The organism is Agrobacterium sp. S7/73, from assembly GCF_019355535.1.
In the GTDB taxonomy this organism is placed as follows: Bacteria; Pseudomonadota; Alphaproteobacteria; order Rhizobiales; family Rhizobiaceae; genus Agrobacterium; species Agrobacterium tumefaciens.
Map to the genome: position 1 here is coordinate 692,058 of NZ_CP072137.1, position 56,894 is coordinate 748,951.

The 56,894-nt window shown below is 58.4% G+C and carries 53 protein-coding genes and 1 tRNA gene (2 of these 54 cut by a window edge); 23 read left to right on the forward strand and 31 right to left on the reverse strand.

The window, feature by feature from the left end:
• The 5 genes from J5276_RS18070 to J5276_RS18090 form a co-directional block, all read right to left on the reverse strand.
• A protein-coding gene (locus J5276_RS18070) for a sulfate/molybdate ABC transporter ATP-binding protein (protein ID WP_003511215.1) crosses the window boundary here: on the reverse strand, positions 1-523 show its 5' portion. 503 nt of this gene lie to the left of the window's left edge; only the first 523 of its 1,026 coding nucleotides appear in the window; it begins with the start codon at positions 521-523; the stop codon falls past the left edge of the window.
• A 5-nt stretch (positions 524-528) separates the two neighbouring features.
• Positions 529-1,416, reverse strand: coding sequence for a sulfate ABC transporter permease subunit CysW (cysW, locus tag J5276_RS18075; RefSeq protein ID WP_174012038.1), 888 nt, complete (start codon positions 1,414-1,416; stop codon positions 529-531).
• Positions 1,417-1,419: 3 nt separating this feature from the next.
• On the reverse strand, positions 1,420-2,262 hold the full coding sequence (cysT, locus tag J5276_RS18080) for a sulfate ABC transporter permease subunit CysT (protein WP_083211639.1): 843 nt from the start codon (positions 2,260-2,262) through the stop codon (positions 1,420-1,422).
• Positions 2,263-2,316: 54 nt separating this feature from the next.
• Positions 2,317-3,303 (reverse strand): thiosulfate ABC transporter substrate-binding protein CysP, encoded by a 987-nt coding sequence (cysP, locus tag J5276_RS18085; RefSeq protein ID WP_065704336.1) that lies wholly within the window; start codon positions 3,301-3,303, stop codon positions 2,317-2,319.
• Positions 3,304-3,476: 173 nt separating this feature from the next.
• The gene (locus J5276_RS18090) at positions 3,477-4,547 is read right to left on the reverse strand and encodes an enoyl-CoA hydratase/isomerase family protein (protein ID WP_065704338.1); all 1,071 of its coding nucleotides are present in this window, start codon (positions 4,545-4,547) and stop codon (positions 3,477-3,479) included.
• Positions 4,548-4,828: 281 nt separating this feature from the next.
• Here J5276_RS18090 and J5276_RS18095 point away from each other — a divergent pair, with 281 nt between their 5' ends.
• A complete protein-coding gene (locus J5276_RS18095) occupies positions 4,829-5,080 on the forward strand; it encodes a DUF2934 domain-containing protein (RefSeq protein ID WP_065704340.1) in 252 nt (83 codons plus the stop codon).
• Between the two features lie 68 nt (positions 5,081-5,148).
• On the opposite strand, the gene J5276_RS18100 is transcribed toward J5276_RS18095, so the two are convergent.
• On the reverse strand, positions 5,149-5,952 hold the full coding sequence (locus J5276_RS18100; RefSeq protein ID WP_003511225.1) for an SH3 domain-containing protein: 804 nt from the start codon (positions 5,950-5,952) through the stop codon (positions 5,149-5,151).
• A gap of 258 nt (positions 5,953-6,210) precedes the next feature.
• Here J5276_RS18100 and ubiG point away from each other — a divergent pair, with 258 nt between their 5' ends.
• Positions 6,211-6,957 carry a bifunctional 2-polyprenyl-6-hydroxyphenol methylase/3-demethylubiquinol 3-O-methyltransferase UbiG gene (ubiG, locus tag J5276_RS18105; protein WP_026330704.1) on the forward strand — a complete coding sequence of 249 codons (747 nt, stop codon included), beginning with the start codon at positions 6,211-6,213 and terminating at the stop codon, positions 6,955-6,957.
• A gap of 82 nt (positions 6,958-7,039) precedes the next feature.
• Here ubiG and J5276_RS18110 read toward each other — a convergent pair whose 3' ends face one another.
• The 4 genes from J5276_RS18110 to J5276_RS18125 are packed head-to-tail and all read right to left on the reverse strand — an operon-like array spanning position 7,040 to position 9,395.
• Positions 7,040-7,468: a DUF1178 family protein gene (locus J5276_RS18110; protein ID WP_174012040.1), complete on the reverse strand. Its 429-nt coding sequence runs from the start codon at positions 7,466-7,468 to the stop codon at positions 7,040-7,042.
• On the reverse strand, positions 7,465-8,316 hold the full coding sequence (locus J5276_RS18115; RefSeq protein ID WP_003511228.1) for a carbon-nitrogen hydrolase family protein: 852 nt from the start codon (positions 8,314-8,316) through the stop codon (positions 7,465-7,467). Before J5276_RS18115 ends, J5276_RS18110 begins: the two co-directional genes overlap by 4 nt.
• 29 nt (positions 8,317-8,345) lie before the next feature.
• Positions 8,346-8,600: a glutaredoxin 3 gene (gene grxC, locus J5276_RS18120; RefSeq protein ID WP_003511229.1), complete on the reverse strand. Its 255-nt coding sequence runs from the start codon at positions 8,598-8,600 to the stop codon at positions 8,346-8,348.
• A 60-nt stretch (positions 8,601-8,660) separates the two neighbouring features.
• Positions 8,661-9,395: a ComF family protein gene (locus J5276_RS18125; protein ID WP_370647634.1), complete on the reverse strand. Its 735-nt coding sequence runs from the start codon at positions 9,393-9,395 to the stop codon at positions 8,661-8,663.
• A gap of 201 nt (positions 9,396-9,596) precedes the next feature.
• Between J5276_RS18125 and J5276_RS18130 the strand changes: the two genes are divergently transcribed.
• Positions 9,597-10,478, forward strand: a complete 882-nt coding sequence (locus J5276_RS18130; RefSeq protein WP_065704534.1) for a methyltransferase domain-containing protein — start codon at positions 9,597-9,599, stop codon at positions 10,476-10,478.
• Between the two features lie 17 nt (positions 10,479-10,495).
• Here J5276_RS18130 and J5276_RS18135 read toward each other — a convergent pair whose 3' ends face one another.
• The 6 genes from J5276_RS18135 to J5276_RS18160 all read right to left on the reverse strand — a co-directional run bounded on the left by J5276_RS18135 (position 10,496) and on the right by J5276_RS18160 (position 14,661).
• Entirely contained in the window at positions 10,496-10,687 is a 192-nt protein-coding gene (locus tag J5276_RS18135) for a Flp family type IVb pilin (RefSeq protein WP_153793397.1), read from the reverse strand.
• Between the two features lie 94 nt (positions 10,688-10,781).
• Positions 10,782-11,096, reverse strand: coding sequence for a hypothetical protein (locus J5276_RS18140; RefSeq protein WP_003511234.1), 315 nt, complete (start codon positions 11,094-11,096; stop codon positions 10,782-10,784).
• A 162-nt stretch (positions 11,097-11,258) separates the two neighbouring features.
• Positions 11,259-11,672 (reverse strand): 8-oxo-dGTP diphosphatase MutT, encoded by a 414-nt coding sequence (gene mutT, locus J5276_RS18145; RefSeq protein ID WP_065704347.1) that lies wholly within the window; start codon positions 11,670-11,672, stop codon positions 11,259-11,261.
• Complete coding sequence (locus J5276_RS18150; protein ID WP_013761724.1) at positions 11,669-12,445, reverse strand: N-acetyltransferase; 777 nt, start codon at positions 12,443-12,445, stop codon at positions 11,669-11,671. The genes mutT and J5276_RS18150 overlap by 4 nt, the downstream gene beginning before the upstream one ends.
• 18 nt (positions 12,446-12,463) lie before the next feature.
• Entirely contained in the window at positions 12,464-13,705 is a 1,242-nt protein-coding gene (argJ, locus tag J5276_RS18155; protein ID WP_065704349.1) for a bifunctional glutamate N-acetyltransferase/amino-acid acetyltransferase ArgJ, read from the reverse strand.
• A gap of 92 nt (positions 13,706-13,797) precedes the next feature.
• The gene (locus tag J5276_RS18160) at positions 13,798-14,661 is read right to left on the reverse strand and encodes a peptidylprolyl isomerase (protein ID WP_013761725.1); all 864 of its coding nucleotides are present in this window, start codon (positions 14,659-14,661) and stop codon (positions 13,798-13,800) included.
• A gap of 243 nt (positions 14,662-14,904) precedes the next feature.
• Between J5276_RS18160 and secA the strand changes: the two genes are divergently transcribed.
• The 5 genes from secA (at position 14,905) to J5276_RS18185 (ending at position 22,693) form a co-directional block, all read left to right on the forward strand.
• Positions 14,905-17,613 (forward strand): preprotein translocase subunit SecA, encoded by a 2,709-nt coding sequence (secA, locus tag J5276_RS18165; RefSeq protein ID WP_065659718.1) that lies wholly within the window; start codon positions 14,905-14,907, stop codon positions 17,611-17,613.
• Positions 17,614-17,762: 149 nt separating this feature from the next.
• Complete coding sequence (locus tag J5276_RS18170) at positions 17,763-18,656, forward strand: DMT family transporter (protein WP_065704351.1); 894 nt, start codon at positions 17,763-17,765, stop codon at positions 18,654-18,656.
• Between the two features lie 81 nt (positions 18,657-18,737).
• Entirely contained in the window at positions 18,738-19,940 is a 1,203-nt protein-coding gene (locus J5276_RS18175; RefSeq protein WP_080801467.1) for an acyltransferase family protein, read from the forward strand.
• A 57-nt stretch (positions 19,941-19,997) separates the two neighbouring features.
• Positions 19,998-21,413, forward strand: coding sequence for a Wzx-type polysaccharide biosynthesis protein UppV (gene uppV, locus J5276_RS18180; protein WP_003511244.1), 1,416 nt, complete (start codon positions 19,998-20,000; stop codon positions 21,411-21,413).
• Between the two features lie 8 nt (positions 21,414-21,421).
• Positions 21,422-22,693, forward strand: a complete 1,272-nt coding sequence (locus J5276_RS18185; protein WP_003511245.1) for a GNAT family N-acetyltransferase — start codon at positions 21,422-21,424, stop codon at positions 22,691-22,693.
• Between the two features lie 63 nt (positions 22,694-22,756).
• Here J5276_RS18185 and uppQ read toward each other — a convergent pair whose 3' ends face one another.
• Positions 22,757-23,398, reverse strand: coding sequence for a polysaccharide biosynthesis GNAT family N-acetyltransferase UppQ (uppQ, locus tag J5276_RS18190; protein WP_003511246.1), 642 nt, complete (start codon positions 23,396-23,398; stop codon positions 22,757-22,759).
• A gap of 294 nt (positions 23,399-23,692) precedes the next feature.
• On the opposite strand from uppQ, the gene J5276_RS18195 reads away from it, so the two are divergent.
• Both J5276_RS18195 and J5276_RS18200 read left to right on the forward strand, forming a co-directional pair.
• Positions 23,693-23,777, forward strand: a tRNA-Leu gene (locus J5276_RS18195).
• Positions 23,778-24,043: 266 nt separating this feature from the next.
• Positions 24,044-24,559, forward strand: a complete 516-nt coding sequence (locus tag J5276_RS18200) for a disulfide bond formation protein B (RefSeq protein WP_065704356.1) — start codon at positions 24,044-24,046, stop codon at positions 24,557-24,559.
• A 29-nt stretch (positions 24,560-24,588) separates the two neighbouring features.
• On the opposite strand, the gene J5276_RS18205 is transcribed toward J5276_RS18200, so the two are convergent.
• On the reverse strand, positions 24,589-25,146 hold the full coding sequence (locus J5276_RS18205; protein ID WP_003511248.1) for an HNH endonuclease: 558 nt from the start codon (positions 25,144-25,146) through the stop codon (positions 24,589-24,591).
• Between the two features lie 321 nt (positions 25,147-25,467).
• On the opposite strand from J5276_RS18205, the gene J5276_RS18210 reads away from it, so the two are divergent.
• From J5276_RS18210 to J5276_RS18220, 3 genes are all read left to right on the forward strand, one after another.
• Positions 25,468-25,770: a hypothetical protein gene (locus tag J5276_RS18210; protein WP_065704358.1), complete on the forward strand. Its 303-nt coding sequence runs from the start codon at positions 25,468-25,470 to the stop codon at positions 25,768-25,770.
• 148 nt (positions 25,771-25,918) lie between these two features.
• Positions 25,919-26,524 (forward strand): transglutaminase-like cysteine peptidase, encoded by a 606-nt coding sequence (locus J5276_RS18215; protein WP_174012041.1) that lies wholly within the window; start codon positions 25,919-25,921, stop codon positions 26,522-26,524.
• A 239-nt stretch (positions 26,525-26,763) separates the two neighbouring features.
• Positions 26,764-27,555 (forward strand): metallophosphoesterase family protein, encoded by a 792-nt coding sequence (locus tag J5276_RS18220; protein WP_065704362.1) that lies wholly within the window; start codon positions 26,764-26,766, stop codon positions 27,553-27,555.
• A 54-nt stretch (positions 27,556-27,609) separates the two neighbouring features.
• On the opposite strand, the gene J5276_RS18225 is transcribed toward J5276_RS18220, so the two are convergent.
• The 4 genes from J5276_RS18225 to J5276_RS18240 all read right to left on the reverse strand — a co-directional run bounded on the left by J5276_RS18225 (position 27,610) and on the right by J5276_RS18240 (position 33,031).
• Positions 27,610-28,827, reverse strand: a complete 1,218-nt coding sequence (locus J5276_RS18225) for a glycosyltransferase family 4 protein (protein WP_065704364.1) — start codon at positions 28,825-28,827, stop codon at positions 27,610-27,612.
• 9 nt (positions 28,828-28,836) lie between these two features.
• Positions 28,837-30,162, reverse strand: coding sequence for a polysaccharide pyruvyl transferase family protein (locus J5276_RS18230; protein ID WP_065704366.1), 1,326 nt, complete (start codon positions 30,160-30,162; stop codon positions 28,837-28,839).
• Entirely contained in the window at positions 30,147-31,634 is a 1,488-nt protein-coding gene (locus tag J5276_RS18235) for a lipopolysaccharide biosynthesis protein (protein ID WP_065704368.1), read from the reverse strand. The genes J5276_RS18230 and J5276_RS18235 overlap by 16 nt, the downstream gene beginning before the upstream one ends.
• Before the next feature lie 161 nt (positions 31,635-31,795).
• Positions 31,796-33,031 (reverse strand): glycosyltransferase family 4 protein, encoded by a 1,236-nt coding sequence (locus J5276_RS18240; protein ID WP_019564824.1) that lies wholly within the window; start codon positions 33,029-33,031, stop codon positions 31,796-31,798.
• A 470-nt stretch (positions 33,032-33,501) separates the two neighbouring features.
• On the opposite strand from J5276_RS18240, the gene J5276_RS18245 reads away from it, so the two are divergent.
• The 7 genes from J5276_RS18245 to J5276_RS18275 all read left to right on the forward strand — a co-directional run bounded on the left by J5276_RS18245 (position 33,502) and on the right by J5276_RS18275 (position 43,127).
• Complete coding sequence (locus J5276_RS18245; RefSeq protein WP_065704370.1) at positions 33,502-34,830, forward strand: hypothetical protein; 1,329 nt, start codon at positions 33,502-33,504, stop codon at positions 34,828-34,830.
• A 140-nt stretch (positions 34,831-34,970) separates the two neighbouring features.
• Positions 34,971-36,089 (forward strand): acyltransferase, encoded by a 1,119-nt coding sequence (locus J5276_RS18250; RefSeq protein WP_035199581.1) that lies wholly within the window; start codon positions 34,971-34,973, stop codon positions 36,087-36,089.
• A gap of 186 nt (positions 36,090-36,275) precedes the next feature.
• Positions 36,276-37,184 carry a hypothetical protein gene (locus tag J5276_RS18255; RefSeq protein WP_065704372.1) on the forward strand — a complete coding sequence of 303 codons (909 nt, stop codon included), beginning with the start codon at positions 36,276-36,278 and terminating at the stop codon, positions 37,182-37,184.
• 130 nt (positions 37,185-37,314) lie between these two features.
• Complete coding sequence (locus tag J5276_RS18260; protein ID WP_065704374.1) at positions 37,315-39,570, forward strand: polysaccharide biosynthesis tyrosine autokinase; 2,256 nt, start codon at positions 37,315-37,317, stop codon at positions 39,568-39,570.
• A 10-nt stretch (positions 39,571-39,580) separates the two neighbouring features.
• A complete protein-coding gene (locus J5276_RS18265; RefSeq protein WP_065704376.1) occupies positions 39,581-40,240 on the forward strand; it encodes a hypothetical protein in 660 nt (219 codons plus the stop codon).
• 69 nt (positions 40,241-40,309) lie between these two features.
• Positions 40,310-41,833, forward strand: a complete 1,524-nt coding sequence (locus J5276_RS18270) for an O-antigen ligase (RefSeq protein ID WP_065704378.1) — start codon at positions 40,310-40,312, stop codon at positions 41,831-41,833.
• Between the two features lie 88 nt (positions 41,834-41,921).
• The gene (locus J5276_RS18275) at positions 41,922-43,127 is read left to right on the forward strand and encodes a glycosyltransferase family 4 protein (protein ID WP_112401624.1); all 1,206 of its coding nucleotides are present in this window, start codon (positions 41,922-41,924) and stop codon (positions 43,125-43,127) included.
• Between the two features lie 38 nt (positions 43,128-43,165).
• Here J5276_RS18275 and J5276_RS18280 read toward each other — a convergent pair whose 3' ends face one another.
• Positions 43,166-44,260 carry a glycosyltransferase family 1 protein gene (locus J5276_RS18280; RefSeq protein ID WP_065704382.1) on the reverse strand — a complete coding sequence of 365 codons (1,095 nt, stop codon included), beginning with the start codon at positions 44,258-44,260 and terminating at the stop codon, positions 43,166-43,168.
• A 55-nt stretch (positions 44,261-44,315) separates the two neighbouring features.
• Positions 44,316-45,464: a glycosyltransferase family 4 protein gene (locus J5276_RS18285; RefSeq protein ID WP_065704384.1), complete on the reverse strand. Its 1,149-nt coding sequence runs from the start codon at positions 45,462-45,464 to the stop codon at positions 44,316-44,318.
• Positions 45,465-45,884: 420 nt separating this feature from the next.
• Between J5276_RS18285 and J5276_RS18290 the strand changes: the two genes are divergently transcribed.
• Positions 45,885-47,222, forward strand: coding sequence for an SGNH/GDSL hydrolase family protein (locus J5276_RS18290; protein ID WP_065704386.1), 1,338 nt, complete (start codon positions 45,885-45,887; stop codon positions 47,220-47,222).
• 136 nt (positions 47,223-47,358) lie between these two features.
• The gene (locus J5276_RS18295) at positions 47,359-48,741 is read left to right on the forward strand and encodes an O-antigen ligase family protein (protein WP_065704388.1); all 1,383 of its coding nucleotides are present in this window, start codon (positions 47,359-47,361) and stop codon (positions 48,739-48,741) included.
• A gap of 74 nt (positions 48,742-48,815) precedes the next feature.
• On the opposite strand, the gene greA is transcribed toward J5276_RS18295, so the two are convergent.
• Complete coding sequence (gene greA, locus J5276_RS18300; RefSeq protein ID WP_065704390.1) at positions 48,816-49,298, reverse strand: transcription elongation factor GreA; 483 nt, start codon at positions 49,296-49,298, stop codon at positions 48,816-48,818.
• A gap of 209 nt (positions 49,299-49,507) precedes the next feature.
• Here greA and J5276_RS18305 point away from each other — a divergent pair, with 209 nt between their 5' ends.
• Positions 49,508-50,905: a family 16 glycosylhydrolase gene (locus J5276_RS18305; protein WP_065662496.1), complete on the forward strand. Its 1,398-nt coding sequence runs from the start codon at positions 49,508-49,510 to the stop codon at positions 50,903-50,905.
• 78 nt (positions 50,906-50,983) lie between these two features.
• Here the strand turns inward: J5276_RS18305 and J5276_RS18310 are convergent, their stop codons facing one another.
• From J5276_RS18310 to J5276_RS18335, 6 genes are all read right to left on the reverse strand, one after another.
• The gene (locus J5276_RS18310; RefSeq protein ID WP_065659654.1) at positions 50,984-51,898 is read right to left on the reverse strand and encodes a TIM barrel protein; all 915 of its coding nucleotides are present in this window, start codon (positions 51,896-51,898) and stop codon (positions 50,984-50,986) included.
• A 26-nt stretch (positions 51,899-51,924) separates the two neighbouring features.
• A complete protein-coding gene (gene ugpQ / locus J5276_RS18315; RefSeq protein ID WP_019564838.1) occupies positions 51,925-52,650 on the reverse strand; it encodes a glycerophosphodiester phosphodiesterase in 726 nt (241 codons plus the stop codon).
• A gap of 11 nt (positions 52,651-52,661) precedes the next feature.
• Entirely contained in the window at positions 52,662-53,774 is a 1,113-nt protein-coding gene (locus J5276_RS18320) for an ABC transporter ATP-binding protein (RefSeq protein ID WP_019564839.1), read from the reverse strand.
• Between the two features lie 5 nt (positions 53,775-53,779).
• Positions 53,780-54,868, reverse strand: coding sequence for a carbohydrate ABC transporter permease (locus J5276_RS18325; protein WP_065704392.1), 1,089 nt, complete (start codon positions 54,866-54,868; stop codon positions 53,780-53,782).
• Positions 54,868-55,779, reverse strand: a complete 912-nt coding sequence (locus tag J5276_RS18330; protein WP_019564841.1) for a carbohydrate ABC transporter permease — start codon at positions 55,777-55,779, stop codon at positions 54,868-54,870. The genes J5276_RS18325 and J5276_RS18330 overlap by 1 nt, the downstream gene beginning before the upstream one ends.
• Before the next feature lie 67 nt (positions 55,780-55,846).
• A protein-coding gene (locus tag J5276_RS18335) for an ABC transporter substrate-binding protein (protein ID WP_065704394.1) crosses the window boundary here: on the reverse strand, positions 55,847-56,894 show its 3' portion. Its footprint extends 326 nt past the window's final position; the window shows 1,048 of its 1,374 coding nt (coding positions 327-1,374); its start codon lies beyond the right edge, outside the window; the stop codon is at positions 55,847-55,849.

Consider the following 56,894-nt stretch of genomic DNA (forward strand, 5'->3'; position numbering starts at 1 on the left):
GGCGCAGGTCGCGGCGCACATTGGCATCCAGCGCGCCGAAGGGCTCATCCAGTAGAAGCACTTTGGGATCGACCGAAAGCGCACGGGCCAGCGCCACACGCTGCCGCTGCCCACCGGAAATCTGCGCCGGGAACCGGTCGCCCAGACCGTCAAGCTTGACCAAGTTCAACAGTTCCCTGACCCGCGCATCGATCGCGGCCTTGTCGCGCTTCACCTTCGACACCTTCATGCCGAACGCGATGTTTTCATGCAGCGTCATATGCGGAAAAAGTGCGTAGTGCTGGAACACGAAACCGACGCCGCGATCGCGCACCGGAATATTGGTGGCGTCTTCGTCTCCAAAAAAGATGCGGCCGCCATCGCTATATTCGAGACCGGCGACCATGCGCAGGATCGTCGTCTTGCCTGAACCGGAGGGGCCGAGCAGCGCCAGAAGCTCGCCACTTTCAATATCGAGCGAAACATCGCGCACCGCGCGGAAGGTATCGAAAGTCTTCACCACATTTTCGAGGCGGATTTTCATGGGAATCAGGTCTCCATGGCGATGGCGGCACCGCCGCTGGTCTTCTTGGCCCCGCGCCCGGCGCCGCGCCGTTCCAGCGCCACCTTGGCGATGATGGTGATGACAGCGAGCAGAGCGAGGATGGAGGCCGACGCAAAGGCGCCCGCCGTCTGGTAATCGTGATAAAGCAGCTCGATATGCAGCGGCAGCGTGTTGGTCTGGCCGCGAATATTGCCTGACACGACCGACACCGCGCCAAATTCACCCATGACGCGGGCGTTGCACAGAACGACGCCGTAGAGCAGTGCCCATTTGATATTCGGTAGCGTCACCGAAAAGAAGGTGCGCCAGCCGGATGCGCCAAGCGAGGTGGCCGCCTCCTCCAGATCGCGGCCCTGCGCCTGCATCAATGGGATCAGCTCGCGCGCCACGAAGGGTGCCGTGACGAACATCGACGCGATGACGATGCCGGGTAGTGCAAAGAGTATCTTGATATTGTGCGCATCGAGGAACGGCCCAAACAGCCCCTGCAGCCCATAAACGAAGAGATAGGCGACACCGGCGACGATCGGCGAGATGGAGAAGGGTATCTCGATCAGCACCAGCAGGAAGCGCCGGCCGGGAAAATCGAATTTAGTGATCGCCCATGCGGCTGCGACGCCGAAGGCCGTGTTGATCGGCACCGCAATCAGCGCCGTCAGCACCGTCAGCATGATGGCGTGGCGGGTATCGGGGTGGGTGATGGTCGCTGAATAGACCTTCCACCCCTGCGAAAAAGCCTCGACCCCGATGATGGTCAGAGGAGCGACAACCAGGAACGCGCCGATGACGAGCACAAAAGCGATCAGGCTACGGCGAACCCAGGGCGCGTCACCGACGCGCGGTGGCTTGCGATGCGAGGAAATGGCGCTCATGTCTCAGCTCCTCACCGTATAACGAAGCGCACGCGCCTGCAGGTAATTGGTCACCGCCAACATGACGAAGGCCGCAATGAGCAGCACGGAGGCGATGGCGGCGGCGGCCTGATAATCATATTCCTCCAGCCGGATGAAGATCAGCAGTGCCGTAATTTCCGTTGAAAACGGCTGGTTGCCGGCAATGAAAATGATGGCGCCGAACTCACCGAGGCTGCGCGCGAAAGAGAGCGAGAGACCGGCCAGCAGAGCTGGCGTCAGAAGCGGCAGGATGACCTTGCGGAAGATTTCTAGATCGGAACCGCCGAGCGATTGCGCCGCCTCCTCCAATGCCGGATCGAGGTCTTCGAGCACCGGCTGCACGGTGCGCACGATGAAGGGTAGACTGGTAAAGGCCATCGCCACCATGATGCCGAGCGGCGTATAGGCAACCTTGATGCCGAATTGCGCAAGCACCGAGCCGAACCAGCCGTTACCCGCAAACAGCGTCGTCAGCGCAATGCCGGCAACGGCGGTGGGAAGCGCAAAAGGCAGATCGACAATGGCATCGACAAGGCGCCAGCCGGGGAAACGGTAACGCGTCAGCACCCAGGCGAGCGCCAGTCCGAAAACGACGTTGAACAAGGTCGCGGCGAGAGCGCAGAGCACCGTGACGCGATAGCTCGCAACAGCGCGCGGCGAAGAGATAATGGCCCAATATTCGGCTGGCCCGAGGCTCGCCGCCTTGAACACCAGCGCCGAGAGCGGCAGAAGCACGATGATGGCGACGTAAGTGAGGGTAACGCCGAGGGACAATTTAAGCCCCGGCAGAACATTCCGCTTCAAACCCCGCCCCCAATTCATCATAAAGCGACCCGGCAGTTTCCCGCCGGGTCTTTTACCTGTTGCATATCGTCGTGATTAACGGCTGCCGTAGAGCGTATCAAGCGTCGCGCCGGACGCAAAATGCTCTTTCTGGATTTTATTCCAGCCGCCGAAGACGTCATTGACATTGACGAGGCGAATGGCCGGGAACTTGTCCTTGAACTCGCCGACAACCTTTTCGTTGTGAACGCGATGGCCGAATTCGGCAGCAATGCGCTGGCCCTCTTCGGTATAGAGGAAATCGAGGTAGCTCTTCGCCAGCTCGCGCGAGCCGCGCTTGTCGACCACCTTGTCCACCACGGCGACCGGGAATTCGGCGAGCAGGCTGACGGAAGGCACCACGCCTTCAACCTTGTCGGCGCCATATTGCTTGGCAATGCCGCGGGTCTCGGCTTCGAAGGTGATCAGCACGTCGCCGATTTCACGTTCCACGAAGGTGGTGGTGGCGGCGCGGCCTCCGGTGTCGAAAACAGGGGTGTTGTCGAAGATTTTCTTGACGAATTCCTGAACCTTCTTCTCGTCGCCGTTGAACTTCTCCTTGGCATAGGCCGTGGCGGCGAGATAGGTGTAACGGGCGTTACCCGAGGTCTTCGGATTGGGGAAAACCACCTTCACGTCGTCACGGGCAAGATCGTCCCAGTCCTTGATGTGCTTGGGATTACCGGCACGCACGAGGAAAGACGGGAAGGAATAGAACGGCGAGGCGTCGTTTGCGAAATCCTTCTGCCAGTCGGCGGAAACGAAACCCTGCTTCACCAGAAAATCGACATCCGTTACCTGGTTGAAGGTGACGACATCGGCTTCCAGACCCTCAACGATGGCACGCGCCTGCTTGGAGGTGCCGGCGTGCGACTGATCAACCGTGATACCCGGATGCAGCTTGATGAAAGCCTCGTTCTCGGCTGCGAAAACCTCACGGGCAACATCGTAGGAGGCGTTGAGAATGGTGGTCGGAGACTGCGCCTGCGCCGCACCTGCAAAAAGAGCGGCAATGGCAGTGCCGACGATGAGAAGACGTTTCATGAATACCCCCGGAAAATCGAATGGTCGTCAACATAACGGGGGGCGACAACGCCTGCGAGCAACAGCCGTGCGTTAAGCAGAAGCGTATTAGAAATTTCACCCAAGCAACAGCAATTCAAAAGGTGATGATTTCATATATCTCCGCAAGCCGGATTTCTTTTGCGTTGCGCAATCTAAAGGCGGTGCTCGGGAAAGAGATTACCGGAATGTTTGGTAAAATATGGCAGAAGGTCTTCTTCACGCACCTCTTCCAGCTGTGCCGGTCGCCAGCGCGGATTGCGGTCCTTGTCGACCAGGGCCGCACGCACGCCCTCATAAAAATCATGACCCCGCAATATCTCCGTGCCGGCGGCAAATTCCCGTTCGAGGCATTCGATGAGGCTGGCGCTTTCCCGCCCCAGACGCAGCAGCTTCAGGGTTAGTTTGAGACTGGTAGGGGAGCGTTTTTTGAGAATTTCCAGAGTCTCGCGCGAAAACGTATCGTCACGCTCCGAAAGTGCTGCGAAAATCTCCTCGACCGTGTCGAAACGGAATGCCGCGTCGATGATCTCACGGTGTGCCGACAGGCCCCCCTCACCAGCTTCGACGGTATAAGTTCCGATTACCGCCTCGACACCATCAGGATCGAGCGCTTGTGATAGATTCTGCACCAAATCTGTAAGGCGCGCAGAAGGGACGAAATAATCGGCAAAACCGGCATAGATCGCATCGGCAGCAGAGACCGCATTGCCTGTCAGCCCCAGCCAGGTGCCGCATTCGCCCGGCGCTCTGGGCAAAAGCCAGGAACCGCCGACGTCAGGGAAATAGCCGATACCGGTTTCCGGCATGGCAAGCTTCGTCCGCTCGGTGACGATGCGGTGGCTGGCATGGGCGGAAATGCCGACGCCGCCACCCATGACGATGCCGTCCATCAACGCGACATAAGGTTTACCAAAGCGGGCAATGTGATAATTCAGCGGAAACTCTTCGCGCCAGAAATCCAGCACCTGCGGATCGCCCGCTTTGCCGAGATCGTGAATGATGCGAACGTCACCCCCCGCACACAGCCCCCTGTCGCCTTCTCCTGTCAGCACCACGCAGGAAACGTCAGGGTCATCCTCGAAACGGTGAAGCGCCTGGAGCATGGCACGAACCATCGGCAGCGTCAGGCTGTTGATGGCTTTCGGACGGTTCAGGTGGATGATGCCCGCCCCTACCCGTCTCTCGATGACGACCTGCGTCTCCGCTTCCGTTGCAACTTCCAAGGTCGCCTCCTCCGCTACCGTTCACCAGCCCATCTTGGAGGTCCGGGCGCGATCACGCAACGTTGATCTTGTCCTTCAGGAACGTCTTTCGCTCAAACCGCTTTCACCCGCGTAAAATGCCTGAAATCCGCTTTCGCAATGCAGCATGTTTGCTTGACGCCCGGAAAATCATGGCATGTAATGGAGTTTGAAATGCCGGCATTGATTCCTGTCGAGCGTGTGCCGGACCAAGCGGAATGTCGCCTTGTCAAAGGCGTTGTCAACAGCAACGGGAGACGAGCATGCAGGTTTCGGAACAAGAGTGGATCAGCAAACGGGCCTATACACTTTGGGAAAAGGAAGGCCATCCTCATGGCCGTGACGCGGACCATTGGGAACAGGCAAAGCATGAATTTTCGCTGCTGAAGACGTCGGAGGCGACCAAGCCTGCCCAGCGCAAGAAAGCAGCGCCGAAGACCGCTGCTGCGGAGCCGGAGGCACAAGCCCCCGCAAAATCCAAGGCCCGCGCACGCAAGGCCGCAACCGCGAAATAAAAGTACTCTCGTGACAATCTGAACCGGCAAATGAAAAGCCCGACGAAATCTCGCCGGGCTTTGTCTGTTTATCGCGGATCGCAACCGGGATCACCGACCCGGCAACCGCCCTGAAAGTTTTCCGAAGCGGGCGCGCGGCGTGGATCATCCCACTGGCGGCGCTCCGGACGACGCTGGCCTTCGTCCTGATTTGGTTGGCGATCGCGATTGCGGTCGCGATTTTCTTCCTCGAACCGAGGACGGTCACCATCTCGACGCGGCCTGTCCTGGTTTCCATCGCCCCGGTTTCTGTCACCCTGGTTCCAGTCGCCGTAACGGCGCTCCCAGCGGCCATCATTCGGTCCACCGCCCTGACGCGGATCGCGCCATTCATCCCGGCGGCCATCACGCCATTCGTCGCGCGGACGCGGGCGTTCCCAGTCACCGCGCGGCGGCGGAGGCGCAGCATTCCAGTAACCGCCTGATGGCGGCGGACGACGCCAGCGGTCACGCTCGCGGTAGAAGTCACGGTCACGATAATAACGGTCCCAATAACGACCGGCTTCGAAGGTGATCACGGGAACGCCGAGATCGCGGTAATAACGCGGCTCAACGTAGACCCGGTTCTGCCTGAACGTCGTCTGGATGTAACGACCGGCGACCCAACCACGACCGCTGACGAAAGAGACGTCGCACCACGGCGTATCGGACAGGCAGCCATGTACCGTCAATGGTGCGCCGACCGGGATCACGACCACGGCCGGATAGGCTGTGCTCGGACCGGAGCGCATATTCACATTCGCGGTGGCAAAGCCGCGAGTCGCAGCTTCGGCAAGGGCCGGCGCGGCGAGCATGGCCACCAGCGCAATTGCGCCAAACAGTTTTTTCTTCACTTACTTCTCCTCAAGCAAAAGCCCGCTTTGCCCTTGTCGGCGTCCATCGATTTCGATGGACGAGCATGCGTTCCACATACTGCCATGACTGGAAAATACGCCGTGTTCCATGAACGCAGCATGAAACAAATTGCAACCCGTTTCAGTTCCACCTGCGGCAATGAAGCACCCGGGAATTTGCCGACGGAATGTGCCGCCGGTCTTGACTTCGGGGATCAATCATCCGACTTCAATGCAACAGCAATATGGAGCATAACCATGAGCGAAACCGCACAGACGACCGTCGACCAGAGCGAAGTGGATCGCTTCTCCGCGATGGCTGCGGAATGGTGGAGCCCGACGGGCAAGTTCCGGCCGCTGCACAAATTCAACCCGGTGCGGCTTGAATATATCCGCAACCGCATCTGCGATAATTTCGGCCGCGACCCGAAGGCGCACCGCCCGCTTGAAGGGCTGCGTGTGCTGGATATCGGCTGCGGCGGCGGCCTGCTTTCCGAACCCGTGGCGCGCATGGGCGCGGACGTGGTGGGCGCCGACCCTTCAGAAAAGAATATCGGCATCGCCTCCACCCACGCCCGTGAAAGCGGTGTCAGCGTCGACTACCGCGCCGTGACCGCCGAACAGTTGCTGGAGGCGGGCGAAACCTTCGACGTCGTCCTCAACATGGAAGTGGTCGAGCATGTGGCCAATGTCGATCTCTTCGTCACCACCTGCGCGAAAATGGTGCGCCCCGGCGGGCTGATGTTCGCCGCCACCATCAACCGCACGCTGAAAGCCCGCGCGCTCGCGATCTTCGCCGCCGAAAACGTATTGCGCTGGCTGCCGCGCGGCACCCACCAATATGAGAAGCTGGTTCGCCCGGATGAGCTTGAACGGCCGCTGGTGGCCAGCGGCATGGATATCGTCCACCGTACCGGCGTCTTCTACAACGTATTGCAGGACCGCTGGAACCTCTCGCCGGACATGGAAGTCAACTACATGATGCTGGCGAAAAGACCCGCATAAAGCCAGCGCACCCAATTCGCCGGTCATGAACGACGGATGACGTCGCCCTAAGTGGTGGACGTCATCAAAATCGTAGGCAAACTCAATTCACATCATCGGGCAGCACCGGCAACGGTGCAATCTCGATGCCCTCGTCAATCAGGGCCTTCGCGTCCTGGGCAGACGCGTGGCCGATGATGCCGCGTTCGTCGGCCTCGCCATAATGGATCTTGCGGGCTTCTTCGGGAAATTTATCGCCGACATCTTCCGCATTCGCGCAGATATTGGCGACCGCTTCGCGGATTTTTGCGAGCGCCTCTTTTCTGGCCGCGTCCATGGCGAGCGTCTGGCGTTCGTCTTTTTTGCGGGCGGTGGAGACCGAAGGCGCCATCAGAAGTTTGGAAACCTGCGGGGAATTGCACATCGGGCAGGACAGGAAGCCGCGCTGCAACTGATTGTCGAAATCGTCGCTTCCGGAAAACCAGCCTTCGAACTCATGGCCCTTTTCACAGGCCAACGCATAACGGATCACGCCGCCTCACCTCCAGCAGGAATAACCGTGTCCAGTCCGAACTCGCGGGCATTGCGCAGATTGGGGATTTTCCCGCGCGCGGCAGCCACGAGAGACGTGTCGATCTCTGCGAAAATGATCTCTTCCCCGGCGCCACCGGCCATTGCCAGCACCTTGCCCCAGGGGTCGATGATGATGGAATGGCCGAACGTGACCCGCCCGTCCTCATGCAGGCCGGCCTGTGCGGCGGCAATGACGAAAGCGCCGTTTTCAATGGCGCGGGCACGCAGCAGAATTTCCCAGTGGGCTTCCCCTGTCTGGCGGGTGAAGGCGGCCGGAACCGTCAGAACCTCGGCGCCGGCGAGTGCCTCCGCCCGGAAAAGCTGCGGGAAGCGCACATCGTAGCAGATCGCAAAGCCGAATTTCCCCAGTGGCAGCTCAGCAACGCGAGCGACAGCGCCGGGTTCGTAAGCCGCACTTTCGCGCCAGCTTTCGCCATTGTCGAGATCGACATCGAACATATGGATCTTGTCATAGCTGCAGATACGCGAACCGTCAGGCGCAAACAGAAAACCGCGATTGGCAATCTTGCCATCCGGGCGGGCAATCGCTGTCGAGCCGACATGGACATGGATGCCGAGTTCGCGTGCCAGCCGCGCGGCGGTCGCAACGATGATATCGCCATCGTCGTCACGCAGCTGGGCGCGAAGCGCCTGCCTGTCCTTCTGGAGAGCGCCGGTCATTTCCGGCGTCTGAACATAGACAGCGCCCGCAGCCGCAGCAACACGTACCAGGCGCTCCATATCGGCGGCATTTTTCACCGTATCGACACCCGAGCGCATCTGAATGGCGGCAGCCTTGAAAATCATCACGTCCTCCGTATCGAAAATCGAGCCGATTAAGCGGCAAGCATAACGTCGAGTTTGCCAGCACGCTCCAGTGCATGTAGATCGTCGCAACCGCCGATATGCTGGCCGTTGATGAAGATTTGCGGGAAGGTCGTTCCGCCGGATTTCTCGATCATTTCCTGCCGGTACTCCGGCGTCGTCGTCGCGTTATATTCGGCGTAATCGACGCCCTTGCTGTCCAGCAACGCCTTGGCGCGCGCGCAATAACCACAAAAATCCCGTGTATAGATCGTTACCGGTGCCATGTATTTCGAAGCCTCGCAAACGTGTGCTGAAACGCACGATATCCTCGTTTCATTCAGGCTTCATATAGGACCGGAAATGGCCATTGCAAAGGTCAAAACGGTCACATCCGTAGCACCCGCCTTCCGCAAGACGCGACTTGCCGCGCCCACCGTCGCACCAGTGGTATAAACATCATCCACCAGCACCACTCGCTTGCCATAAACATCGGTTTTTCGGCCGGGCGCTATTGCAAAAGCACCCCGCACATTGTCCTGCCGGGCAAGCGCTGAAAGCCCCACCTGCCGCTCGGTCGGCTTCACGCGCACCAGCGTGCCGGCAAGCAGCGGTTTGCCGGTGGCCTTGGCCAGATGCCGTGCGAGCTCAGCGGACTGGTTGAAACGGCGACGCCAGAAGCGGTGGCGATGCAGCGGAACCGGCAAGATACAGTCGCAGCTATCAACCGTTCCGTCGCTTGCCCGCAGCATCCACAGCGCCATGAAACGCGCAAGATCGGTCCGGTCCTGATATTTCAGCCGGTGTACGAGTTTACGCGCGGTTCCCTCATGGCTGGCAACAGCACGCAAACGGTCGAAAGGCGGTGGGTCGGCGATGGCTTGTGCGCTCACAATACCCGCGCCGTGATCCCGGGCGAAGGGGATACCCAGAACCTCGCAAAAAGGCCGATCGATAAAGGCCACATCCCGCCAGCAATCCGCACACAGGGCACCCTCGCCGCCGGTCATGCGGGAACACCCTGCGCAAGTGGGAGGATAGACCATGCGGAAGGCCGAGTGCAACACGCTGCGTGCCGCCATCGACACCGTCGCGGACTTCGACAGCAATCCCGAAAACAAATCTTCACCAGCGCCCATGAGGTTGACTTTAGCGCCGAACGGGTGCCTTTGCGAGAGAGATATGTTTCGGCCTCTGACCGGAAAAACAATGCCCGAAGCGGCATGACAGCAACGATGCGGCCCGCCGATCCCAAAGGCGCTACAGGCCGAGCAGGCACGACGATGGATATTCTCTTTGACCAGGCCCTGATCGAACAAAATCGCCGCCGGGCGTGGAACCGGCGTGACGACAAGGCCCTGTTTCTTCTCGACATGGCCGCCGACGAGTTTGCCGACAGGCTCGCCATCGTCGAGCGCCGTTTCGAGACCGCAATCGAACTGCACGGCGGGACGGGCATCACCGCCCGGCGTGTGACTGAGACGGGCAAGGTGGAATCCATCCGCCGTATCGAGACGGATACCTCCTTTGCGACGGATGGGAATCTGCCGCAGGTGGCCTCCATGGAGCATCTGCCGCTCGAAGAAGCCTCCGCCAATCTCATTGTTTCCCCGCTTGCCCTCCACCTCACCAACGACACCCCCGGTGCGTTGATCCAGATAAGGCGGGCGTTAAAGCCGGACGGGCTGTTTCTCGGAGCCATTCCCGGCAGCGGCACATTGCAGGAACTGCGCGACGTGCTGTTGACGGCAGAAGCCGAGTTGACCGGCGGCGCCAGCCCGCGCGTCATTCCCTTTGCCGATGTGCGCGATGTTGGCGCACTGTTGCAGCGTGCCGGTTTTGCGCTTCCCGTCACCGACGCGGAAACTTATACGGTGCGTTACGACTCGATTTTTCCGCTGATGCGCGATCTGCGCGCCATGGGCATGGCCAATCCGCTGGCAAGCCGCAGCAGAAAACCGCTCAATCGCGCTTTTTTCCTGCGGGCAGCGGAGCTTTACGCCGAACGTTATTCCGATCCGGACGGGCGGATCAGAGCCACGTTTTCCATCATCTATGTCTCAGGCTGGGCACCGCACGAGAGCCAGCAGAAACCGCTGAAACCTGGTTCCGCCAAAATGCGCCTTGCCGATGCCTTGAAGACGACCGAAGTCAAGCTTTCCTGATAGGCGTAGCGCAGGCCTCAGATGTTGGCAAAAGTATCGGCGAGGAACTGGAATACAGCATTGATGTTGCTGCCGATGGTGGCTCCGCCACCGATGATGGTGGCGGAAATAACGCCGACGATCAGGCCGTATTCGACTGCGGTCGCGCCGTTTTCGTCTTTAAAGAAACGAATAAAACAATGCAGCACGGGATATTCTCCATCCGCCATCCGGTGATTACGCTAACCGGCATTATATATTGCTAAAATCGAATTTATACTATGCCACGGGCATGAGGAATCCGTTACCGATGATGGTAAACGATCAGCAACCGCTCTCGCTGCTATAGCCCGTCACGACACAGGGCATCTCGGGCATCGGCTGGGTTATGCTGCGGCGGATGGAATAGGTCTTGCCGGCATCGGTCTTCTTGATGGAGCCGGTGCTTATCATGTCGTAATTGTCGGAGAACTGCGCGACGCGCGTTGATGATTTTCCGGCAAGCATGGGGGTGACTATCAAGGAAAGAGCAATCACAGCCGTCCCGAAAAGCAGCGCGACATTAAGAACGCCGGTGCGACGGGATTTGTTGGAGTAAGACTGACGACCTTCCACCGTCTTCCAGAAATCCTCGTTCATAGCCAACCTCATACGCGCAGTTTACCGCTTCTTTAGCTTAACAATCTGCCAGAGGGTGCTGAACGATCTGTTAACACAGCCTCGTTTTGGCACGGTAAAGCGGAGTTACGGGATGTTTTCAACAGGCTGCGCGAGGGGATGGAACCCGCCAGGTAGGTCGCTTTAAATCAAATCCTGAAGGAAGGGGATGAGCGGCTCGTCGGCCGGCGGCATCGGATAATCACGCAGAGCCTGCGGCTTTACCCATTTAATTGCCTGTCCTTCGCGCCCATGGGCCATGCCTTCATAACGACGGCACACGTAAAGCGGCATCAGCAGGTGAAAAGTCTCGTAGGTATGGCTGGCGAACGTCAGCGGCGCAAGGCAGGCTATCTTGGTCTTGATACCCAGCTCCTCGTCCAGCTCGCGGACAAGGGTCTCCTCCGGTGTTTCGCCTTGTTCCACCTTGCCGCCTGGAAATTCCCACAGGCCGGCAAGCGACTTGCCCTCAGGTCGTTGCGCCAGAAGAATACGGCCGTCCTGATCGAGAAGGGCGCAGGCGGCAACCAGCAGGATTTTTTTGCCCGCTTCGCTCATTCTTCACCAGCCTTGCGCCAGTAGCGATAGGAATAGGCCTCGGTGAAGCCGAATTTTTCATAAAGTGCAATCGCGGGCGCATTTGTGGAGACGACCTGCAACCAGGCGCTTTTGGCGCCGCTGATGCGGGCCCAGCGCAGTGCTGACGCCAGCAGCTGCGTGCCGAGGCCCTTTTTCCGCTGCGACTTCTCGACATCGAGGGAAAGAATGCCGGCAAGATCGTTATCCTGCACGCAGATAACGGTGGCAAGTGCGCTGCCCCCTGCTTCTTCGTTGATGAACAGGCCAAGGGTCGGCTTGATCGAACTGAGGATTTCAGCGATCGCCGGGCGCAGGGTCGGGTCGCCATCGCTGACCTTGATGCTCGCCTCGACAAAACGGCCAATATCGTGGCTCGGCAGGCTGACCAGCGTTTCCGGCAGTTCCATGCCAGCGAGATCGGCCGTCATGACCTTGACCTCCTCAACCATGGACCAGCCGTCCTTTACCAGAAAATCCTTGAGCTGCGGCGGCATCAGCGTCGTTTCGCGCACCACCAGCGGACGGCCGAAATCCTCGAAGCGCTTACGCGCCTTTTCCAGCCGCACCGCGCAGTTTCCATAATCGGAAGGATCGAGCGGCACCACGCAATTGATGCGTTTGGATGGATGCGACCCCGTCAGGCGGATTTGCCAGCTACCGTCATAAATCACCGACGAGGCCGGCCATGCCCGAAAGCTGACTGCTTCCAGACGGCGAACCAGCGGCAGATTGACGATTTTATTGTCCTGCATTCTCTTCGGCTCCAACGGTCAGCTCCGGTAGTCGCCGTTGATCGCAACATATTCCTTGGTCAGGTCGCACGTCCATACGGTGGCCTTGCCCTCACCGAGACCGATGTCAACCTTCACCGGGATGTCTTCCAGCCGCATCACGGCGGTGGTTTCCGCTTCCGAATAATCCGGATCGCGTTCGCCATTGACGGCAACGCGCACGCCGCCGAACCAGATGGCAAGGCGATCACGGTCGGCCATTTCACCGGATTTGCCCACAGCCATGACGACGCGACCCCAATTTGCATCTTCGCCGGCAACCGCGGTCTTCACCAGCGGTGAGTTGGCAATCGAAAGGGCGATCTTCTTGGCAGCGACATCGTTTTCCGCGCCGGTAACGGTGACTTCGACCATCTTGCGTGCGCCTTCGCCATCGCGAACCACCTGCAGGGCCAGATCTTTCAGGAGATCGTTCAAGGCGGCGCGGAAGGAGGAAAGCCGCTCGTCATCGGTGCGCGTCACCTTGACCTGACCGTCCTCAGCCGCCGCACCTGTCGCAAACAACATCAGCGTATCGGAGGTGGAGGTGTCGCTGTCAACAGTCACGGAATTGAAGGTCGGGCCGACACCGGCGGAAAGCAGTGATTGCAGCGCGGCCGGATCAATATCGGCATCCGTAACCACGAAAGAAAGCATCGTCGCCATATCGGGCGCGATCATGCCGGCACCCTTGGCGATACCGTTGATGGTGACCACGACACCGCCGATTTCGGCCGTGCGGGTCGCGACCTTGGGATAAGTGTCGGTCGTCATGATTGCCTTGGCGGCTTCCTGCCAGAAATCGGCTTCGGCCATGCCCTGCATGTCGCCCAGAACCCCGGCGAACTTGGTGGCATCAAGCGGCTCGCCGATTACGCCGGTCGATGCCAGAAACACTTCATTTTCAGAGCAGCCGACTGCAGCGGCTGCGGATTTCGCCGTCAATTCGGTCGCGGCCTTGCCTTTGACGCCGGTAAAGGCGTTTGCGTTACCGGAATTGACCACCACGGCGCGCGCCACGCCACCGCCGAGATTGGCGCGGCAGAAATCAACGGGGGCCGAGGGGCATTTCGATTTTGTGAAAACGCCAGCCACGCTTGCCGGCTTGTCGAACACCATCAACAGAACGTCGGTCCGGTTCTTGTACTTGATGCCGGCGGCAGCCGTCGCCATGCGAACACCACGCAGCGCGGGCATGTCGGGATAGGATTTCGGAGCGAGCGGGGAAACGGCAACGGACATGGGAAAGCGCCTGAGATTCTGGAAACGGGGAAGGTTTGAAAGTGCCTGAGATGAAGCGGGGCGGCCTGTGGCCGCCCCGTAACATGGTTTTATTACTGCTGCGGCTGTGCCTGCTGTTCCTTCGTGGCTTCGTCGTAGCCCTTCTTCAGCGTCTCATCCATGATTTCGATCTTCTGGTCAGCCTTTGCCTTCTCGATGAGGGCAACGTACTTGTCACGCATGACAAGCTGACGAACCTGCGGCTCGACCTGCTCGAAAGCCGGCGGCGGTGCGATGCGCTTGTCTTCCAGCTTGATGACGTGGAAGCCGAACTGCGTCTTGACAGGCGTCTTGGTGTAGGCGCCCTTTTCGAGACCGAAAGCGGCCTCTTCGAATTCCGGAACCATGCGGCCCTTGCCGAACCAGCCGAGATCGCCGCCATCATCCTTGTTGGAGTCGGTCGACTTTTCCTTGGCAAGTGCTGCGAAATCCTTGCCCGCATCAAGCTGCTTGATGACGTCCTTGGCTTCGTCTTCGCTTGCAACCAGAATATGGGCTGCCTTGATTTCTTCTTCCTTCGGCAAGGCTGCGACTTCCTTGTCGTAGCGCGCCTTCACCTCTTCATTGGTGACAGCGTCAACCACATGCTTGCGGAAATAGGCGTTGTGCAGCTCACGGTCCTGAATGAACTCCATGCGCTTCTTGAAGTCTTCGGTCTTTTCCAGACCTTCGGCGCTGGCATTCTTCACGAGAAGCTTGACGTCGATCGCGCCGGAAAGGGCTGCGACCTTTTTCTGCTCGTCGGGAAGCTGTGCGAGCTGCGGATCGAGATTGCCCATGGCAAGGTCGAGTTCGGACTGGTGGATTTCCAGATCGCCAACCTTGGCGACAACCTTGTCTTCCTGTGCAAAGGCAGGAAACTGGAGGCCGAGCGTGGCCACAATCACCGCAGCCGCAATTTTATTATAGCGCAACATTTTGAACCTTTCGGGGACAATGCCGGCTCCAGACATGGTTTCCGGCTCTGAAAAAACTTCCAAACACCGGATTGTGGCCATTCTGTAACGGGCAGAACCGTTGACATCATTTGCCCCCCCTCTTATCTGTCACGCAACCTCGCGTCCAGATACGTTGAAGGGCGAAGTCCGTCATTTGTTGCCTAAATCGGCGTGATGGAAAAAACCGCCTGCGAAAACGGAATTTCAGAAAGGGCCAGTAAGATGGTCAGCCTCGGCGGAATAGCCCGCAAATTGTTCGGTTCGGCAAATGAACGCCGCGTCCGCTCCTATAAAAGCAAGATCGCAGCCATCAATGCGCTGGAGGAAGCCACCAAGGCTCTTTCCGACGACGCGCTGGCGGCAAAGACGGCGGAGTTCCGCCAGCAGCTTGCGGACGGCAAATCGCTGGACGATCTGCTGATCCCGGCTTTTGCCGTCGCCCGCGAGGCGTCGCGCCGTGTTCTACACATGCGACCCTTTGATGTGCAGCTGACCGGTGCCATGATCCTGCACCAGGGCGCCATCGCCGAAATGAAGACCGGTGAAGGCAAGACGCTGGTGGCGACCCTTGCGGTCTACCTCAATGCGCTGGCCGGCAAGGGCGTGCATGTCGTTACCGTCAACGACTACCTCGCCCAGCGCGACGCGGCCACGATGAGCAAGCTCTACCGTTTCCTCGGTCTGACGACCGGTGTGATCGTACACGGGCTAGATGACGACCAGCGCCGCGAGGCCTATGGCTGCGACATCACCTACGCCACGAATAACGAGCTTGGCTTCGATTATCTGCGCGACAACATGAAATATGATCGCGCCCAGATGGTGCAGCGCGGCCACAACTACGCAATCGTCGACGAAGTGGACAGCATTCTGGTCGATGAGGCGCGCACGCCGCTTATCATCTCCGGCCCGCTGGACGACCGCTCCGATCTCTATAACACCATCGACGCCTTCATTCCGCTTCTGTCGCCGGAAGATTACGAAATCGATGAGAAGCAGCGTTCGGCCAACTTCTCCGAAGACGGCACCGAGAAGCTTGAAAACCTGCTGCGGCAGGCGGGCCTGCTCAAGGGCGAATCGCTTTACGACATCGAAAACGTCGCCATCGTTCACCACATCAACAATGCGCTGAAGGCCCACAAGCTCTTCACCCGCGACAAGGACTACATCGTCCGCAACGACGAAATCGTCATCATCGACGAATTCACCGGCCGCATGATGCCGGGCCGCCGTTATTCCGAAGGCCAGCACCAGGCGCTGGAAGCCAAGGAAAAGGTGCAGATCCAGCCGGAAAACCAGACGCTGTCTTCCGTCACCTTCCAGAACTACTTCCGCATGTATGCAAAGCTTGCCGGCATGACCGGTACGGCGTCGACGGAAGCGGAAGAGTTCGGCAACATCTACGGTCTCGACGTCATCGAGGTGCCGACCAACCTGCCGATCCAGCGTATCGACGAGGACGACGAGGTTTATCGTACCGGCGAAGAGAAGTTCCTTGCCATCATCGCCGAGATCAAGGCGGCGCATGATCGTGGTCAGCCGGTTCTCGTCGGCACGACCTCCATCGAGAAATCCGAGCTTCTGGCCCACATGCTGCGCCAGTCCGGCTTTACCGATTTCCAGGTTCTGAACGCCCGTTACCACGAGCAGGAAGCCTATATCGTTTCGCAGGCCGGTGTTCCCGGTGCGGTCACCATCGCCACCAACATGGCCGGTCGTGGTACGGACATCCAGCTCGGCGGCAACGTCGAGATGCGTCTGGAGCGCGAGCTGGAAGGCATGGAGCCGGGTCCGGAGCGTGATGCGAAGGAAGCGGCCATCCGCGCCGAGATCAAGGTTCTCAAGGAAAAGGCGCTTGCCGCCGGCGGTCTCTACGTCATCGCGACCGAGCGCCACGAAAGCCGCCGTATCGACAACCAGCTGCGTGGCCGTTCCGGCCGTCAGGGCGACCCCGGCCGCTCGAAATTCTATCTGTCGCTTCAGGACGACCTGATGCGCATCTTCGGTTCCGAGCGCATGGACAGCATGTTGCAGAAGCTCGGCCTGAAGGACGGCGAGGCCATCGTCCATCCGTGGATCAACAAGGCGCTGGAACGCGCCCAGAAGAAGGTCGAAGCCCGTAACTTCGAGACCCGCAAGAACCTGCTGAAATATGACGACGTGCTGAACGATCAGCGCAAGGTCATCTTCGAGCAGCGCCTCGAGCTGATGGAATCCGACAATATCGGTGAAACCGCAGCTGACATGCGCCACGAAGTGATCGAAGCGCTCGTCACCAAGCATATTCCTGAAAATGCCTATGCCGAACAGTGGGATATCTCCGGTCTCAAGGCCGGTATCGCCCAGTTCCTGAACCTCGACCTGCCGGTGGAGGAATGGGCGAAGGAAGAGGGCATCGCCGAGGACGACATTCTTCAGCGCGTTACCGAGGCCGCGGACAAATACGCCGCTGAACGTGCGGAACGTTTCGGCCCGGAGATCATGACCTATGTCGAGCGCTCGGTCGTGCTTCAGACAATCGACCATCTGTGGCGCGAACACATCGTCAACCTCGATCACCTTCGTTCCGTCGTCGGTTTCCGCGGTTACGCCCAGCGCGATCCATTGCAGGAATACAAGGCGGAAGCCTTCGAGCTGTTCCAGTCGCTGCTTACCAACCTGCGTGAAGCCGTCACCGCGCAGCTGATGCGCGTGGAACTGGTGCAGCAGGAACCGCAGCAGCCGGAGCTGCCGGAAATGACCGCGCATCACCTCGACCCCGTCACCGGGGAAGATGAGATGGCGCAGGGCGTGCCGGTCGCTTTCGTACCGGCCGAGGACCGCGACCCGAACAACCCCGCCACCTGGGGCCGTATCGGCCGCAACGAAATGTGCCCCTGCGGCTCGGGCAAGAAGTACAAGCACTGCCACGGCGTTTACGAACAGGCGTAAAAGGCCAGGGCTTTATGCCAGCAATCGATCGCCCGTAACCTGCGTTACGGGCGATTTTGTTTGGGCAGGATCATTGCTGCTGGTCGGGGTGTTGACTGGTATCGGCACTTTCCATATGGGAGCCGGATCATCCTGCGGAAACTGCTTTCATGGCCCCTCGCGATCTTGCCGCCTATATTTTTCTCGCGATTACGTGGGGCGTGTCTTTCCTGCTGCTTCTACATGTCGTCGCAGCCTTCGGCTGGATTGGCGCAGTCACGCTTCGCTCGCTCATAACCGCTGTAGCACTTTTTCTCATTGCGCGTGCGGCACGCCGGAAGCTGGTATTCTCCGCAAGCTGGCGCGCTTTCGCAATCGTCGGCGCAACGACGGTCGCCGGGCAACTAATCGGCCTGTCCTACGCGACGCCTCAGATCGGCACTGCGATGGCAGCCATATTGGTGGCGACCATCCCGCTTTTTTCAATGCTGATCTCGCAGATTTGGGGTCTGGAACGCCTGACGCGGCAGGGTATTGCCGGTCTCGTCATCGGCTTTGCCGGCATCGTCCTGCTCGTTGGTTTTCCCGCCGTTCCTGTCACATCCGGCTTTGTCATTGGCTGTGCTGCCGCTGTCGCCGCCTGCATCTGTGCCGCCTATGGCAGCAATTTTGCGAGCCTGCACCTCAAGGGGGTTGGATCCTGGGAAATAACCATCGGTTCCTTCCTGACAGGCGGCCTGATGACCTTACCGCTTCTTTTCGCTGTGCCCTTGCCCGGAACGCCCGATCTCGTCGATTACGGTTATCTTCTGATACAGGCGGTCGTCATGAGCGGCCTGACCTACATCACCTATTTCAAGCTGGTCTCCTCGATCGGCGCAACGAAGGCGATCAGCGTGGAATTTGCCGTCACCGTTGTGGCGGTGCTTGTTGGCGCCCTGGTGCTCGACGAACCCCTGTCGCTTCCCCAGCTGTTCGGTGCCGGCATCATCATTCTGGGCTGCGCACTGGTGCTTGACCTCATGCCCAAGAAAAAGGCCCCGCCCACCCCGTCGGGTGCATGAAGGGTTTATTAGCGTTTTCCACCAATAGTCGTGTTGATCGTTACGGATCAGGCGGGATCGCGTTCGTCACGCGAGGGGAAAATGCAACCGGGCAAATCAGACTATGAGCATTATTGGGACCCGTTGCGGGCACTCCTCATGCTGCTCGGCATACCCTATCACGCCTCCCTGCTCTACAGCTATGCTTTGCCCTGGGACATCAAGGATTTCGAGACCAGCCCAGTCCTGACCGCGCTTGGGGCAGCGCTCGTCACCTTCCGCATGCCTTCGTTTTTTCTGGTGGCCGGCTATTTTTCCACCATGGTCATCGGCAGGAAGGGCAAGATGCCATGGCTCAGACAGCGCTTCCTTCGCCTTGGCGTCCCTTTCATCGTGGCCGTGCTCCTGCTTGGGCCATCGCAGCTTTTCCTGCTGAAACTGGCGGGTATCGCCAAAGGTGATATTCCCGCCGACCGGCTGCTCGCGAACCTGCCGGATTTGCTGCTTCCGGGTGAGCAATGGATCATGCATCTATGGTTCCTACCCGCCCTTATCGCCTATTCGGGTCTGCTTGCCGGCCTGCTATTTCTGGCGGGGCGCCCGCCCCTCGCCTATGTAAGAGACTGGTTCGGCAGGATGCGGGGTCAATATCCAGCCGCGTTTTTCGCAGCGCTCTGCGCCTTCCCTGTTTTATGGGAGCTGACGGTTTATGGTTCGGGCCTGCTTGCTGGCAAAAATGGGAACAGCCTTCTCGTTCTCTATGAACGGGCCTCCGACCCTTACGCGCGTTACGTACCGTTCTTCCTTATCGGGGCTTTGCTTCATCGCGACCGGGCTCTTTTTCACCGCTTCCGCCAGACGGGCATCCTCACGGGCGTCATCGCGTTTGCCGGGATCGCGGCAGCGGTCACGCTGCGGTTGGAATATCCTTTTTCGAACTCGGCCCTGCTGGTACTCGTCTCCGCAATCGCCGCCGTGGCGGCAAGCCGTCTGCTGATCGACATCGCCTGCCGCTTTTTCGACCGGCCAAGCCGGCTTGCCAGGAGAATGACCGACGCTTCCTTCACCATCTACCTGGTTCACCACCCGCTGATTTATGCCTTCGGCACCCTCTTCATCCTGATCTCGCTGCCGCCGATCCTGGAATTCGCCATCATCGTCGTCGCCACCACGATAACGGCCTATCTGCTGCATCAGGCGATACGCCGTAGTCCGCTTGCCCTTTTTCTCTTCAACGGGATCCGCAAACCGAGGCAGGTGGCCAATATCGGCACACAGGTGCCTGTCTCCCAAACCCTTCGTTAATGATAAGGTGCTTATAATCCAGTTGCCTACTCAACTGGAAATGATGGCGTGTGGATTATGGCTATCCTCAACACGGCGGAAAAAGCCTTACCCGCAGGCCTGCGCGCTAAACTGGCGCCGCTGGGGGCAAAAATCGCCGTCGTCGTTTCCGGCAGAGACGATGTCTCCCGGGCCCAGCGCATGGCGCTCGTCGCCTTTGCGGTGCGCATCATCAGTGCCGGTATCGCTTTCATCTCCCAGATCATCCTTGCCCGCCTGATGGGCGAATTCGAATATGGCCTGTTCGCCTTTGTCTGGGTTCTGGTCATCCTGTTCGGCAACCTCTCCTGTCTCGGCTTTCACACCACCGTCATCCGCTTTTTGCCCGGCTACCGCCTGGAGGATGCCCACGACAAGATCATGGGTCTGACCTCGACAGCGCGCCTCTTCGCCATGCTTTCGGCCAGCGCGCTTGCATTTTTCGGTTTCGTCTTCCTGTATTTCTTCGGCGAGCGCATCTCCGCCTATTACCTCATTCCGGTTTCGCTGGCGCTTTTCACCCTGCCGATGGTGGCGCTTGGCGATGTGCTGAACGGGACAGCTCGTGCCAACGGCTGGGCGGTTTCAGCCCTCAGCCCCACCTATATCATCCGCCCGGTGCTGATCCTGCTGTTCATGCTGGTGGCGATCCGTCTCGGCGCGGAAAAAACCGCGACGACAGCGATGCTTGCGGCCCTTTTGGCCACCTATGTCACAACGCTTTTCCACTTCGTGTTCATGAACCGCCGGCTCAACCGGCATTTCCGCAGCGTTGCCCGCAGGGTGCATTTCCGTCCGTGGATACGGTTTGCCTTTCCGATGTTCCTGATCGACGGCATCGGTTTTTTGATGACCAATTCAGATGTAGTAATCGTCGGTCTATATCTGCCGCCGGATCAGGTCGGCATCTATTTTGCCGCGGCAAAAACCATCGTGCTGATGCAATTCGTGTTTTTTTCCGTGCAGGCGGCTGCGGCCCCACGTCTGGCCGCGCTCATTGCTGCCAATGACAGGCAGGGGCTGGCCGGGTTCGCCAGCCAGGCGGCGCGCTGGGCCTTCTGGCCATCGCTTGCCGTTGGCTGTCTCGTGCTTCTGGCAGGGCCGTTTCTGCTGTCCCTGTTCGGTCCCGGCTTCGTACAGGGTTACAAGCTGATGTTCTTCCTCTTTGCCGGCTTCCTCGCAAAAGCACTGATCGGCCCGGGAGAAACGCTGCTGAATATGGCCGGCAAACAAAAATTGTGCGTAGCTCTTTATATTATTATCTTCGGTTGTAACATTATACTCAACATGGTGTTGATTCCGGTCTATGGTCTGACAGGCGCTGCGGCAGCTGTCGCGATAGCAATGTGTATAGAAGCTGTGCTATTGCATATTGCCATTCGCCGCACACTCGGGATCGTCCTTTTTGCCTTCAACGATCCCCGGGCGGGTCAAGACACTGGGAAGGCGGTGTAACGATAAGCATGTCCAGCGACCCAAAGAATCCGGATTTTCAGGACCCGCGCATCGCTGCGCTGATGGCGTCTACGGAGCGTGACCGCCCCGTGGCCGACAGCAGCCGGCGCGTGGGACGCGACGGCCGCGAATTCTGCATCTATCCTGGCCGGCTCGGTTACGACATGCAGGAAGAACTCGACTTCCTGTCCAACCGCGTCATGGAGGCAAATGTCTTCTTCACAGGGCGGCTTCTTGCGCCCGCCATGCCGCGTATCGATGACAAGTCCGTTCGCTTCGCCCTTATTCGCGACGAGAACGGCGCTAGAAGCCGCATGCGCTTTCTGATGCCCTTCACGGTGGAAAAGCCGGGTTTTTCCATCGGTCCCTCCATCATCCGTGGCTGGGCCAACCCCTTCGGCCCTCTCGGTACACCGCTGGTCGATACCGAAGGTGCCGCAGAGACGCTCGACAATCTTTTCGATGCGCTTTCCGACCGGGAAATGCGCCTGCCGAATGTTCTGGTACTGCCGGATGTACGGCTTGAAGGGCCTTTTGCCCGGATGTTCAAGGCCATAGCAATCAGCCGCAACCTGCCGGTGACGACGACTGGTAACTATCAGCGGCCGATGCTGGAGAGCCTTCTAGACGGCGAAGCCTATCTGCGTAATTCACTTGCGCCACATCATTTGCGGGAAATGCGCAGGCAGTGGCGACAGCTCGAAAAACTCGGGGCCCTTTCCTACACCGTTACCCGGCAACCGAAGGACATACGCTACCGCATGGAGGAATTCCTGGCGCTGGAAGCGAGTGGCTGGAAAGGCCGCAAACGCAGCGCGCTGGTGAATGACCGCTATCGCGCAGCCTTCGCCCGCGAGGCAATCACAAATCTGGCCGAAGCGGATGCAGTGCGCATTCACACCATCGATCTCAATGGCAGTGCCATCGCCTCCATGATCGTCTTCATGACGGCTGGCGAGGCCTATACGTGGAAGACCGCCTTTGACGAATCCTATTCGCGGTTTTCACCCGGCAAACTTTTGGTGCAGAAACTGACCGACTGGCAGTTGGACGACGCCAATATTCTGCGCAGCGACAGCTGCGCAGTGCCCGATCATCCGATCATGAGCCGCTTCTGGCAGGAACGGCAGGAAATGGGCACTCTTGTCGTCGGGCTTGCGCAGAACAGCGACCGTGACGTGCGACAGGTTTCCACGCAGGTGGACATGTATCGCAACACCCGCAACCTCGCCCGCAGCCTGCGCCAGAAAATCCTCTCCTTCGGGCGCAAGAACAGTTAATCCCGAAGGATGCCGCAGCATCCTTCGGTTTGGTATCGGACTATGCACGGGGCTAACGCTGCGTCAGCGCGAGGCCGTCCGAATCATCTTGCACAATTGCGTCAGTGCGGCGTCATATCCGCCGCCGAGAATATCGACACAACGACGGGCAAGCTTGATCTGCTCGTTTCGCGACATGTCGTTATAGGCCTGTATGGCATTGCGCATGCCACCGGGCGATACCGGCCCCGTGTTGCCGGGGTTTCCAGGATTGCCCGGATTGCCGGGGTTCCCCGGATTGCCTGGCGAGCTGGAGCCGCCGATGCCAAGCCCGACACCAAGGCCAAGACCGCTCGATCCGCCCACATTCGCACCAACATTGGCATTGATGCCGCTGGAGCCGCCAACCGAAGCATTGGCGCCCGCACTGACACCGCTCGAGCCGCCGACGGATGCGTTGACATCCGCATTGACCCCGCTGCTGCCACCGACCGACGCGTTGACATCCGCGCCCAGTCCGCCACTGCTTCTGCCGCCGACATCAGCGCTGGCATTGACGCCATTGCTGCCACCAACGGAAGCGTCGACACCGAGCCCACCGCTGCCATTGCCGCCCACACTGGCATTCACCCCGTTCTCACCGCCAATCCCGATATCCAGCGCGTGGGCGTTGACCGGTAAAATCAGACAGGCAGACAGTAACAAATTGCGAGAAAGCGCCCTCATAATTTCCTCCTATGAGTTCTGGCTTCTCCCGCCCCGCGTGGAACTCCACGCAAACATCATAATTCAATTAGCAATTGTGTATATTCTAATTTATTAGTGGTATCTAATATTGCTTTAACGCCACAACCGTCGGTGTACCGATACGGGACGGACAAACGCCACTCTCCTTTCATCCCCGCCCGGTAAAAGCTCTGAAATGAAGGCTGCAAACGCACGTCATTAGACAGGAAAAATCAGCTTTGGGGTTGCACGCATGCCATTGGCCGTGATAGACGCCGTGGCATTACCACCGTTGCCCCAATGGCGGAATTGGTAGACGCGCCGCACTCAAAATGCGGTTCCGCAAGGAGTGCTGGTTCGATCCCGGCTTGGGGTACCATTTCCAAAACCGCATTGATTTTCTTCGTTTTATTCCGGTCTTTCAGAAAGACCGGTCGATTGCTTCGCGGCCATCAAGACACTCACGAAACTTTGCTCATTCGCCCCTCGAATATTACCGGGCTTTCATTTGCCAGATGCAAAGGACTGGATTAGACGAATCCGGGAATACACCGTTGAACCGGCGACTTAATTTCGCCATCACGCCCGCCTTTTTGAAAGCCCGTTCGGGATATCTGCTTCTTCGTGAAGTTTGGGGAAAACATTATGGCCACTGCAACAACCGCCGACAATAGCCGCACGCTCGCCGCTCTTGGCGTAACGGCGGGAATGATCTTTACTGTCGGCTCCGCCCTCGGTTTCCAGCATATTGGCGGTTATACGCCCTGCGCATTGTGCCTTTTGCAGCGCGATCCCTATTACTACGCCATTCCGTTGGGTATTCTGGCCATAGCGACCAGCATCTTCAAGCTGCCGATTCAGATCACGCGGCTGCTTCTCGCCCTCATTGGCGTGGCGATGCTGATCGGCGCCGGGCTTGGTGTTTATCACGCTGGTGTGGAATGGGGTTTCTGGGCAGGGCCTATCACCTGCGCCACGGGTGCGCCATCCATCACCACCAATGCCGGTGACCTGCTTGGCAATCTGAATGCCATTAAGGCACCCTCCTGCAACGACGCTGCACTTCGGGTGCTCGGCCTTTCGTTTGCCGGTTGGAATGTCATTGCAAGCGTTGCGCTTGCGGCGGTTGCCTTTTTTGGCGCGAGCCGGAAAAGCCGTTAAACGGAAAAGCCGCGTTGCAGTCCTCAGGATCAGGGCTGCAGCTCGGTATCCCAGTAAAGATAGTCCATCCAGCTTTCGTGCAGGTAGTTGGGCGGGAACAGCCGCCCGTTATTGTGCAAGTCCTGAACCGTCGGCTGGAAGGGCTTCTGCGCCGGGAACATGCCCGCCTGCTTGGGAAGCTTGCTGCCTTTTCTAAGATTGCAGGGAGAGCAGGCCGCCACGACATTGTGCCACGTGGTTTCGCCGCCATGGGCGCGGGGAATCACGTGATCGAAGGTCAGGTCGTCCCGCGTGCCACAATATTGGCATTCGAACTTGTCCCGAAGGAACACGTTGAAGCGTGTGAAGGCGGGGTTGCGGGTGGGCTGGACGTAGGTCTTGAGGCTGACGACGCTCGGCAACCGCATGGAAAAGCTGGGTGACGACACCGCGTGATCATATTCTGCAATGATGTTCACACGGTCTAGAAAGACGGCCTTGATCGCGTCCTGCCAGGACCATAACGACAAGGGATAATAACTCAGTGGCCTGTAGTCTGCGTTCAGAACGAGCGCCGGCAGGGCCTGTGGTGAAACTGCAATCGTCAAGGGCTTCTCCTGATCGATTCGGCATCTGCACTTGTATATTAGGTCCGTTGTTACAGGATTGTGAAGCCCATAAATGCAGCGGAGAAGAGCTTAATTTTTCAGCTCTAAAAACGTCTTTTTTGCGTTCCGGACAATCGGGCGGCGAGATAGTCGTCTGGCCACTATCTGGTGATGCCCCCAGCGGTACCGAAGCGATTCGCCTGCCGACGAACGCTATATTCGTTCTCACCCTCAATGCGAGATCAGTGATATAGTCAACGCGACGAACGATTGGGAAAGCAGAATGCGTATCTATCGTTCTGTCGAGGGAAGGAAACGGCCATGATCTCGCGCAGGCACCAAACGGCAGCGTTATGGAAGGGCCTGGCGGCTGGCGCCTTTGCCGTGCTGATGGGCCTGCCCGCTTCCGCTTCTGCCCAGGAATATCAGAATTTCGAAGTCAGGCCGGATGGCCGTGGCGGTGCGCAGGGAACGATCGGCGGGCGCAATTTCGAGGTCTACCGCAATTACGACCGGCCGCCGGCAAGTCGCAGCAACTCAACCGATACCCGGCGTGAGTACCGAAACGCTGTGCCACAGCGGACATGTATCATAGATGCCGAGGGCCGCACCCGCTGCAAGTAAGCGCAAACTCACCGGTTTCCCCGCTGTTCTATCTCGCTTTAATAAAATTGGATTTCGCTAAAAAGCAATCTATCGACTTAAACGGCCCGCAACGAAGGGTCGCTATGTTGCCATGCACAAGAGACAACAACCGGGCAGAGGCAGAGACATGGCGAAGAGACAAATCCGTCTGGCAAAGACTTTGGCAGTTGCCGTCAGTGCGGCGGCAAGCATCGCGACAATGGCATCGGCCGCCCCGCTTGCGGGCCTGGCGGAGAACCCGACCGCATCGCGTCCCAGCCTGTTCATGACGACAAGCCGCCCGACAATTGCACCCATCGCCTTCGCAAAATTTTGCGACGACGCCGCCGACCAATGTGTCCGGATTGGCGATCGCGACACGGTCGAACTGACCAAGCAGAAGCGCACGGAACTCCAGCGCATCAACGCCGAGATCAACACATCGATAATCTATACAAGCGAAGCGGACGGACAGGACGAATGGAATCTGAACCCTGCAAGCGGTGACTGTGACGACTACGCGGTGACCAAGCGGCAACGCCTTCTGCGCGCCGGCTGGCCCTCGGGCGCCCTGCGCATTGCCACCGCCCGCACCCCTACCGGCATAGGCCACGCCGTTCTGGTCGTCAGCACCAGCCAGGGCGATCTGGTGCTGGACAACCGCACCAACGTCGTCAAACCTTGGAAAGCGGTTGACCTGAAATGGATCAAGATCCAGTCACACGAAAACCCGCGTGTCTGGCTGAAACTCTAGGTCTATCTCGCACAGGATAGTCATCTTCGAACAGGAAGGGGCGCTCCGTTCCTCTTCAATCGCCGCGGCGCGCCTTGCGAAAATCGACACCGGCTTTCGCAATTCCCTGCCCCGGATAGCTTTGTCCGACGGGGCTTTGGCTGATGCCGCAGCCGTTGCATGGACCCAGGATTTACGGGCTCTGTGGCGTTGGCTTTCAACACTCTTGACCTCTTGCAAGAGAGACAGTATCGGCATCTATGCCTAAAGTGCTAAACTGGATTCGCGGTCGTAAACAGCCAGCCCCCCGCGACGACCGGAGGCGGCGCAGAATAGACCTCGGCGACAAGTCTCCGTCTTTTCCGATCTATGCCATTGGCGACGTCCATGGCAGCCTCGATCTGCTTTTGCAGGCGGAACAGAAAATCCTTGCCGATCTCGCAAGCAATCCATCCCCCGCTCTGGTTATTCTTCTGGGCGACTATGTCGATCGTGGCCGGGATTCCTGCGGTGTTCTCCAGCATCTGCTGCAACCACCGCCGGCGCCCCTGCGCCGCATCTCGCTTTGCGGCAATCACGAACAGCTCTTCAGCGATTTCCTCGAAAATCCGCGGGACAACATGCACTGGCTGGATTTCGGCGGCCGCCAGACGCTTCTGTCCTACGGGGTCGATATCAGCTACTTCATCAACAACGGCCGTCTGCGGCTCCAGCCGTTCAGGGATGCGCTGATTGGCGCGATCCCGCAGGCCCATCGGCAACTTCTAGTCAGCCTGCCTATCTGCGTCCGCATGGGACCCTATTTTTTCGTTCATGCTGGCCTCAAACCCGGGGTGCCGCTTGAGGCGCAGACCGATGAGGACATGTTGTGGATCAGGGAACCCTTCCTGTCGGAAGGGGCGGGACTGGACCTTCTCATCATCCACGGCCATACGCCGGCGCCGGAGCCACAGACAGGTCCGCAACGGATCGGCATCGACACCGGCGCGTTTACGACGGGCAGGCTTACCATTTTAAAGCTCACGGATGCGGGGCCGCGACTTATTGCCTGATGGCTTGCCATCGTTGGATCAGGTTGCACCAGCCAGACGCATCACAATCGCGATTTATTTGCCCTTCAGAATATTGCCGAGCACCGTCATTTGCCGGCGGTTCCATTCGACAGCGTCAAGGAACGCATTGTTTCCCAATTCCTGCCGCTGCTCCCGACTGGAAGAGAGCCTCATAATGGCATTGGCAAAGGCCTGATGATCTCCATCTTCAACGACAATCACGCCACCACGATATCCTTCTGAAAGCCCCCTCACACCCGTCTGGGTGCTGATCGTTGGGACACCCGCAGCCAGAGCATCAAGCAGTTTTATATTGATGCCCGTGCCAAGCGTGATGGGATTGATGGAAAGTGGCGCGCGCGTGAACGCATCCTTCAAGTTCTCCACCCGGCCAAGCTTGAGAACCCCCTCCATGTCCTCGACCTTTCCACATATGCTGCCTGCCAGCACCAGGCGAATGTCCGGACGGGCCGCCCTGACCAAAGGCAGGACATTGTGAAGGAAACTATTGAGAGAAATGACGTTCGCGTCGTTGCCTGAACCGAGAAACAGAAAATCAGCGGAAGTGAAGTCTTCCACTCTCTGGCCGAGATCCAGAATATGGCTCACCGTTTCAACCACCGGCGGCTCTCCTGCCAGCCGCTGCTTGAACGAACGTTCCTCTTCTTCCTGTATGGCGACAACGACATCGGCGCGGCGGAATGCCTTGCATTCCACGTCCGGCGGAACCGAGAACCAGTACCCAAATCTGTTGGCCGTGTTCACGAACGCCTTGTGACGATCGGCGAAGGAATCGTGCGTGTCGAGAATGCGAAGCACATCATCCGGCAGCCCAAGAAAAGCTCTCGAGTGAAAGGCATATTCGACGATAACGGCGTTAATCCCGAGTCGCCGCTGAAGATCCAGGACCTGCCTGCCTATTTCCGGATAATAGAACTCGTCGAGGTAATTGTAGAAACCGCTGTCGCGGCCAAGGAGCCGTTGAATTTTCCGACGGGTTCGAAATGCGGTCAACCCAATCTCGAACCTGAAGTCGTCGATGAGCCGTGCTGCAAACCCGCATGTTTCCCTGGACACGACGTGCATATGTCCGGCCCCAAACTCGACTTCATGGGCCGCGGGATCGAAATCAGCTATCATCGGAGTATCGACATAGACGAAATGCACTTCATGTCCGAGGCTACGCACGGCGCGTGTCAGCTGGAGAATCCTGTTCCGCGCACCCTCGTTGGCGGGAACGGCAGGGAATACGGAAACAAAAGCGACTTTCATGAAAATGACTCAAGGCTGCTTGGCGAAGGTCTCGAACACCTGAAAATTCCTTTTGGAAAGGTCCAGAATTTCAGGCAGCTTTTTCCCGACTTTTTCGCGAATCTCATCGGCCTGATCCACGAAATTGATCAAGGCATTATTGATGCCATCATCCGTATGGAACTTGGCGGGCGAAAGCAGCTCAGCCGCGGAGAGACCGAAATGCTGGTACAGCCCTTCGAACTTGCCTTGATACGCAATGCATATCACAGGAACGCCCTTGCCCAGCGCAGCGATCGCAAGATGCATGCGTCCGCTGACGAGGCCATCGAGTTTACCGGCAACGCCTTTTAAAACCGGGGCTGGCCATCTGCCATCCAGATATCGAACCCTGTCTGTCTGTGAAGATGGAGCAAGCTCGGTAATGGCCTTGAGGCAGGCTTGATCGCCCACGTCTTTCCGGTAGTCATGCGGAATGACCAGCCAGCAGACCGGTCTTGCATCGGCAACGAACTCCAGTGCTTCTGCCCCGCGCCTGATGATCGCCGCGATCTGCGCGCTATCCGCATTCTTGAACAGCATAGGATGCAGATTGAAGCCCATGACCCTGTATCCCTCGGCGCGCTTTCGCGCGATCCACGAGATCGTATCTTCATCGGGTTCCGATGGGACAAGACTAAATGCAGAATCGGAAACCAGTGCCGCCTTGGCCGTGGCAAAGGCGTTCAGACGCTCGAGGGAAACAACGTCACGCACATTGAGCGACACCCCCGGATGAAGGGAGCTGTAGAACTTCGCCAAAGCGGGGTGCGGCGTTTCATTAAAACTGAAACCGAGGATAACGTTTTTGATCCCGGCGGCGGCAGCCAGATCAGCGCTTGCCAGAAGTTTTGCGCTGACCAGCGGATGATAATAGCCATCCATCACGTCGGCACCGACAACGACGATGCAATCGTACTTCCGCACCGCGAATTGCTGGGCAAGGGCCTGGATGAAGTCAGGCTTTCCAAAGATATCGACGGTAACAAAGCCTCTCTGCAAAGCAGAGTCGCCAAAATTCGTTCCGTCGACGAGGATGTCTATCTCGACATTGGGATTGCTCGCACGCGCATTCTGCACGGTCGCCGTGATCATCGCGTCATCGCCGGCGGAACCGAACAGGGTGATGGGATCACCAGCCACGATCAAAAGCCGGTTCAGCCGATCTCCGACGTTGATAGGCTTGATACTGTGCTTCAGCTCTTGCAGATCATTGAAGAGTTGCTGGACCGCATTATCCAGATTGCGCCGCTCGTTATATTGCACCAGCTTCCGACGCAGTAGTGCAGGGAGTATTTTTTTCACGAGCTTGCGCATTTTCTTTCCTTTCGAGAACCGATTTTGCTCATGATGAGGGCGATGGCGGACCGGGCCTCGCTTCTCGCGGTCAGAGCCAAAAGCAACAGATATGCGACGCCGAACATACCACCGAGCAGGATGCCGGATACGAGGTCGCCCGCACCCAGCATTTTAACTTCAGGTCGCATCCACTGAACGAGCAGGAAGCAGAGACCGCTGGAACCGAAGCTTGGCAAAAGCAGGAGGAAAATTCTCCACAGCTTGATGCCGAGTTCCCGGGCGACAAAATAAAATGTGAAAGGCGTCGAAGTGAGCTGCCCGAAGACAAACACGATGACGATTTCCCGGATGTTTTCCGTCGGGACAAGCAATATCAACAGGATGGTAGAGATTGCCTTGACCGTCCCGGCAATCAGCACCTTATCCGGCCTGCCGCGTGCGGACAGAAACGGGCCGTTTTGAAACTGGACGCATTGCAATGCACCCAGCAGCAGCAGCGGCCGCGCAACCGCGTCGGCACCCTGCCATTGCGCGCCGAACAGGACGTTGCAGATCTCTGGCGCCAACGCAGCGGAGAGCACGAAGATCGGTGTCGAAAAGATCGAAGATATGGTGATGGATTGCTTGTACAGTTCCGCCATGCGCTCCCGCTCGTGCGATATGCGGGACAGCACCGTCAACGAAACATCATATAGCGCCGCCTGAAGCAGCTGCATGAGAAGCTGATAGAGCCTGCTGCCGACGGTGTAGAGCCCAAAGAGAGCAACCCCGTAACGCCCCAGGATCATGACGTCGATAAGCCGCGTGGCTCCGAAATCCACGATGCGCAGACCGAGAGCCGACGAGCCGAAGCGAAGCAATTCGAAAAAAGTGTCGGGCTTGAGCGTGGTGCCCGGAAGCCAGTGCGGTTTGCGCCAGAGCCAGATCAGCGTCACAATGGTTGCAACATAAGTCTGAACGACGAGGCTCCAGACGCCCAGGCCCATGATGGCGAAAGCAATCGCAACGCCACCGCCGATAATATTCGAAATGAAGGATCTTATTGCCAGCGGCTTGAACGCGAGCGCACGCCGATAATTGACTTCCTGAAAAAGCGAGGCGGTATTCAGCGGCAGCAATATGCAGATTGCCACGATGATCGGTGCCAGCCCTTCCACCTCGAACCAGCTTTCCAGTCTGGGCGACAGCAGACAAACAACGATGACAAACACCGTTGCCAGCGCAACGGACACATAAAATGGCAGATTGACGTCGCTTGGCTCCAGATTTCGTTTCTGCACGATCGCATCTGCGAAACCGAACTCCGACAGCATCTGGATGAGCATCAGAACCAGGCCCGCCGTAGCGACCATGCCGTAGTCGGTGGGGCTGAGGAACCGGGCAAGAACGATGAAAAGAATGGAGGTAAAAAGCTTTCCACCCCAGTTCTGGACGATGGACCAGAAAACGCCTGTTATCGCGGCGCTGCCTATCGAACTTTGCTCCGCCATCAACCTGCCGCCTGCAAAGCCGGTCGTGACAGCCCGACCACCGCAGCGGCCAGAAAACGATCGAAGTCCAGCTTGGGGAAACGGACTTTGCCGATATTGCTTTCTACCATGTGCTCTTTCCTTGGAAGAAACGCTTGCAACGGACCCGGTCCGTTGCCGGTCTAAGATGCGCGTAAGGTTCGGCTTTCCCTGCTTTTCGCCAGCACGTCCTCGTAGAGCTTCACATAGTTCTCACCCACCCGGCGCGAGGTGGATTCCTCGACGATATTTCCGAAATCGGCCTCCGTCGGCAATTGCTCGCGCGAAAGCGTCAACACCCGGCGAATGCGTGCGGCAAGGTCCGTGGCGTTGCCCGGTTCGAACAGCCAGTCGTGGTTAGTCTCGCCGATCAGTTCCGGAATGCCGCCCGAGGCCGCGCCGATGACCGGCACCCCCATCGCGTAAGCCTCGTAGATGGTGCGCGGCGAAGGTTCAGCCCAGAAGGAGGGAACGATGAGCACATCGATCTCTTCGAAGAATTCCTTCGGCTTTGCCCAGCCGACGAACTCGATCGGCAGGTCGCCGGCCTGGGCCTTGAAGCGTTCGATGGAATCGTCCATCGCATGGCCGGCAACAAGACAGCGCCAGTTACCGTGGCCGATTTCCCTGAAGGCATCGACCATGTTGCCGACACCCTTTTCCGTGTTGATGCGGCCGATATAGCCGAAGGTCATCGGCTTGCCGGTTCGGTCGATCTGCCTGCGTGCGACCGGGTCGCCCTCCGGAACCGTGCAGGAATAAAAGATCACACGGCGCATGCTTTCCGGCAGGTGATGGAAAAGCCCGTGATCGACATGGGTTTTAAGGATTTCCGTGCCAACGCTTGCCACCGCGCCGATGTAGCGCTGCGTGAATTTCTTGGTGAAATTCACCACCTGACAGCCGAGATGGATGTGTTCGCAGGGCTTGCCGCCCTTGAACATGGCGGCGTTACCGCACAGAAGATCATATTCGCAGATCGTGTGGACGATCGGAATGTTGCGTTTATGCGCCGCCCGCCACACCAGCGTCGTCACATCCAGCAGCGAGTGCGTATTGAGAACATCCGGCTTGAAATCGTCAAGAACGGCTTCGAACTGCTTCTCGACGTTGAAATTCCATTGCTGCTTGATCTTCTGCATACGCCTTTGCTGCGGCGTATATTGTGGCCAGTCCTCCAGCCAGAAATCGTTATTGTGGAACATGCGGTAGACGCTGACGCCATTGCGCACCGTTTTGGGTTCGGCCTGCCGCTCTATGCAGGCGGCACCGACCTCATGCCCCATGGAGACGAGTTCCTCGGCAAGATGTTCGACCGAGCGTTCGCACCCGCCAACGATATGCGGCGGATAAAGGCTGCTGAGATGGAGAATTCGCATACGGATACGCTCTATTTCCTTATCGAAAATTTATGACTTCCGCTTGGCCTCGCCCATGTTGCCGGATACTCCGGGACCAATGAGACATGTGCAAAAAACACAAAAGGCAGAGCAGATTTAACGCTTGAAAATATGAATAACCAAAAATCCACTTTCAAAAAGCACGGGAACTGACGGCATTTCAAGTGCTTTTTTTTCGCGGCGCGACAAAAGTCATGCCGTGTTGCGAAAAGAACCTGTCCCGTGTTAGCTTCATTCTCATATGAAAAAACGTACGGGCGGAAGCGGTGAATTCTGTTTCGTCCGCATATAATATCATTAATTTATATATTTATTTCATTTCAGAAACATGGATTTGATGGCGAATGAAGATGCCAAAAACTTCCAGGACAATCTGACATCTTGAGAGGCGCCGCCGATATGATCGCGGCTGCTTTTTATAATCTCGCCGGAATGACCAGGAGACGCAGATGAACGGAAAACAGCCGATCACCATGGGCCACCTGACACGGCGCGGCCTGCTTTCAGCCGCACCTTTCGCACTGGTTGCCGCCACGGGTGTGCGCCCCGCTTTCGCGCAGACTCAATCCGTTTTTTCGGCCAGCACGGAAGCCTTTTTGGACAGTGTGGGCGTGTGTGGCCATTTCGCCCGCACGAACGGCATTTATCCGGAAAGCTTCGAGCGCATCCTGCCTGAACTGGAAGCCCTTGGTGTGGGCCACCTGCGTGACGAGGGACTGATTACCGCAAGGGACAGCCGCAACAGCCCGGCTTTCCAGCGCCTGCGCAGGATTGTGGCGGCCAACGTTCGCCTCACGATCATCTGTTACGACGATCTCAACCCCTACGTCTCAACGCCACTGAACAGGATTGCCGATTTCTACGACTGGTGCGACGGCGGCATCGAAGTTTTCGAAGGCAGCAATGAACCGACGTTGACGAAAGACCCGGCCAATGCGCCGCGCATTTCGGCAGAGCATCAGGCTGCACTTTTTGCAACGATCCGCTCAACTCCGGCCGTGAGCAACGTACCGCTTGTCGCGCCAAGCTATATCCAGGCGAATACGGCGCTGGCGCTAAACCTGCAGAACGTATGCGACTTCGGCAATATTCACCCCTACGCCGGAATGGAACATCCCGAAACCACTGGGCCGGGGGCGCTCTCCAAATCTGTCGCGGCCTCGGCGCATATAGCAGCCGGCCGGCCGGTGCTCGCCACTGAGATCGGGTACCACACCTCACTGCAACCAAAGACCTTCCATTTTCCCGTCACCGAAGGCATCAAGGCGCGCTACATGCCGCGCACGCTCCTGTGGTCCTTCATCAGCGGCATCCGCCGGGCTTACATCTATGAAATGGTCTCCAGCTTTGCCGAAGACGAGACAAATCCGGAATCGTCCTTCGGCCTGCTGCGCCACGATCTGAGCCGGACTCCTGCTTACGGGGCCGTTCGTGCCCTTCTTGCCCTTTGCAAGGCAAGTCGGCAAACAGAGCCAGCGGAACGCAGCCTCGCTTTCCTCAACGATGATTCCGAAAGGTTTTCCCTGCGCCTGACAAGACCAGACGGCGCGCTGCTCGCCCCGGTGTGGCTTGGCATACGCGGCTGGCAATGGCCGGCGCGGATCGAAAATCCGCCAGCCGAACGTGCAACGGCCTTTTCGGTAACCGGCCCGCATAGCCAAGTCATCGCGCACCGGTTCGGCGATGACGGTTCCGTAAGCCAGCGGGTGATCGCAAAGGAAGGTGGGCAATACCGGCTTTCCGTCAGCGACCAGCTTACGGTGCTGGAGGTTTTCTGAACGGCGTGCGGGCGAAAATTTCCGGCCGACAAATTTTATATATCGTGTCAGCCTATTGCATGATAGCCTTCTGAAATAGACCACTTTTGCTCGCTGCTGCGAGCGCAAAATATTACTGTATAAATTTTTTCTTTTTATAGATGATGACGATGCAAAAAATTGAAAAAGCGCCTGTTTCCGGGGCGCAGCGTCTCGATATTCTTCAAATGATGCGTGCCCTGGCGGCAATCATGATTGTTGCGCTGCACGCGCAGGTGAACTGGGAGTTCTCGCTCGTCAACCTCCATCTCCTGAGGCTGGGTGCGGGCGTCGATCTGTTTTTCGTCATTTCCGGCTTTGTCATCGTTTATGCCTCCCGGCCGTATTTCGCAGCGGAGGGAGGGCGCTCGGCCTTTCTTGTGCGCCGGCTTCTCCGCATCCTTCCTCTTTACTGGTTCGTGTTGACCATGCGGCTCGCCATGGCCGCGGTCGCCGTTCTTCTCAGCGCCAAGGCCTTCCCGTCCTTGCAGGCCGTCCTAACCTCCTACCTCTTCATTCCCTATGACAGCATGGGTTATGGTGACGCCTATCCGTTTCCAATCATCGATCTGGGCTGGACGCTGAATTACGAGATGTTTTTTTATGTCGTATTCGCGGTTTTTATCTTCCTGCCGCTGGAACGCGCCGTGCTGACAACAGCGGCTGTGCTGCTCGCCGCAGTGCTCATCGGCTCCAACTTCAGTCTCGCCTTGCCGTTCAGTTTCTGGTTTCAGCCCATCATTCTGGAGTTCGTGGCGGGAATGTTGCTCGCCGTGCTTTTCCTGCGCGGCGTGCGCCTGCCGCCCTTGCTGGGGATTGCGGTGGCCCTTTGCGGCGTGGCGATCTGGACGCTTATCGATCTGAAAAGGTTCGAATTCCAATGCAATCCGGGCTGTTATTCCTATACCCGGCTGCTCGTTTTTGGCGGTGGCGCGATTTTCCTGATGGCCGCGGCAACCCTGACCAGGGGCATCTCCCTGCCCCGTTTTGCGCAGCCGCTGGCGAAACTGGGCGATTCCTCCTACGCGCTTTACCTGCTGCACCCGTTCATCTTTCGGGCATTCCTGGTTGCTTCCGGCGGCATCACCTGGCCGCAGGAGTGGAAAAATGTCGTCTATCTCATCGTCGTCGCCAGCACCATCGCCATCGCCCACGCATTTCACGTCCTTGTCGAAACGCCCGCAAATATCTGGCTTCGTGACCGGCTGATAACACCCCGGCGAAAAGTCGCCGTGTCCTGACGCCCAGAGAAAAGTCCGCGTGTCTGCTGTTAAGTATACCCCGAAGTTCCGTTCACAAGTTTATTTTAGCACTTGATCGTTAGCTAAGGCTGTGCGATTTAAAAAGAAAATTTTAGATGTTGGATAACCATATTCAGCATTTCAGCTTACTTAAAATCGTATTTTTTAAAAATTTGGAGAGTTGTGATGTCCCGCCTTCGTATTGGCTCGGCGCTCACTGGTGCGGTATTGATCACCAGCCTCGGTCTTTTTTCCGCAGTCGCCAACGCCCAGAACGTGGAACCAGCGCCGCCAGCTGCCGGGCAGCAGACGCCGCCGGTACAGACTGCGACAACTGGCGCACCCGTAAAGGCCGCCGACGAAACCAACGCCGCATTTCTGGCTCGCGTTAACAGCTCCAATCCGGACACGGTTTCCCTTGCTGCCGCGGAACTGTTCAAGCAGTCTCCGACGCAGGCAACGGTCAAGGATCTGGCCGGCATCGCTTCCAGCACCGATGCGGCAAACGCCGACATGGCGGGAAAGGTGACGAACGGCTTTCCGATCATTGCCGTTTCCACCAGCGCGGCGCAGTTCTCCGAACAGCTTTCTGGCCTGATCCTGAGCGACTCCAGCCAGTTGCCCACCATCGTCGCACTGGCCCAGAAGGTCGGCAACAAGGACTTCTCCGAAGTTGTCGGCGAAGGTCTGGCACTCGCCTATTCTACGGCGATGCAGAGGGGCAACACGATACTTGCCGCCGCAATCCAGTTGCAGACCAAGGGTGTCGGCGTGCCCTCCGATCTTCTGATCGCCTTTAGCGAAAATATTCAGGGAACGGCGGCGGGTCCGGCAGCGCCTGCGGCAGCTGCAGCTGCTGCCTCACCGATCGGTGGGGCTGGCTCTTCACCTGCAAGCGGCAACAGCATTGGCGGCTCGGGAGCGGCGGGCTCACCAGCAGGTACGGCACAGGCCGGCGGCGGAGCCGCACCGGTTGGCGGTGGCGGCAGCGGTGGCAGCACCGGCAGCGGCGGAACCACCACAACCAACAACTTCTTTGCCGCGCCCCTTTCAACCGGCAGCACCAGCACGCCAGTCAGCACAAGTCCCGTTTGAACCCGGTTTTGCCGCCCTTCCTGCGGGAATGGCGGCCGCCTGTCCTACCATGCAACCGAGACTTGGCGGGTGCCACGCCCGCCAAAAAGAGCGAGGCTGACAGTTGTTGCAAAGGCACGATCCCCTGACTATGGCCGATATCGACAAAAGCGGATTTACAGCCGACTTTATCGATATAGACGCCGTTCTTGCCACGGTCCGCCGACAGTGGCGCGTCGTTCTCGCGGCAGTCGCCATTGCCGGGACAATCGGTCTCGCTTACGCCGCGACGGCCGTTCCGATCTATTCAGCTTCGGCTACCCTTTTGATCGACCGCAACAACAGCCAGGTCGTCGAGCAGCTTTCGACAATCGGCGGCGTCGTGGAGGACGAGGCTTCCATTCTCAGCCAGGTCGAGGTCCTGCAATCGGAAACCATCGGGATTGCCGTCGTCGACAGTTTGAACCTGACGGAAAATCAGGAATTCAGGGCAAACCGCGCCTCGCTTCTGAGTTCGATATTCGGCACCATCCGTTCGCTCGTCAACGTTTCGCAATGGTTCTCACCGGCGAAAGAGACCGTCATCGATGACGGCACCCTGAAGCGGGCGCTGTCGGACCGGCTGCTGGACGGTCTCAGCGTCAAGCGTATCGGCCGGACCTACGCGCTGGAACTGACCTACAACTCGACATCACCGGTTCTAGCCGCCCAGATCGTCAATGCGGTGGCGTCGGCCTATCTGGTGGACAAGCTGAACTCCAAATACGAGGCGACGAAGCGGGCCAGCGACTGGTTGTCCGACCGTATTGCCGAGTTGCGTCAGCGGGCACTCGACACCGACCTTGCCGTACAGAAATTTCGCGCTGAACACGGCTTGATCGAGACCGGCAATAACGGCCTGCTTTCCGATCAGCAACTGGCCGAGTCCAACAGCGCGCTTATTCTGGCGCAGTCGGAAACGGCGAGGTCGCGAGCGCGGGTACAACGCATCGAACATATCCTTGCCACAGACGATGTCGACGCCGTCGTCACCGATATTCTCGAGAGCTCGGTCGCGAACGATCTGCGCAAGAAATATCTCGAATCCTCGAAGATCGAAACGGAAATCACCCGCAGGCTTGGCAGCAACCATGTTCAGGCGGTGCGTCTGCGCAACGAAATGCAAGAATACCGCCGGCTGATGTTCCAGGAAATCAGCCGTATTGCGCAAAGTTACAAGAGCGATTTGGAGGTTTCGGAAGCAAGAGAGAAATCACTTGCGGAGAGCGTTGCCAAGGCTACCAGCGTCAGCAACTCGGCCAGCCAGACCCAGGTTCAGCTCCGCGAATTGCAGCGTGAGGCGGAAACTTACAAGAACATGTATCAGACCTTCCTGCAGCGTTATCAGGAAGCGATGCAGCAGCAATCCTTCCCCGTAACGGAAGCACGCGTGATTTCGAGGGCAGTTCCGCCCAACATTCCAAGCAAACCGAACAAACCGCTACTTTTGGCGCTGTTCATGATCATGGGCGCCGCGGCCGGCGGTGGCATCGCCATGTTTCGCGAGTTCCGCGACCGTTTCTTCCGCACCGGAGAACAGGTTCGCGACGTTCTCGGGCTGGAATTTCTGGGCAACACCCCGCTCGTCCAGAACAAGCCGGGCACGGATGTGTTGCCAAAGGGACAGGAGGGGCCGCCTACCGCCACACGCCCGTCCAGCGTTGCCCGCTACACTGTCGATCACCCGCTATCGTCCTTCGCCGAAACGCTGCGCAGCACACGGCTTGCGATAGATCTTGGCATTCCCCCGAAAACCGGCGCGCGGGTGGTGGGCGTCGTATCGGCGTTGCCGAGCGAGGGCAAATCGACGATCTCCATCAATCTGGCTCAGCTTCTGGCCGGACAAGGAGCAAGGGTTCTTCTGCTGGATGCGGATATTCGCAACCCGGGCGCCACGCGCGCTTTGGGGCGCCATGCTGCAGAAGGCCTGCTCGAAGTGCTGTTAGAAGGCCGCAATATGCGCGATGTGCTGCTGCACGACGAAAAGACGCGGCTCGCTTTCCTGCCAACGGTCGTCAAGCAGCGCGTACCGCACTCCTCCGAGCTGCTGACATCGGCGCAAATGTACAAATTGCTGGCCGAAGCGAGCAGTCTCTTCGACTACATCATCGTCGATCTGCCGCCTCTCGGGCCGGTGGTGGACGCCCGCGCGATGGCCGGCCGGATCGACGGTTTCGTCTTCGTCACAGAGTGGGGCAAAACCGCCCGCAGGGCGGTACGCAATACAATTGAAAACGAAGTCCAGATCCGCAAGAAGTGTCTCGGTGTCATCCTCAACAAGGTGGACACGGAAAAGCTGAAGCTTTACCGGGCTTACGGTTCAAGCGAATATTATCACGCGCGCTACACGCGATATTACCATGATTAGGCGGGACGGAATGGCGGGCCTGCGTAAATTCTTCGCGGTCGTGCCGGTTCTCATCCTTTCCGTGTTTGTTTTATCCGTCGCCGCACAGGCGTTTTCCGAAACTCGGCGGTTTTCCGATGTCGTCGCCTTGGCAAGAATTGCCGACGACAAAAGCGGCCTGGCGCACGATCTTCTGGCGAAGACGGTCGATGGGCTGCACCCCGTCGTTGCGGAGAAAATCTGCCGTTCGGATATCGTCAAGGCCGGGTTACGGCTCGTTCTCGCAGATCTCGATGCAAATGGCCAAGATGCGACGTCGGAGGCCGGTACGGCGCGTCTCGGCTTTGCCGAAAGCTATATTCGTCACGCGCTCTCCTGTTTGCCTGCAAATGGCGATGTGTGGCTGCGTCTTGCCATGGTTCGTTCGCTGCGTAACGCCTCGCCAATGGAAATCGCCGTTCTGATGAATTTTTCCCAACTTTACGGGCCTGCAGACGCCAACCTGATACGCGGGCGCTTCGTGATGTGGCAGCAATTTCCAAAAGACACACTGCCTCAGGCCGATGCGGCCCGCAATGCGGACACGGCAGTCGTCTGCGGGAAGGAGGGGGAAATCCTGCGCTGGACCCTGCGGAAGATCTGTCCGCAGCAGCCGCAGGCCGGCATGAAACGCACCATGCCGCTTCCGTGACATAGCGGCCTGCCTCGTCCTCTACCTTAGACATCGTCGCAGCAACAGTTATTGCAAAGCCGAAAGCCAATGTCGTCCATCGAAGCCCAATCAGAACCGCTATCCTCATCGCCACCGCGACCGGTTGCGTTTCCAGACTATTTTCGGACGGCCGCCATAGTCATCTTCTGGGCTATCTTCCTGCTTGCGCTTCTCAATCGCGGCGCAACTGAAATCGAGAGCCGTATCGTCGTCACCGTTGCAATTTATTTGTTGCTCGTGCCCGCCATCCTGTTGTTCGGGCAGCCCCGGGCTGGTGCAAGCGTGGCGCTTGTGGCGACCTGCCTTTTGCTGGGGGCACTCATCATCCAGATGTGGCTGCAATCATCTGTGCCGGGTATTGCTCCACCCAATCCCGCCTGGTCGACCGCCGCCATGTTTGTGCAGTTCGCCCCCGACGCCACGGTTTCGCTCACCCCGGCGGATGATTGGCTCGGCCTGTTAAGCGCCGCCCTGCCCTTCGGCGCCTTCATGGCCGGCCTCGTCATTTTCGATACCGACGAGCGCGCGGCAAAAGCGCTGCGATGGTTCGCAATTGCCGGCGGATGGCTGGCACTGTTGTCAATCGTGCAATTTCTGCTTTTTCCAGAAACACTCGGCTTCATTCAGAAGCGCTTCTATCTCGGCAGCCTGACCGGCCTTTTCGTCAACCGTAATACCGCCGCCACCTTCTTCGGTCTCATTCTCCTGACCCTCGTCGTGATGCTGCACAAACGGCTGACAGCTCCAGACTGGGGAATGGTCAGGGCGCTGGTGGCAAATCGCCTGACCGTTCCAGTCGGCCAGAAACGCCTCATCCGCAAGGCCGCCTTCATCGGCGTGCTCACTGCCTTTTGCTTCATCGCCCTGATGCTGACCGGATCGCGCGCCGGCATCGCATCAAGCTTTGCGGCACTGAGTTTCCTCATTCTTCTGACCGTCTTCAACTCACCCATCAAAACAGGCCGCAACGCGGCTGCCCTGCGTCGCAAGCGGCGCGGCACGAAGCGCCGCGCGGCGATCGTGCTCGCCATTACGCTTGGCCTGTTCCTGCTCTTCGCCAATCGCGTGGCGCTTCGCATGGAAACGCGATTGGAAGACGACATGCGCTTCTGCTACATGCCGGGCATCGCGCGTGCCATTTCTGACAGCTGGCCTTGGGGAACCGGCCTAGCAAGTTTTACGGAAACCTACGCGCCCTATCATGCGGCGCAATGCGGGGTGGACGCCATCGTCACCCACGCCCACAATGTCTATGCCGAGGGACTGCTGACGCTCGGCCTCGCATTTCCATTTTATGCGGCTTTTTTCGTGCTCGTCCAACTCGCCATTTTTATTCGCGGGGCGCGCAAACGCAAAAACTACCGTTACGCCTCCCATCTCGGGCTTGCCGGGCTGCTGCTCGTCGCATTGCATTCGACACTCGATTTTTCGCTGCAGATCCCCGGCTTCGCAATGGCTTACGCCGTATTCCTTGCGCCCGTCGTCACGCTTTGTCTCAACCCCCCAGGGGTTGGACGGGACCGTTCGCGGCGGCGCGAACCATCTCCAAGCGATCCCGCAATGCCGGCCTAGATCAGTCCGGATGGGCAGCAGCCATCATTTCGCTGATGCGCAATAGTTGTAACGATTACAAACCACACAAAGACGCGAGAATTTGGGCATGCGGATATTGCAAATAACGTCGCTGTTTTCTCCGGACCGGGTCGGCGGCGCGGAGATATTCGTGGAAGACCTAGCGCGCGGGCTGGCGGAGAATGGACACACGGTAGCGGTGGCGGCGATCTCACGCAAACAACAGGCCGTGGAGCTGCGGGATGATTTTGCCGTTTACCGCCTCGGACATACCACGCCGTTTTTTATCGGGGACTGGGAAGAGCAACCCGGATGGAAGCGAAAATACTACAAGATCGCCGTGCAGCTGGATCCGGGTCTCCTGCGCCGGCTTGCCCGCGTCATCGATGATTTCCGGCCTGATGTCGTCAACACCCATTCGCTGTCGGAGCTGACACCGCTGATCTGGCCGATGATCCGCAAGCGCGGCATTCCGCTCGTCCATTCCCTGCACGATTTCACCAGCATGTGCACCAACGGCTCCCTGTTTCACGACGGGCACATCTGCGACGGCACCAGCAAAAAATGCCGCGCCTTCTCTTACCTGCACCGGCGTTGCCAATGCGCCGTCGACGCTGTCGCCGGTGTCGGCCACGATATTGTCGAGCGCCATGTGCAGGCCGGCTTTTTCACCCATGTACCGGAAAGCCGCCGCACGGTCATCTGGAATGCCATCGCGCCGCCAGCTTCACAGACACAGCGCATTCCACGCGCGCCTGGGGACCCGCTTGTTTTCGGCTATCTGGGCCGCATCGAGGCGCCCAAGGGTGCAGATCTCCTGATCGAGTCGCTGCCGCTCCTGCCGCCGAAGGGCTGGCGACTGGTCATGGCGGGTCGCGCGCCGGGCGGCATCGAAGCCTACGAGCAAAAAACCGCCAACCTTCCGGTCGAATTTCCCGGCTACGTGGACGCCGATAGTTTCTTCGCCGGTATAGATTGTCTGATCGTTCCACCACTCTGGCCAGAGGCTTTCGGGCGCACTGTCGCTGAAGCTATTCTACGCGGTGTGCCGGTTCTCGGCGCCAATCTCGCCGGTGTCGCCGAACAGATCGGTCGGGACCGGCCGGAACGCCTTTTCACGCCGGGCAGCGCCGCCGAGCTTGCCGCCCGCATGACTAACGCGATGCGCAACCCCGCCATTCTCGCGGAAACACCGGAAACCAAAGCGCGCATTTCGCAGGGCGTCGCGCCCGAACGGGTAATCGGGGCATACGAAGCTCTCTATTCGGAGCTGCGCAGCGGCATCAGGGCATGAGCCGTAAGATTTCACCCCGGGGACATGACTTCTAGACGTCAGGTCTGTTCATGGAAAATCTGCGCATAGCTTTCCGCCGCCTTCTGCCATGAATACAGCTTGCGGTTTTCATAACCAGCCTGGCGAAGATCGCTTGCCAGATCCGGCTCCCGAAAAAGCCGCTCAAGTGCCGCGACAAGGCTGTCAGAGTCCGCGGGATCGAAGGTGAGTGCGCCCTTTCCGGCGATCTCCGGCGTTGCGGAACGGTTGGAGCAGACGACCGGACACCCCAGTTGCTGCGCCTCCAGCACCGGCAGGCAGAACCCTTCATATGTGGAAGGCACGCAAAGGCAGGCGGCGTGGCGGTAAAGGTCTGCCAGTTGATGGTCGTCTATGCCGGAAAGCCGGATCAGTCGCGCCTTCAGCTCCGGATCATCGAGCACGCTGCCGATTTCCTCGGCATCGTCGCGGCCAACATGCACGACGTGCAAATCAGGCCTAACCTTGCCAATCACGGCAAAAGCCTTGCCCAGAAGCGAAAAGTTTTTATTCGACGTCGCGTTTCCGACCGCCAGTATGTAGGGCGCGGCAACTGGCGGCGGGCCGTTTAAACTCGCTAGATCGACATTCAGGGTGCTGTCAGAATGGATAGTCAGGCTTTTTCCAGCAGCCGATGGATAAAACTGCGCCAGATCCTTTCGCGTCGCTTCCGATACGCAGGTGATCCGGTTCGAACCAGCCATCATCAGTCGAAAGATCAAATCCGTCGTCAACGTCGCCCGCCAGCCGATCTGTTCGGGGATGGTCTTGAAATAAAGATCGTGAACCAGGGTGACGCGCCGTTTGCCGCCGCTGGGACTTCCGAAGGGATCGGCGTTGAACAGCACATCGATGCCGAGCTTGCGGCAAAGTGCCGGCAACGTCATAGCCTGACGCAGCACATCAAACACCATGATACGCGGCCGCGGCGTCTCAATCAGCTGAAGGCGGCTTTCGCGCAGGTTTTCGGGCAGCTGTGCCCGCGTCCAGGGAGAGCGCAGGATGTAGTCGTCCCGCGTCTGATCCAGCAGCCGCTCCAGCAGGCTGAAGGTCACGCGGGCGACGCCGGAAGGTTTGCCGCCATACTGGCTCGGCATGTTTACGAGAATACGCATCCTGACCCTTCCGCTTGCCTGCACTTTCTGCCCGAATTGATCGCCAAGAGGCCCCTCACACTGCTTCCGACAGCAAAGCGGAAACGGACCGGCAGGTCTCCTCCAGCGAAAAACGCCGGCTCACATCCTCGCGGCCCTGCTGCGCCAGCCTTTCCGCCAGAGCCGGCTGCGACAGGATGCAGCCTAGTGCTGCCGCAAGCGCCGATGCGTCGCCCGGCGGCACCAGAAGACCCGTTTCGCCGTCCCTAATGATTTCGGTAACCCCACCACCGCGTGTAGCGACAACTGGCCGCCCGCACATCATGGCCTCCACCACCACCCGCCCGAACGGTTCGGCGACAACAGAGGTGTGGGCAACGGCATCCATCGATGCCATCAGCTCTGGTACATCCGACCGGAAACCGAGGAAGCGGACACGACCATCCAGACCGAGACGGGATGCCTGCTCGCGGATGCGCGTCTCATAGGCGTCCTGCCCGAATAGCGCTCCGCCAACGATGACGGCCTGAACGCCATCCATCGCCGCGATCGCGTCCAGAAAGACGTGTTGCCCCTTCCATTCGCTCAGCCGGCCGAACAATCCGACAAGCGGTTCAGGACCAAGGCCCAATTCCATACGCAACCGCGTAGCTCTGCCGGGATCGTGGGCCACAGCCTTTGCGGGGTCGAAGCCGTTATAAACGATGCGGACCTTTTCTGCCTGCCCGCCGGCTTCAACGAAAGCCCGGCCGGTTTCCTGCGAATTGACGGCCACCAGCCTTGCGAAAAGGCGCGCGAATGCCAGCGAGGCATGGCGATTGGCGGAGCTGAATGCGGGATCGGTGACTATATCGTGCAAAACCCAGACAAGTGGGCGGCGGCTGAGTTTCGCGGCAAGCGCGCAAACGAACAGCGCCTTCTGCGAATTGGCGCAGATTACGTCGTAATGTCTCGCCTGCTGGCTCAATTGCCAAGCGACGGCGACAACATCGGCCGCGCCACGCAGCATTGCGCCAAACGGTGAGTCACGGCGGATCGACAGCATTTTTTCGCCAGCGGATAACATGACCGGAGGCCTCCCGGCCGCTGCCAGATCATCAGCAGCACCACCGCCACTGAGAAAACAAGCTCGCCAGGAATGCGGTCCGGCCTTGACGAGGTCCGTCAGAAAAAGCTCGGCGCCACCCTTCTCTCCTGTGTGACTGACAAATAGAGCGGATGTCATGACATCACCTGTGAAGTATCAGAGCACCCAAGTTGCCATTGCCCTAAATTGCGGGCATGAATGGACAGCCCGTGAAAATGACGAGTGCACTTGCCAACGGCAGGGATATTTTCACCGGCAATTTCAGTATAAGAACAACAATGCTTGATTGTGGTTAGAAAAAATAACATTCAAACCTTTATGCGGATAAGAATCCGATATACGTAAATTAAAAGAAAAATATTCTATCTATATATTTTAAAAGAGATCGAAGAAAAATTCGTGACGTATAATTTTACTGCTTTTCGCCGTCCCGTTTCCTGCGTTTTGTCCCCCGGCCTTTCGGCGGAGTTATCCTAGGGCCAGACGAGGAGAACGAACGATGACACCGCTCAAACGCAACATATGCATATATACGACCGGAACGGAAGAGGTGCCGGCATGATCGGCGTATCGCTCGGCATCACCTCCCGAAACATCCCCACCATGGTCCCTTCCCTGAACGCGCTCTCACCCTTGCGCGCGCGTTTGACTGCGGGTCAGAATGCCACGATCTTCGTGAATGGTGACAGCACCGCCTATGCCGATGCCGGACCATTCCAGCAGTTCGCCATGATGCTTGGCGATCTGCACGACACAAGGGTTGTGCTGCACCGCTGGGCAGAATGGCAGACAAACGCCCCCACCGGGCCAAAGGCCTATGCGGATTCGGTTACGCTGCGCGCAGGCATGGGGCCAACGCTCACGGTCTATCTTGCGGCACTGCCCGGCGGCATGGCCGGTTACATGCTCGCGGACCAGCGCGCGGCGGCGTTGAAGATTCCGCGTCCCGACCTGTGCATCACGCATCATGGGCATAATATGCAGAGTTTCGAGACGCCGGGTGGTATCCTAAGCTCCGGACGAGCCGCCCTGCTCGGACCGCTTGGCATGATCGAATGGCAATGGCCGGGTGCCCCCCAACTCATCACCACCCAGAACCCCTGGCGCGATAGCACCGGTTACGACAAGGTCTATAATGCGATCCTTGACCTTGCCCGAGCGCACCCGGGCCTCACGCTGGTGGATACACACGCGTCATTTGTAGCGAGAGGCAAGGACCATGCGCTTTACCGCGACAACGTCCATCCGAACGATGCCGGATCTCAGCTCATCGCCCGAACCTTGTTCAGTTGTTATCTGGGATCGGCGCCCGATAACGTCTTTCAGACACCTTGTTGGCCAAAACTTCCCGCCGCCAATCTTATCGTCAACGGCGATTTCACCGATTGGACGGGGTCCGCTCCATCGGGTTGGAGCCTGGCGGCGTCGGGTTCCGCCATAAAAGCCGCAGAAGTCACCTTTTCTCCGGCTTTCGCTCACAGCCTCGGTTTGCGTGCGAATGGCAACCAGTCGGCCGCACTGGTTCGTTATTTTCGCAATGCGGAGGCCGCCGCGATGATCGGCAAAACCGTTTCATTTGCAGTGCTTTATAAAAATACCGAGGGACAGCGTGCGCCCTATGTCACACTGGTTTCAAAAAGCGGCGGCGCAGTCCGGACGATCAGTTGCTCCGCGCTTCAATTTGGTGGTGCGAACGCCCTCGACAATAGCGGCTGGATGTGGGCGACAGCCAACGACATCGCGATCGATCCTGATATCAGCCCCAGCGGATATGGTTTCTATGTGAGGATCATGCCGGCATTCGGCATGAGCGCGCCGGTTTCCAACGAACCGCTTTACATACAGCGGGTGATCGCCGTTGAGGGCGCTCTGCCAAAAGGCAATCTGAGCGACTGAAAACCATAGAAAATTGTCTTGCGCGGCAACGTCATCAAGACCACTATTCATCGTCATCACCCTGTCGCCTCATGGTGATGACGTCCTCTCCCACAGGGCCGCACCAAGGTCCGCCAGTGAAGGATACAGGCCGGGAATGACCAGAAGCACAAATATGGCGGCATCGCATCAATCGCCGTTGCCGGGTTTCGTTTTGGCGATGCCTCTTTATCCTTCAAAAACCATAAAGGTGCCCGGTCTCTTTCTGGCGATCTTCGTTTTTTCCATTGGCTTTTTCATTCAATGCAATGTGCTGACCAGCAATCTGGGCCTGCGCTTCCTCAACATCACCGACATGCTTGTCCTGATGACGCTACCCGTTATTGCCCTGCTTTACATTCGCTGTCTGACGCCCTCGATCATCCTGCTTTATCTCGTTCCGCTAACCATTTTTTTTGCACTTTCGGCTGTCTTTGCCGACGAACGTGGCGAAGGTGAATTTTACACCACCGCGATGGCATATTTTTACGCGGTCTATTTTCTGTTTTTTGCCTATATGCTGTTTAAGGAGAACCTTCTCGAGCTGTTCTGCTGGGGCATCTTCGCCGGCTTCATCGCGGTGACGATCCTGCTTTTTCTGGACATCGTCATTCACGACCAGCTCGCCTCCCTTGGCCTCTCTTTCATGTTCGATGAAACCGCCGTGCTGGCAGCTGCGGCAAAAGGCGAATTGAGCCCGTTGCTTTTGCGTGTCGAAAAAGCGGGTGGCATCTGGCCGGTGGGCAACACAGCCGGACCTGCCTTTGCGTTGGCGGGTGCGGCAGTCGCCTATCTTGCCGAAAGGCAAAAACGTCCCGCGCTGTTTGCCGTATTTCTGCTGGTCTATCTGGCGAGCTTCACACTTACTCTCAACCGGTCCGGAGTATTTGCCGTTCTTGCGATCGGGGTCTATTTCTACATCAGAAATTTTTCCATCAAAATGCTGCTCAGCACCTATTTTGGTTTTGCCTTGTCCGCCCTTGTCATCGCAGCGGTTTTGCCATTGGGTGCTTTCGATTTTGCGGAACAGATATTTTCAAAACGGTTTCTCGAGGACAGCAACAGCAGCAACAATGCGCAGGAGCGCTGGGATACGCTCACTGGCGGCTTTCAGGTGATGCTCCATCATCCTTTCGGCATCGGTTTTACCGCTCGATATGAAGAACTGTCGCGAATATCGAGAATCGGAACACCGCATAGTGGCTTTCTCGCCACGGCCTATGCGTCCGGCATAGGATTTGGCCTTCTCAGCGCCTTTGCGCTTGTTTACGCGATCCTCCGGAAACGAAAAGTCGGTTTCTTCGCCTATTCGGCGATCGCAATCGTTATCGTCTATCAATTTGAAGAGCTGAATTTCAATCCCGTTTTCATGGCCTATATGGGGCTCGTACTCGCCTATACTTTCATTGATCTGGATTTCAGGTTCTTTCTGAAAAATACGATGATGCGGATGGCTGGAATGGCAGAAGAGGACGCTTTGGCGACGGCACGACCGGCGTAAATTACGGTGAGGTTCTCTCGCTCCAAACCGCACATCCTTGCTGCCAAAGTTTGTTCCGTTTTCAAGTGGGCGCTTTAGGTCACTTCGATGATTTCAATCTCTTTGTCACCCAGGCTGACAACATCACCGGCAGATTTTCCCATCAACACTCCTGCGACCGGGGAGACATAAGACATCGATCCAGTGGCCGGATCGGCTTCATCCTCGCCTACGATCCGGAACCGTTGCGTCCTCCCGTCATCACGGCTGAATGTTACCACGCTGCCGAAGGCAACGGTGCCATCAGCAGGAGGGCTCGGCATCAGCTGGGCGGTGCGAACGCGCTCCGCGAAATACCGAATGTCCCGCAGAGGATTGGCCGAAAGCCGACGTCTTTCATTGACGTCTTCGACGGCATTGGCCGTTTCGCAGGCTTCGCGCGCCAATTGCAGCTGCTGCTCCAGCGCTTTCAGCCCAGCTTCCGTCACCAGATTGGGATGAGGCGAAATCACCCGGTCCGGCAGAACCGTTTCGGCTGCGGTTTCGGCACTATCTTCCTTGGTAAAGGCTACACTCAATTCTGGCACTCCATTCCCGTGAGATGCCGCTTTGAGCATCTCCCTTGCCGTCCAATCCTGCCACCGCCCATCGCAATGCTGCAATAGCGTGCACCACACAAACCGCCCATGTACCCCTCATTTCTGGCTCTAACAGGAGGCTTTTCGCCCTGTTAGGGTATTGCCCAAGAGGAGTGAGAAAGCCAACGCTAACGGACAGGAGACGGTCAATGGCCCGGACAGTATTGAATGCGCTTGGAGACACACTCTACTACAGCGACAATTCCACCGGATTTTTTTCCGCCACGGGTTCCGGACCGCTGCTGACAGGCACTGCCGGCAATGATTCCATGTGGGGCGACAGTTCCGTCAATGTGACAATGGCGGGCGGCACGGGCGACGATATTTATTACCTCTATTCCAGCATTAACCGCGCCGTCGAAAATGCCGGGGAGGGTATCGACACCATCGACACCTGGATGAGTTATACCTTGCCCGACAATTTCGAAAACCTGCGGGTAACCGGAGATGGTCGTTATGCCTTCGGAAATGAGCTGGACAACATCATAACCGGCGGATCGGGCAGCCAGACCATTGATGGCGGGGGCGGTAACGACGTGCTGATCGGCGGTGGCGGTGCGGATACATTCGTTTTTACGAGCGGCAACGGCACCGATCTCATCATGGATTTCAGCGCCAACGACACGATCCGGCTTAACGGTTACGGCATCACGTCCTTCGAGCAGCTCGTCAGCAATGCCACCCAACAGGGCGATAATCTCTGGCTGAACTTCGCCAACGGCGAGGCCGTCGTTCTTGCCGGAACGACCATCGACGATCTTCAGGCCGACCAGTTCGAGCTCAGCCTCGACCGATCATCCCTCACCCAGACCTTTGCCGACGAATTCGATGCACTTTCACTTCGCAGCGGCGATCAGGGGACTTGGGATGCCAAATATTGGTGGGCACCGGAAAAGGGAAGCTCGCTGACGACGAATGGCGAGGCGCAATGGTACATCAACCCCGCTTATGCCGGCACATCAGAGGTAAATCCCTTCAGCATAAACAACGGTGTCCTGACTATCACCGCCGCGGAAACCCCGCAATCGATCGCCAACGAGGTTGAGGGCTATGATTATACCTCGGGTATGCTGAACACCTATTCGTCGTTCAGCCAGACCTATGGTTATTTCGAAATGCGCGCCGACATGCCGACCGACCGGGGCGCTTGGCCGGCCTTCTGGCTTTTGCCTGAGGACGGCTCCTGGCCACCGGAACTCGATGTCGTGGAGATGCGTGGGCAAAACCCCAATACGCTGATCATGTCCACCCACTCCAATGCAACGGGAGAACAGACATCAGTCATAAACAATGTCAGCGTGCCGAGCACGGAAGGTTTCCACACATATGGCGTGTTGTGGGATGCGGAGCATATTACCTGGTATTTCGACGACGTCGCCGTGGCGCAGACGGATACGCCTGATGATATGCACGATCCCATGTATATGGTCGTCAATCTTGCTGTCGGCGGCATGGCAGGAACGCCGTCGGCGGTTGATTTCAGCGACGGTTCGCAAATGATGATCGATTACATCAAAGCCTATTCGCTTTCCGACTGGGCCGCGTAACGAAAAACGCCGGCAGTTGCGTTCAGAACTGCCGGCGCTTCAGACCTCAGCCTGTCGGCTGGGCCTTGTTCAGTTCAGTCATTCAGCCGCGATCTGCATCCGCTCAGTGTAGAGCGACATGAGATGACGCGCCGTTTCAAGGCTCGCGGGCTGTTCGGCCCGGTAGCGGCGGCCGATTTCCATCATCAGCACAGTATCCGGCAGGAAGGTCAGCTCCGAGAAAATGCCCTGCCAGTCGATATCTCCCCAGCCGAGCGGCATATGCAGATCGCCGATGCCGAGAGCGGTATTTTCCTGGTCGAAATACGGCTGATAGAAGCCCTGCGGCCGGCCGAAGGAATCGTGCACATGCAGATGGCCGGCGACCGGCGCCATGGCGCGAAGCTGCTCGCGGAAATCGAGCCCGCGATAGGTGGATTCGAGATAGGCGTGGCTAAAGTCGATCAGCGCCACGACGTTATCATGGCCGATGGCCTTAACTGTCTGGGCCACCTCGGCAGGCGTCTGACGATATTGGCCGGGTTCGGTGGAGAAGATATTCTCAAGCGCGACCCGCACGCCATAGCGCTTGCAGAATTCCGCCAGCTCGAAAAGCGCTTCCCGCTCGCGGCTGTCGGCATCGGCCCGCTCGGCGATCTGGTCGGCACGCAGGGCACCACCATGCTGAACGAGGATGCCCGCGCCGATGCGATCGCACAGGACGGCCAGCGCCTTGGCTGCATCTATCTGGTAGCGGCACGTTACCGGGTCCATGAAATTGGACGAAACAAGACCGTGCACCGTGTAACGGAAGTCGAATTCTTTGGCGAGCGCCACGAACCGTTGAGCGCGCTCCTCGATGATGCGACCGCCTGCGATCAGATCAAGGCTCGTTGCGGCGATTTCAACGGTGTCGCAGCCAATTTCGGCAAGCGCACGAAGATCGCTTTCGAGTGTGGCCAGTTCACCGTCGTCCGAGCTGGCGTTGAAGCCGGTTCCAATAAGATTGCTCATGTCATCATCTCCAGGGGTAAGGAAGGTCATGCGAGTTCAGGCTGCCGTACGGCGCGGCGCGCCGTATCGAACAGGTCCGGGCGGTCGATATTGACGTAGTCTACCCCGGCCAATGCGATCTCATTATGAAGGTTGGCATCATCGCCGCCATAATAAACCATGATTTCCAGACCCGCCTTGCGGCATGCCGCGACAAGGCCGGGCTTGCGCATCTGCGCAGGTGTGATCTCGATGATCGAGGCATGGTGAACAGCCGCAGCCAGCGAAGGCGACTTGGCGATATCGAGCGTCATCATCTTGCGGAATTCCGGCGCGGCGGCGGCCAGGCCCCGGCGCATTTCTTCGGAGAAAGAGAAAAAGAAGGTGTCGCGCACCATGCCGAGGCTCCGTACCAGTGCCGCCACCTTGACGGGATCGCAATATTTCAGCTCGACATAGACGCCGCAGCGGCCGCGCAAATGGCTGAGATAGGCATCGAGCCGCGGTACAGCCGCACCCTTGAAGTTTTCGCCGAACCAGCTGCCGGCGTCCAATGCATCGATCTCGCTCGACAGCATGTGGCCGATGGGACCCGTGCCATTGGTGGTACGATCCAGCGTTTCGTCGTGAAAGACATAAAGCACGCCGTCCGCGCTCTCGCGCACGTCGAGCTCGATGTAATCCGCTCCCTGCTGTAAGGCGAGGTCGGCGGCGGCAAAGGTGTTTTCGGGCGCAAAATGGTTGGCGCCGCGATGGGAGACGATTTTAGGCATGGAAATTCCTGTCAGTTTACGGCTTCCGGTTCACGCGCCGGAATAGTCGAATGGTGGGAAAGATCGGCATGCAGCCCGGCGATGCGGTTACCGGCGGCATCGAACACGAGCGTCAGCGCCGATTTGCAGCTGATCCCGACACGATCTCCCGGCGCGTGGCGTATCGTCTCGCCATATTCGAGCGCGTGGATCATGCCTGCGGGCGTATCGATCGTGTAGAATACCTCGCGCCCCATGGGCTCGACGGTGGTAACCTGCCCCTCAAGCCGCGCCTCGGACGATGTGACGAGGGCGATATCTTCCGGGCGCAGGCCAAAGGTGACTTCGCCGTCACAGCGGGCATTGAGGTCGAGCAGGGCATCGCCAATCTGCAACTGCCCGCCCTGCGCCCATCCTTTCAAGAGATTCATTGGCGGCGTGCCGATGAAACCGGCCACGAACAGATTGTCGGGCCTGCGATAAAGATCATCGGGCGTGCCGATCTGGGCAATGGCGCCGTTGTTCATGCAAATGATCCTGTCCGCCATGGTGATCGCCTCGATCTGGTCATGGGTGACGATCAGCGTGGTGATCTTCAGGCGCTTCTGCAGGCTTTTCAGCTCGGCGCGCATGGTGATGCGCAGGGTCGCATCGAGATTGGAAAGCGGCTCGTCCAGTAGCAGGATGTTCGGTTCCTTGACCAGCGCGCGGGCAAGCGCCACACGCTGCTGCTGGCCGCCGGAAAGCTGCGAGGGCCGTCGGTCGAGCAACGCGCTGATCTGCACGAGGCTTGCCGCCTCCTCCACCCGTCGCGCTGCCTCCTCACGCGGAACATTCTTGAAACGCAACGGAAAGGCGATGTTCTGCCGCACTGTCAGGTTGGGATAAAGTGCATAAGACTGGAAGACGATGCCGACATTGCGGTCGCGCGCATCGATGCGATTGACGTTGTGGCCGTCGAAAGAAATCTGACCCGCGGTCGGCGCGTAGAGCCCGGCGAGCAGGAAAAGCGTGGTCGACTTTCCGCATCCGGACGGCCCGAGAACGGCGACGAATTCGCCGTCTTCGATGGAGAGGGTCATCGGTTGCAGAACGCGGGTGTCGCCCCAGCTTTTGGTGACATTGTCGAGGGTGATCCTGGCCATGGCGATTATCCTTTGATCCCGCCGAAACTCATCTGGGTGATGTATTTCTGCGTGAAGATGTAAATGATCAGCACAGGCAACAGATAGATGATGCCTACGGCAGCGATCATGCCGTAGTTCACGCCGGCGCTGTCCTGTGCCACGAAGAAGAGATAGAGGCTCATCGTCATCTGGCTTTTTTCGATGAGCAGGGTCTGGACGAAGACATATTCTTCCCAGCCACGCAGAAAGGTGAAGGTGGCAACCGCGATCAGCCCGCTTCTTACCTGCGGCAGAACCACCATGCGAAAGGCTTGGAAGCGGGTCGCGCCATCGGTGACGGCGCTCATTTCGATGTCCCAGGGAACGTTATCGAAAAAGCCCTTGAGAACAAAAATTGCAAACGGCAGCTCAAGCGCACTCATGACCAGCACGACGCCGAAGAGATTGTTGAGCAGGCCCATGTAATGCAGTTGCACGAAGATCGCGACGGTGAGCGCGAGCGCCGGAAAGGCATGCAGCAGCAAAAGCCCGCGCAGCACGTTTTCACGCCCGGCGAAGGTGAAGCGCGACAGCGCATAGGCGGCCGGCGTGGCGACCAGCGCGACGATCAGCGTCTGGGAAGCGGCAAACAGCAGTGAACTGCGCATGGCGGTCCAGACGGACGGCATCAGCGCCATGCGCGTGGTGCCGGTTTTCTCGATATCGCGGCTCCAGAGGAAACTGTAGTTGTCGATAGTCAGATGCGGCAGCACCAGCGCGAAGACGAGCGCCGCGACCACGGCACCAAATGCCAGCCATAGCAGCGCGGGATTGCGCAGGCGCGCGGAAAGAAGCGCAACTGCTATCGCCCCGCCATAGGCAAAAGCGGCGATTGCGCCGCTGCGCCACAGCACAAGTCGGCTGAGATTGTCGTCGGAAGTCGTAAGCGACTTCACCAGCAGCCACAGGTAGGGCAGGAGAACCGGCACCGAAACCACCGTCAGGAACACAAGAATGACGGGAACGAAACCGGCGCGATGGGCAAGGCTGCGCCTTTCAAGACGCGTCCAGTCCGGCTTCAGATCAAGGGCACACCTGCTGTGGGCATGCGAGTGGGTGTGGGCGAGCGTCATCACAGCACCTCGATTTTGGCGGGAGCAAAAGTCGAGCGCATATTGCTGATGCGCCATTGAATGAGGGTGATGGCAACGCCTATCGCCATCAGGCCAAGCGCAAGTGCAGCACCATAGGCATAGGCGCCGTTTTCGAAGGCGCGCCGGTAGATATAAAGCGGATAGGTCGTGGAATCGTAGACAGGCCCACCGCCGGTGATGAGCAGGATATATTCATAGGTCGTCATCAGTGAGAGCGCCTGATAGAGCGTGATGAAACGGATCGGTGCCGAGAGCGCGGGTGCGACGACATGGCGAAGCACACCCCATTCGCTGGCGCCATCGACGCGCGCGGCATTGGCCAGATGCGACGGTATGGAGCGGATGGCCGATGTGAGGATGACCATGGCGAAAGACGCGCCGACGACACCGTTCGCCACCACCACCAGAAACAGCGGAAAGTCGTTGCGCAGGTTGAGAGCGGGTGCGCCGAGCGCGCCAAGAAACTGGTTGAGCAGGCCGGAAGACGTCGGATCGGCGATCCATATCCACAGCACGCCGTAAAGCACGGCGGGGCTCATGCGCGGCAGCAGCCAGAGGCCGCGAAAAAAGTTGCCTAGCCGGTCCGGTATCGCCGTGGTCGTTACGGCCAGAAGCGCGCCAAGCCCGATATTGAAGATGAACAGCGTTGCGCCGACATAGATCAGCGTCGTCAGCAACACCATCGGCAGGCGCACGTCGCGCTGAAACATGCGCTGGAAATTCTCGACCGTGAATTTGCCCACCCTCAGGTTTGCGCCCATATCGGTAAAGGCGATCACCAGATTGACGACGATCGGGGCAAGAAAGAACAGGCCAAGCAAGGCGAGAGCCGGAGCCAGATAAAAGATCGGCCGGGCCGGGCGACGCGCCCGAAGCTGAAATTGAGACATTACGATATACCGGTGGGAACGCGGAAAAGCCGCCCGGCAGAACCGGGCGGCATGGTTTCGGGCAAACTCAGTTGCTTGCGGCGTCGCGGATTTCGATCTCTGCGCCAAATTGCAGCTCAAGCTCGTCGGCGATGAAATCGACCGCCTGCGCGGCCGTCATCTTGCCGGTCTCAACCGCTTGCAGACCGCTGAACAGCACCTTGTTGTAGCTGCCGAACTTGGTGTGGTTGGGCACAAACTGCGCGTATTTCATCATCGGCGAAGCAGCGGAGAGTACCCAGTTATCGCGGTATTTCGGCATGGCCGTCTGGGCGTTGCTGATGGCCGTATGATAGGATGTCACCGCGTGTTCGTTGTTGAAATAGGGCAATGTCGCAAGCGCCACGAGATCGGCGGCGATATCGGCATTGGCACTCTTCGGATTGAGGGTGTAGAGCAGCGGGTGCGACAGGTTGGCCGGCTTGCCGCCTTTTTCGGCTGCCGGAGCGGAAATCCAGCCGATCTTGTTGAAGTATCCCTTGCCGTCTGTCGGCCAGGTCGCGCCGTTCTTGTCACCCACCTGCCAGGCAACCGCCCAGACACCCTGATGGAAGATGAAGGCCTTTTCCTGCTTGAAGGCCGTCTGGATCGCCTCCCAGCTCATGGCGGTATTGTCGACGGGCGTCACGCCTTCCTTGGCATTGCGCTCATACCAGCCGAGCGCCTTGGCCATTTCGGCCTTGGGGAACATCAGCTTGCCGGTCTTTTCGTCCATGAACTTCACGCCATAGGACTGGAACACCATCAGATAGTCGATACCGACATTCGGGCGGTGCAGCATGCCGTATTGTGCGGCCTTGCCGTCTACCACTTCCTTCGACAGGGTCGTCAGATCGTCGAGCGTGAATTCGCCGGCGTCGACCTTGGCCGGAAGGCCTTCGATGAAGGCTTCGTCCTTGCCGATCTTGCGCAGCATGTCCTTGTTGTAGAAGAACATGCGGATTTCCGCGTCCTGCGGAATGCCGTAAATCTTTCCGTCCGTCGCCTTGGCCGAATTCCACAGAACCGGCAGGATATCGCCATAGACCCAGGGAGCAGTGGCGATCTTGTCTTCCATCGGCATGGCATAGCCGTCC

What these genes read in the sequence shown, in the direction of transcription:
- cysW (WP_174012038.1), bottom strand. Translation starts at nt 1,416, where the DNA reads ATGAGCGCCATTTCCTCGCATCGCAAGCCACCGCGCGTCGGTGACGCG.
- cysT (WP_083211639.1), bottom strand. Translation starts at nt 2,262, where the DNA reads ATGATGAATTGGGGGCGGGGTTTGAAGCGGAATGTTCTGCCGGGGCTT.
- cysP (WP_065704336.1), bottom strand. Translation starts at nt 3,303, where the DNA reads ATGAAACGTCTTCTCATCGTCGGCACTGCCATTGCCGCTCTTTTTGCA.
- J5276_RS18095 (WP_065704340.1), top strand. Translation starts at nt 4,829, where the DNA reads ATGCAGGTTTCGGAACAAGAGTGGATCAGCAAACGGGCCTATACACTT.
- ubiG (WP_026330704.1), top strand. Translation starts at nt 6,211, where the DNA reads ATGAGCGAAACCGCACAGACGACCGTCGACCAGAGCGAAGTGGATCGC.
- J5276_RS18115 (WP_003511228.1), bottom strand. Translation starts at nt 8,316, where the DNA reads ATGATTTTCAAGGCTGCCGCCATTCAGATGCGCTCGGGTGTCGATACG.
- grxC (WP_003511229.1), bottom strand. Translation starts at nt 8,600, where the DNA reads ATGGCACCGGTAACGATCTATACACGGGATTTTTGTGGTTATTGCGCG.
- J5276_RS18125 (WP_370647634.1), bottom strand. Translation starts at nt 9,395, where the DNA reads ATGGCGGCACGCAGCGTGTTGCACTCGGCCTTCCGCATGGTCTATCCT.
- J5276_RS18130 (WP_065704534.1), top strand. Translation starts at nt 9,597, where the DNA reads ATGGATATTCTCTTTGACCAGGCCCTGATCGAACAAAATCGCCGCCGG.
- J5276_RS18135 (WP_153793397.1), bottom strand. Translation starts at nt 10,687, where the DNA reads ATGGCGGATGGAGAATATCCCGTGCTGCATTGTTTTATTCGTTTCTTT.
- J5276_RS18140 (WP_003511234.1), bottom strand. Translation starts at nt 11,096, where the DNA reads ATGAACGAGGATTTCTGGAAGACGGTGGAAGGTCGTCAGTCTTACTCC.
- mutT (WP_065704347.1), bottom strand. Translation starts at nt 11,672, where the DNA reads ATGAGCGAAGCGGGCAAAAAAATCCTGCTGGTTGCCGCCTGCGCCCTT.
- J5276_RS18150 (WP_013761724.1), bottom strand. Translation starts at nt 12,445, where the DNA reads ATGCAGGACAATAAAATCGTCAATCTGCCGCTGGTTCGCCGTCTGGAA.
- argJ (WP_065704349.1), bottom strand. Translation starts at nt 13,705, where the DNA reads ATGTCCGTTGCCGTTTCCCCGCTCGCTCCGAAATCCTATCCCGACATG.
- J5276_RS18160 (WP_013761725.1), bottom strand. Translation starts at nt 14,661, where the DNA reads ATGTTGCGCTATAATAAAATTGCGGCTGCGGTGATTGTGGCCACGCTC.
- secA (WP_065659718.1), top strand. Translation starts at nt 14,905, where the DNA reads ATGGTCAGCCTCGGCGGAATAGCCCGCAAATTGTTCGGTTCGGCAAAT.
- J5276_RS18170 (WP_065704351.1), top strand. Translation starts at nt 17,763, where the DNA reads ATGGCCCCTCGCGATCTTGCCGCCTATATTTTTCTCGCGATTACGTGG.
- J5276_RS18175 (WP_080801467.1), top strand. Translation starts at nt 18,738, where the DNA reads ATGCAACCGGGCAAATCAGACTATGAGCATTATTGGGACCCGTTGCGG.
- uppV (WP_003511244.1), top strand. Translation starts at nt 19,998, where the DNA reads ATGGCTATCCTCAACACGGCGGAAAAAGCCTTACCCGCAGGCCTGCGC.
- J5276_RS18185 (WP_003511245.1), top strand. Translation starts at nt 21,422, where the DNA reads ATGTCCAGCGACCCAAAGAATCCGGATTTTCAGGACCCGCGCATCGCT.
- uppQ (WP_003511246.1), bottom strand. Translation starts at nt 23,398, where the DNA reads ATGAGGGCGCTTTCTCGCAATTTGTTACTGTCTGCCTGTCTGATTTTA.
- J5276_RS18200 (WP_065704356.1), top strand. Translation starts at nt 24,044, where the DNA reads ATGGCCACTGCAACAACCGCCGACAATAGCCGCACGCTCGCCGCTCTT.
- J5276_RS18210 (WP_065704358.1), top strand. Translation starts at nt 25,468, where the DNA reads ATGATCTCGCGCAGGCACCAAACGGCAGCGTTATGGAAGGGCCTGGCG.
- J5276_RS18215 (WP_174012041.1), top strand. Translation starts at nt 25,919, where the DNA reads ATGGCGAAGAGACAAATCCGTCTGGCAAAGACTTTGGCAGTTGCCGTC.
- J5276_RS18220 (WP_065704362.1), top strand. Translation starts at nt 26,764, where the DNA reads ATGCCTAAAGTGCTAAACTGGATTCGCGGTCGTAAACAGCCAGCCCCC.
- J5276_RS18225 (WP_065704364.1), bottom strand. Translation starts at nt 28,827, where the DNA reads ATGAAAGTCGCTTTTGTTTCCGTATTCCCTGCCGTTCCCGCCAACGAG.
- J5276_RS18230 (WP_065704366.1), bottom strand. Translation starts at nt 30,162, where the DNA reads ATGCGCAAGCTCGTGAAAAAAATACTCCCTGCACTACTGCGTCGGAAG.
- J5276_RS18235 (WP_065704368.1), bottom strand. Translation starts at nt 31,634, where the DNA reads ATGGCGGAGCAAAGTTCGATAGGCAGCGCCGCGATAACAGGCGTTTTC.
- J5276_RS18240 (WP_019564824.1), bottom strand. Translation starts at nt 33,031, where the DNA reads ATGCGAATTCTCCATCTCAGCAGCCTTTATCCGCCGCATATCGTTGGC.
- J5276_RS18245 (WP_065704370.1), top strand. Translation starts at nt 33,502, where the DNA reads ATGAACGGAAAACAGCCGATCACCATGGGCCACCTGACACGGCGCGGC.
- J5276_RS18250 (WP_035199581.1), top strand. Translation starts at nt 34,971, where the DNA reads ATGATGACGATGCAAAAAATTGAAAAAGCGCCTGTTTCCGGGGCGCAG.
- J5276_RS18255 (WP_065704372.1), top strand. Translation starts at nt 36,276, where the DNA reads ATGTCCCGCCTTCGTATTGGCTCGGCGCTCACTGGTGCGGTATTGATC.
- J5276_RS18260 (WP_065704374.1), top strand. Translation starts at nt 37,315, where the DNA reads ATGGCCGATATCGACAAAAGCGGATTTACAGCCGACTTTATCGATATA.
- J5276_RS18265 (WP_065704376.1), top strand. Translation starts at nt 39,581, where the DNA reads ATGGCGGGCCTGCGTAAATTCTTCGCGGTCGTGCCGGTTCTCATCCTT.
- J5276_RS18270 (WP_065704378.1), top strand. Translation starts at nt 40,310, where the DNA reads ATGTCGTCCATCGAAGCCCAATCAGAACCGCTATCCTCATCGCCACCG.
- J5276_RS18275 (WP_112401624.1), top strand. Translation starts at nt 41,922, where the DNA reads ATGCGGATATTGCAAATAACGTCGCTGTTTTCTCCGGACCGGGTCGGC.
- J5276_RS18280 (WP_065704382.1), bottom strand. Translation starts at nt 44,260, where the DNA reads ATGCGTATTCTCGTAAACATGCCGAGCCAGTATGGCGGCAAACCTTCC.
- J5276_RS18285 (WP_065704384.1), bottom strand. Translation starts at nt 45,464, where the DNA reads ATGACATCCGCTCTATTTGTCAGTCACACAGGAGAGAAGGGTGGCGCC.
- J5276_RS18290 (WP_065704386.1), top strand. Translation starts at nt 45,885, where the DNA reads ATGATCGGCGTATCGCTCGGCATCACCTCCCGAAACATCCCCACCATG.
- J5276_RS18295 (WP_065704388.1), top strand. Translation starts at nt 47,359, where the DNA reads ATGACCAGAAGCACAAATATGGCGGCATCGCATCAATCGCCGTTGCCG.
- J5276_RS18305 (WP_065662496.1), top strand. Translation starts at nt 49,508, where the DNA reads ATGGCCCGGACAGTATTGAATGCGCTTGGAGACACACTCTACTACAGC.
- J5276_RS18310 (WP_065659654.1), bottom strand. Translation starts at nt 51,898, where the DNA reads ATGAGCAATCTTATTGGAACCGGCTTCAACGCCAGCTCGGACGACGGT.
- ugpQ (WP_019564838.1), bottom strand. Translation starts at nt 52,650, where the DNA reads ATGCCTAAAATCGTCTCCCATCGCGGCGCCAACCATTTTGCGCCCGAA.
- J5276_RS18320 (WP_019564839.1), bottom strand. Translation starts at nt 53,774, where the DNA reads ATGGCCAGGATCACCCTCGACAATGTCACCAAAAGCTGGGGCGACACC.
- J5276_RS18325 (WP_065704392.1), bottom strand. Translation starts at nt 54,868, where the DNA reads ATGACGCTCGCCCACACCCACTCGCATGCCCACAGCAGGTGTGCCCTT.
- J5276_RS18330 (WP_019564841.1), bottom strand. Translation starts at nt 55,779, where the DNA reads ATGTCTCAATTTCAGCTTCGGGCGCGTCGCCCGGCCCGGCCGATCTTT.